50 protein-coding genes and 7 tRNA genes (1 of these 57 running past the window's edge) are annotated in these 57,290 nt (G+C 50.7%); 39 read left to right on the forward strand and 18 right to left on the reverse strand.

Annotated elements, in window-relative coordinates; genetic code table 11:
• Positions 1–332: 332 nt before the first annotated feature.
• Entirely contained in the window at positions 333–1,004 is a 672-nt protein-coding gene (locus ACJJIC_RS10175) for a hypothetical protein (protein ID WP_444910049.1), read from the forward strand.
• 289 nt (positions 1,005–1,293) lie between these two features.
• A complete protein-coding gene (gene hdeA / locus ACJJIC_RS10180) occupies positions 1,294–1,776 on the forward strand; it encodes an acid-activated periplasmic chaperone HdeA (protein ID WP_444910048.1) in 483 nt (160 codons plus the stop codon).
• Positions 1,777–2,112: 336 nt separating this feature from the next.
• On the opposite strand, the gene ACJJIC_RS10185 is transcribed toward hdeA, so the two are convergent.
• Positions 2,113–2,188, reverse strand: a tRNA-Arg gene (locus tag ACJJIC_RS10185).
• A gap of 432 nt (positions 2,189–2,620) precedes the next feature.
• Between ACJJIC_RS10185 and ACJJIC_RS10190 the strand changes: the two genes are divergently transcribed.
• A complete protein-coding gene (locus ACJJIC_RS10190) occupies positions 2,621–2,803 on the forward strand; it encodes a PA3496 family putative envelope integrity protein (RefSeq protein ID WP_252085312.1) in 183 nt (60 codons plus the stop codon).
• 390 nt (positions 2,804–3,193) lie between these two features.
• Here the strand turns inward: ACJJIC_RS10190 and ACJJIC_RS10195 are convergent, their stop codons facing one another.
• On the reverse strand, positions 3,194–3,901 hold the full coding sequence (locus ACJJIC_RS10195; RefSeq protein WP_444910047.1) for a 2OG-Fe(II) oxygenase: 708 nt from the start codon (positions 3,899–3,901) through the stop codon (positions 3,194–3,196).
• A 314-nt stretch (positions 3,902–4,215) separates the two neighbouring features.
• On the opposite strand from ACJJIC_RS10195, the gene ccmA reads away from it, so the two are divergent.
• The 8 genes from ccmA to ACJJIC_RS10235 all read left to right on the forward strand — a co-directional run bounded on the left by ccmA (position 4,216) and on the right by ACJJIC_RS10235 (position 10,245).
• Entirely contained in the window at positions 4,216–4,890 is a 675-nt protein-coding gene (ccmA, locus tag ACJJIC_RS10200) for a cytochrome c biogenesis heme-transporting ATPase CcmA (RefSeq protein ID WP_445356851.1), read from the forward strand.
• Positions 4,877–5,590: a heme exporter protein CcmB gene (gene ccmB, locus ACJJIC_RS10205; RefSeq protein ID WP_444924642.1), complete on the forward strand. Its 714-nt coding sequence runs from the start codon at positions 4,877–4,879 to the stop codon at positions 5,588–5,590. The genes ccmA and ccmB overlap by 14 nt, the downstream gene beginning before the upstream one ends.
• A gap of 13 nt (positions 5,591–5,603) precedes the next feature.
• On the forward strand, positions 5,604–6,347 hold the full coding sequence (locus tag ACJJIC_RS10210) for a heme ABC transporter permease (RefSeq protein ID WP_252085316.1): 744 nt from the start codon (positions 5,604–5,606) through the stop codon (positions 6,345–6,347).
• 1 nt (position 6,348) lies between these two features.
• Positions 6,349–6,573, forward strand: a complete 225-nt coding sequence (gene ccmD, locus ACJJIC_RS10215; protein ID WP_252085317.1) for a heme exporter protein CcmD — start codon at positions 6,349–6,351, stop codon at positions 6,571–6,573.
• 82 nt (positions 6,574–6,655) lie between these two features.
• Complete coding sequence (gene ccmE, locus ACJJIC_RS10220) at positions 6,656–7,105, forward strand: cytochrome c maturation protein CcmE (protein ID WP_252085318.1); 450 nt, start codon at positions 6,656–6,658, stop codon at positions 7,103–7,105.
• Positions 7,102–9,087, forward strand: a complete 1,986-nt coding sequence (locus ACJJIC_RS10225) for a heme lyase CcmF/NrfE family subunit (RefSeq protein WP_445356852.1) — start codon at positions 7,102–7,104, stop codon at positions 9,085–9,087. The genes ccmE and ACJJIC_RS10225 overlap by 4 nt, the downstream gene beginning before the upstream one ends.
• 17 nt (positions 9,088–9,104) lie before the next feature.
• Entirely contained in the window at positions 9,105–9,689 is a 585-nt protein-coding gene (locus ACJJIC_RS10230) for a DsbE family thiol:disulfide interchange protein (RefSeq protein WP_444885463.1), read from the forward strand.
• Positions 9,652–10,245 (forward strand): IMPACT family protein, encoded by a 594-nt coding sequence (locus ACJJIC_RS10235; protein WP_444910043.1) that lies wholly within the window; start codon positions 9,652–9,654, stop codon positions 10,243–10,245. The genes ACJJIC_RS10230 and ACJJIC_RS10235 overlap by 38 nt, the downstream gene beginning before the upstream one ends.
• A 56-nt stretch (positions 10,246–10,301) precedes the next feature.
• Here the strand turns inward: ACJJIC_RS10235 and ACJJIC_RS10240 are convergent, their stop codons facing one another.
• Entirely contained in the window at positions 10,302–11,516 is a 1,215-nt protein-coding gene (locus ACJJIC_RS10240; RefSeq protein WP_445356853.1) for a CaiB/BaiF CoA transferase family protein, read from the reverse strand.
• Between the two features lie 200 nt (positions 11,517–11,716).
• On the opposite strand from ACJJIC_RS10240, the gene ACJJIC_RS10245 reads away from it, so the two are divergent.
• Genes ACJJIC_RS10245 through ACJJIC_RS10255 form a run of 3 tightly spaced genes read left to right on the forward strand, consistent with a single transcriptional unit; the run spans position 11,717 to position 13,679 of the window.
• Positions 11,717–12,562 (forward strand): HpcH/HpaI aldolase/citrate lyase family protein, encoded by an 846-nt coding sequence (locus ACJJIC_RS10245; RefSeq protein WP_444910041.1) that lies wholly within the window; start codon positions 11,717–11,719, stop codon positions 12,560–12,562.
• A 45-nt stretch (positions 12,563–12,607) separates the two neighbouring features.
• On the forward strand, positions 12,608–13,135 hold the full coding sequence (locus ACJJIC_RS10250) for a MaoC family dehydratase (RefSeq protein ID WP_444910040.1): 528 nt from the start codon (positions 12,608–12,610) through the stop codon (positions 13,133–13,135).
• A gap of 25 nt (positions 13,136–13,160) precedes the next feature.
• Positions 13,161–13,679: a MaoC family dehydratase gene (locus ACJJIC_RS10255; protein WP_444885459.1), complete on the forward strand. Its 519-nt coding sequence runs from the start codon at positions 13,161–13,163 to the stop codon at positions 13,677–13,679.
• Between the two features lie 43 nt (positions 13,680–13,722).
• Here ACJJIC_RS10255 and ACJJIC_RS10260 read toward each other — a convergent pair whose 3' ends face one another.
• Positions 13,723–14,457, reverse strand: coding sequence for a 4'-phosphopantetheinyl transferase family protein (locus ACJJIC_RS10260; RefSeq protein WP_444910039.1), 735 nt, complete (start codon positions 14,455–14,457; stop codon positions 13,723–13,725).
• 214 nt (positions 14,458–14,671) lie between these two features.
• Positions 14,672–15,355: a glutathione S-transferase family protein gene (locus tag ACJJIC_RS10265; protein WP_444910038.1), complete on the reverse strand. Its 684-nt coding sequence runs from the start codon at positions 15,353–15,355 to the stop codon at positions 14,672–14,674.
• A gap of 601 nt (positions 15,356–15,956) precedes the next feature.
• Here ACJJIC_RS10265 and ACJJIC_RS10270 point away from each other — a divergent pair.
• The 5 genes from ACJJIC_RS10270 to ACJJIC_RS10290 all read left to right on the forward strand — a co-directional run bounded on the left by ACJJIC_RS10270 (position 15,957) and on the right by ACJJIC_RS10290 (position 23,531).
• Positions 15,957–16,967, forward strand: coding sequence for a tryptophan--tRNA ligase (locus tag ACJJIC_RS10270; protein ID WP_444910037.1), 1,011 nt, complete (start codon positions 15,957–15,959; stop codon positions 16,965–16,967).
• A gap of 89 nt (positions 16,968–17,056) precedes the next feature.
• Positions 17,057–18,631, forward strand: coding sequence for an AbgT family transporter (locus tag ACJJIC_RS10275; RefSeq protein ID WP_444910036.1), 1,575 nt, complete (start codon positions 17,057–17,059; stop codon positions 18,629–18,631).
• Between the two features lie 436 nt (positions 18,632–19,067).
• Positions 19,068–21,299: a TonB-dependent siderophore receptor gene (locus ACJJIC_RS10280; RefSeq protein WP_444910035.1), complete on the forward strand. Its 2,232-nt coding sequence runs from the start codon at positions 19,068–19,070 to the stop codon at positions 21,297–21,299.
• 38 nt (positions 21,300–21,337) lie between these two features.
• Positions 21,338–21,976: a hypothetical protein gene (locus tag ACJJIC_RS10285; RefSeq protein WP_444910034.1), complete on the forward strand. Its 639-nt coding sequence runs from the start codon at positions 21,338–21,340 to the stop codon at positions 21,974–21,976.
• A gap of 46 nt (positions 21,977–22,022) precedes the next feature.
• Positions 22,023–23,531, forward strand: coding sequence for a PepSY-associated TM helix domain-containing protein (locus tag ACJJIC_RS10290; RefSeq protein ID WP_445356854.1), 1,509 nt, complete (start codon positions 22,023–22,025; stop codon positions 23,529–23,531).
• Between the two features lie 18 nt (positions 23,532–23,549).
• On the opposite strand, the gene ACJJIC_RS10295 is transcribed toward ACJJIC_RS10290, so the two are convergent.
• From ACJJIC_RS10295 to ACJJIC_RS10305, 3 genes are all read right to left on the reverse strand, one after another.
• The gene (locus tag ACJJIC_RS10295; protein ID WP_252085333.1) at positions 23,550–24,011 is read right to left on the reverse strand and encodes a GNAT family N-acetyltransferase; all 462 of its coding nucleotides are present in this window, start codon (positions 24,009–24,011) and stop codon (positions 23,550–23,552) included.
• A 140-nt stretch (positions 24,012–24,151) separates the two neighbouring features.
• Positions 24,152–24,886 (reverse strand): esterase/lipase family protein, encoded by a 735-nt coding sequence (locus ACJJIC_RS10300; RefSeq protein WP_445356855.1) that lies wholly within the window; start codon positions 24,884–24,886, stop codon positions 24,152–24,154.
• A gap of 111 nt (positions 24,887–24,997) precedes the next feature.
• Positions 24,998–25,495 carry a PH domain-containing protein gene (locus tag ACJJIC_RS10305; RefSeq protein WP_445356856.1) on the reverse strand — a complete coding sequence of 166 codons (498 nt, stop codon included), beginning with the start codon at positions 25,493–25,495 and terminating at the stop codon, positions 24,998–25,000.
• Between the two features lie 182 nt (positions 25,496–25,677).
• On the opposite strand from ACJJIC_RS10305, the gene ACJJIC_RS10310 reads away from it, so the two are divergent.
• Together ACJJIC_RS10310 and ACJJIC_RS10315 are read left to right on the forward strand one after the other, a co-directional pair.
• A complete protein-coding gene (locus tag ACJJIC_RS10310; RefSeq protein WP_445356857.1) occupies positions 25,678–26,568 on the forward strand; it encodes a patatin-like phospholipase family protein in 891 nt (296 codons plus the stop codon).
• 343 nt (positions 26,569–26,911) lie between these two features.
• Positions 26,912–27,370, forward strand: a complete 459-nt coding sequence (locus tag ACJJIC_RS10315) for a GFA family protein (protein ID WP_445356858.1) — start codon at positions 26,912–26,914, stop codon at positions 27,368–27,370.
• A 110-nt stretch (positions 27,371–27,480) separates the two neighbouring features.
• On the opposite strand, the gene ACJJIC_RS10320 is transcribed toward ACJJIC_RS10315, so the two are convergent.
• The 6 genes from ACJJIC_RS10320 to ACJJIC_RS10345 form a co-directional block, all read right to left on the reverse strand.
• Positions 27,481–27,557 (reverse strand) — tRNA-Asp (locus ACJJIC_RS10320).
• Positions 27,558–27,605: 48 nt separating this feature from the next.
• Positions 27,606–27,681 (reverse strand) — tRNA-Val (locus tag ACJJIC_RS10325).
• 471 nt (positions 27,682–28,152) lie between these two features.
• Positions 28,153–28,229 (reverse strand) — tRNA-Asp (locus ACJJIC_RS10330).
• 48 nt (positions 28,230–28,277) lie between these two features.
• A tRNA-Val gene (locus tag ACJJIC_RS10335) sits at positions 28,278–28,353 on the reverse strand.
• A gap of 445 nt (positions 28,354–28,798) precedes the next feature.
• Positions 28,799–28,875: transfer RNA gene (locus ACJJIC_RS10340), tRNA-Asp, on the reverse strand.
• Between the two features lie 48 nt (positions 28,876–28,923).
• Positions 28,924–28,999, reverse strand: a tRNA-Val gene (locus tag ACJJIC_RS10345).
• 184 nt (positions 29,000–29,183) lie between these two features.
• On the opposite strand from ACJJIC_RS10345, the gene ACJJIC_RS10350 reads away from it, so the two are divergent.
• The 13 genes from ACJJIC_RS10350 (at position 29,184) to ACJJIC_RS10410 (ending at position 46,674) form a co-directional block, all read left to right on the forward strand.
• Complete coding sequence (locus tag ACJJIC_RS10350) at positions 29,184–29,702, forward strand: cytochrome c-type biogenesis protein (protein ID WP_445357883.1); 519 nt, start codon at positions 29,184–29,186, stop codon at positions 29,700–29,702.
• On the forward strand, positions 29,699–30,952 hold the full coding sequence (gene ccmI, locus ACJJIC_RS10355; protein WP_445356859.1) for a c-type cytochrome biogenesis protein CcmI: 1,254 nt from the start codon (positions 29,699–29,701) through the stop codon (positions 30,950–30,952). Before ACJJIC_RS10350 ends, ccmI begins: the two co-directional genes overlap by 4 nt.
• A gap of 328 nt (positions 30,953–31,280) precedes the next feature.
• A complete protein-coding gene (gene smc, locus ACJJIC_RS10360) occupies positions 31,281–34,784 on the forward strand; it encodes a chromosome segregation protein SMC (protein ID WP_445356860.1) in 3,504 nt (1,167 codons plus the stop codon).
• 23 nt (positions 34,785–34,807) lie between these two features.
• Positions 34,808–35,842, forward strand: a complete 1,035-nt coding sequence (zipA, locus tag ACJJIC_RS10365; RefSeq protein WP_445356861.1) for a cell division protein ZipA — start codon at positions 34,808–34,810, stop codon at positions 35,840–35,842.
• Positions 35,843–35,997: 155 nt separating this feature from the next.
• Entirely contained in the window at positions 35,998–38,049 is a 2,052-nt protein-coding gene (ligA, locus tag ACJJIC_RS10370) for an NAD-dependent DNA ligase LigA (RefSeq protein WP_445356862.1), read from the forward strand.
• 211 nt (positions 38,050–38,260) lie between these two features.
• The gene (locus tag ACJJIC_RS10375; RefSeq protein WP_152456343.1) at positions 38,261–38,695 is read left to right on the forward strand and encodes a hypothetical protein; all 435 of its coding nucleotides are present in this window, start codon (positions 38,261–38,263) and stop codon (positions 38,693–38,695) included.
• Positions 38,696–38,989: 294 nt separating this feature from the next.
• Complete coding sequence (locus ACJJIC_RS10380) at positions 38,990–39,436, forward strand: DUF4399 domain-containing protein (RefSeq protein ID WP_444885444.1); 447 nt, start codon at positions 38,990–38,992, stop codon at positions 39,434–39,436.
• A 58-nt stretch (positions 39,437–39,494) separates the two neighbouring features.
• A complete protein-coding gene (locus tag ACJJIC_RS10385) occupies positions 39,495–40,883 on the forward strand; it encodes a class II fumarate hydratase (RefSeq protein WP_444938732.1) in 1,389 nt (462 codons plus the stop codon).
• A 339-nt stretch (positions 40,884–41,222) separates the two neighbouring features.
• Positions 41,223–41,423 carry a hypothetical protein gene (locus tag ACJJIC_RS10390; protein ID WP_252085344.1) on the forward strand — a complete coding sequence of 67 codons (201 nt, stop codon included), beginning with the start codon at positions 41,223–41,225 and terminating at the stop codon, positions 41,421–41,423.
• Positions 41,424–41,427: 4 nt separating this feature from the next.
• Positions 41,428–42,498 (forward strand): AraC family transcriptional regulator, encoded by a 1,071-nt coding sequence (locus ACJJIC_RS10395; protein ID WP_252085345.1) that lies wholly within the window; start codon positions 41,428–41,430, stop codon positions 42,496–42,498.
• 176 nt (positions 42,499–42,674) lie between these two features.
• Complete coding sequence (locus tag ACJJIC_RS10400; protein WP_445356863.1) at positions 42,675–44,468, forward strand: acyl-CoA dehydrogenase C-terminal domain-containing protein; 1,794 nt, start codon at positions 42,675–42,677, stop codon at positions 44,466–44,468.
• Between the two features lie 83 nt (positions 44,469–44,551).
• Positions 44,552–44,899, forward strand: coding sequence for an SCP2 sterol-binding domain-containing protein (locus tag ACJJIC_RS10405; protein WP_252085347.1), 348 nt, complete (start codon positions 44,552–44,554; stop codon positions 44,897–44,899).
• Positions 44,900–45,039: 140 nt separating this feature from the next.
• On the forward strand, positions 45,040–46,674 hold the full coding sequence (locus tag ACJJIC_RS10410; RefSeq protein ID WP_445356864.1) for an AMP-binding protein: 1,635 nt from the start codon (positions 45,040–45,042) through the stop codon (positions 46,672–46,674).
• Between the two features lie 582 nt (positions 46,675–47,256).
• Here the strand turns inward: ACJJIC_RS10410 and ACJJIC_RS10415 are convergent.
• Entirely contained in the window at positions 47,257–49,020 is a 1,764-nt protein-coding gene (locus ACJJIC_RS10415; protein WP_445356865.1) for a M28 family metallopeptidase, read from the reverse strand.
• A 179-nt stretch (positions 49,021–49,199) separates the two neighbouring features.
• Positions 49,200–50,402: a phosphatidylinositol-specific phospholipase C domain-containing protein gene (locus tag ACJJIC_RS10420; RefSeq protein ID WP_445356866.1), complete on the reverse strand. Its 1,203-nt coding sequence runs from the start codon at positions 50,400–50,402 to the stop codon at positions 49,200–49,202.
• Positions 50,403–50,947: 545 nt separating this feature from the next.
• Here ACJJIC_RS10420 and ACJJIC_RS10425 point away from each other — a divergent pair.
• Positions 50,948–52,273 (forward strand): MFS transporter, encoded by a 1,326-nt coding sequence (locus ACJJIC_RS10425; protein ID WP_445356867.1) that lies wholly within the window; start codon positions 50,948–50,950, stop codon positions 52,271–52,273.
• A gap of 375 nt (positions 52,274–52,648) precedes the next feature.
• Positions 52,649–53,530 carry a hypothetical protein gene (locus ACJJIC_RS10430; protein WP_444910023.1) on the forward strand — a complete coding sequence of 294 codons (882 nt, stop codon included), beginning with the start codon at positions 52,649–52,651 and terminating at the stop codon, positions 53,528–53,530.
• A gap of 72 nt (positions 53,531–53,602) precedes the next feature.
• Here ACJJIC_RS10430 and ACJJIC_RS10435 read toward each other — a convergent pair whose 3' ends face one another.
• Positions 53,603–54,727, reverse strand: a complete 1,125-nt coding sequence (locus tag ACJJIC_RS10435) for a M14 family metallopeptidase (protein WP_444910022.1) — start codon at positions 54,725–54,727, stop codon at positions 53,603–53,605.
• A gap of 499 nt (positions 54,728–55,226) precedes the next feature.
• Between ACJJIC_RS10435 and ACJJIC_RS10440 the strand changes: the two genes are divergently transcribed.
• Positions 55,227–55,709 carry a hypothetical protein gene (locus tag ACJJIC_RS10440; protein ID WP_252085352.1) on the forward strand — a complete coding sequence of 161 codons (483 nt, stop codon included), beginning with the start codon at positions 55,227–55,229 and terminating at the stop codon, positions 55,707–55,709.
• Between the two features lie 85 nt (positions 55,710–55,794).
• Here ACJJIC_RS10440 and ACJJIC_RS10445 read toward each other — a convergent pair whose 3' ends face one another.
• Complete coding sequence (locus tag ACJJIC_RS10445) at positions 55,795–56,427, reverse strand: LysE family translocator (protein WP_252085353.1); 633 nt, start codon at positions 56,425–56,427, stop codon at positions 55,795–55,797.
• A gap of 32 nt (positions 56,428–56,459) precedes the next feature.
• On the opposite strand from ACJJIC_RS10445, the gene ACJJIC_RS10450 reads away from it, so the two are divergent.
• Positions 56,460–57,248, forward strand: a complete 789-nt coding sequence (locus tag ACJJIC_RS10450) for a TatD family hydrolase (RefSeq protein ID WP_444910021.1) — start codon at positions 56,460–56,462, stop codon at positions 57,246–57,248.
• On the forward strand, positions 57,245–57,290 hold the beginning of the coding sequence (locus ACJJIC_RS10455) for an aminotransferase class V-fold PLP-dependent enzyme (RefSeq protein ID WP_444910020.1). Its footprint extends 1,619 nt past the window's final position; only the first 46 of its 1,665 coding nucleotides appear in the window; it begins with the start codon at positions 57,245–57,247; its stop codon lies off the right edge, out of view. Before ACJJIC_RS10450 ends, ACJJIC_RS10455 begins: the two co-directional genes overlap by 4 nt.

Raw genomic sequence — 57,290 nt, forward strand, 5'->3', positions numbered from 1 at the left:
TTCCTCTTCTTTTTTGAATTTCCAATATCCCATTTTACTTTCTTGGCTGGCTAATTTATTTACTGGTAGCTGGTTGTTGTATCTGAATTGCGGACATCAATAGAAATCTCTTTGGGGTTCTTAAAGAATTCTGACATTAATGTCAGTCTAGTGATAAGGGACACCTTCTACCTTTGGCTTAAAGGCTAGGTTCTGCGATCACTTGAACTTCTAGTGCGTTGGGGATTGTGGTAGTGGTTATTGAAGGCTGCATAATTGAAGATATTCTTGGTCCGTTAGGGATCATAAGTTGGTAAAGTAATTCCTTAAATCAGTTTCCAGTTGGAGGAGGCATGAATAGAATTGCAGGAGTTTCGGCCATAGGTATGGGGCTAATCTATATCGCTGCTTTTATATTTTTTGGTTTATTTTGGGCTTTCCCGTCCGCCGGAAGCCCTGCTGAAAAGATGAGATTTTTGGAGGAGAACCAATTACTTTTTAATATTGTATACACATTGATGTATTTAGTCTTTGCTGTCTTGTTGGGGTGTTTGGTAGTAGGTTTATATGAAGAGTTAAAAAATAAAAATGCTGGACTCACCATTTTGGCGTCGCTGTTTGGGGCAATCTGGGTGGGATTGGTGATTGCTAGCGGTATGATTGCCAATATTGGGCTTGCCTATGCCATTGGATTGATGGAGCTCAGCCCGGATAAGGCCTTTGAAGCTTGGGGTGTGATTTACCTGATGGTTGAAAGCCTGGGGGGTGGCAATGAGTTGGTGGGTGGCCTCTGGGTACTCATAATAAGTTCAGTCGCTTTGCGAGCGGGAGTGTTTTCAAGATACCTGAATCTAGTTGGCCTGCTCGTTGGTACTGCAGGTGTTGCCACTATTTATCCAGAGGAAATTTTTCAGGAAATATTTGGCGTAAGTCAGATCGTCTGGTTTATCTGGATTGGAATTTCCCTACTTGGGAAAGAGCAAGAGGGAAATGATTGGGAGGGAGCAGAGATAGTTAATAGGTAGCTGAGAGATCAAGAGAATTTTCCGACGGTTTTATGAATGGCACGCCAAAAAATGAAAAAAGCGTCTATCCTTTCATTGGGTCAGGTAGTCTTTCACGAGGTGCCTTGGCTAGTGTTTCCGCTGTTATGGAGCTGGAGTGAGGCCTGTAAGGTAGTAACTCGCTATATTGCGCACAGCCCAAAGTGACCAGCCGGTATCGGCTTGGTCTGCTCCTGGGAAGCGAGCGGATTGCATATTACCTGCTGTCAATTCACGGGGTAATGCCCCTGAAAACCTTGGAGATTTTATTGTGAAAAGCACGCATTACATCCTTCCCTTGGTAATTGCCAGTCTTGCTGCTTCTGCTGCCCTGGCAGACAAACACCCCAAGAAGCCAGCAAAGGACTGGACCTGTGCCGACTTCCTGGCTATTGATGATGAATTTAAGCCAAAGGCGGTGTACTGGGCTTCAGCTTACTCAAAGCGTGGTAAGGAAGAGGGTGACATGTTGGATATCGATGGCACTGAAAAGGTGACACCGATGATTATTACGGCTTGTACCAAGGCGCCGAAGGAGTCCTTTTGGGCCAAGTTTAAGGATGAATGGCATAAAATGGGGCGTCATCACGGCAAGGACAAGTCTGATAATAAGATGATGAATATGCAGGATGGTAGCGGTACTAATAATACAGGTACCAGCCCGAATGGCACTACGAATCCAGGCACAACCCCCAATGGCACTAATGATGGCAGCGGTAACAATAATATGCAGAAGCAAAAGCAGAAACAGTAGCGCCTATCAGCTAACTAAGGTGATACAAGCCCGGCTCAGCCCGGGCTCTGCTTGTTTGGGAGAGGGGCTTGGGGAGGCCTCTAAGCGTGCTGTTTTAAGGAGGAGCTGCTATTGTTGCCCGATAGTGCGTAACAAAGGGAGTTGAGTTATGACGAAGACGGCGAGGGAAGAGGCGAAGCGAGGCAGGAATATAAACCGCTCTGCTAGGATGTTTTGGGGTGGCCTTCTTCTGGCGGGGCTTTTTCTGGCGCTTTTTATGCATTCAGCTAAAGCACTGGTTTCATAAGCTGACAGAAGTGCTGAAGTAAAGCTGATGCGTTGCGGGGGAGTGATTAATGGCGCCCCCGGGTGGACTCGAACCACCAGTCCGGACTTAGGAGGTCCGTGGTTTATCCTGTTAACCGACGGGGGCAGATCGCAGTTGGTTGCGAAGGGCGGCCATTCTATCTGCTACGAGGACAAATGTCATGTCGTGTTTATCTTCTCTGTCTATCTGAGAGTGTCCCCTTACTTTTCCAGAAACCGCTAAAAATTTGAACCTTGTCACTTGAAGTAACATGATGGCGACAGGGTTACTGCACTTCCCGCCGTATCTCTTCTCTTTCACTTTCGGCAATTCTTGGTAATTTTCTCAACTTATCTTGTTAGCTTTGTAACATTTAATGGGTTAATTCGCGGATGATTTTGCATGACGGAATTTTAAAATATTCTGAAGTAAACCTGTCATAGTTGTCTTGTAAATTTCTGCTTGACCAGGATTGTTTGGCATCGCTAATCTGCCAATGCACCGTAAAGTGCGATAAGGATGTTTCTGCTTTCACGGATCAAGATTATGGAGTTTCGTATGGGTGTTAACGTAAACGAAAAGCACATGGTTTTTGATGATGTGGATATTCCACAAATTGCAAATGAAGTACTAAGGCAAGCTACATCTCAGCCGCCACGGGATGCTCGTCGCATGGTTGAGGATAAACTGGAGGAAAGACGCTTAAGTCGAGAATTAATGGATTACGACTTTGATGCCTAGTTAAAAAACAATTAACCAATAGTCTTAGGATAGTGCGGTGCCTGCCGAGTTGATGTAGGTGATATAAGAGCGTTAACAGGGTTCACCGCACAATTAAATTTTTCGCCTTTGCACTCTTTCTTGTTAATGCTTGGTTTGCATTAGTACCAGCTAATCGAAGCCAGCTGGATCTACGTAATAAGTATCTCGCCTATCTTCTTTCGACTATTTCAATTGATAAAAATCAAGCGGCCAACAACCTGTCATTGAGCTTTACGTTGACGGTTTTTGGAATTTTTAAACCATCTCTGGTGCTGATTTCTAAAATGGGAATTAATTTTGGGATTGGGTAGGAAGGGGGTGCCGGCCATAGGCCAGAACCCTCTGTGAAGCATGAATGGTCAGAACAATTTACATTTGTGTAACCGTATCTTCCTTGTCTTCTTTTTTCTTGCCGCCAAACCAGCCCATCAGCTGCTTGAGTTTGTAAGAAAACTTTCCTCGCTTGGCTTTGCGTTCTTTATCGGCAGCGCTTACCAGCCAGGCAACTTGAATAACCAGGCGCTGTCCCTCAAAGGGGAGGTGGCCATGGAAGGAATTCTCGGCGCGCTTAAAAGCAGCAAGTGTCCCGTAAGAAGGGGGAACTTCTGGGGCGACGGTATCTTCGAAGTCGTCAATGCGCTTTAGAAAGCGTAAGCAGCCGTTGCCATCCAGCGTCCATTCAGGATTGAGGTAGAGTAAGGCCGTGGCAATTTTCGATTTGCCATCGGTGTGAATTCTGCCATGACGCTTTTTCAGGGTGCGGCTGATAGATACATAGGTTGGATACTGGGAGAGTTTTTCTATTCCTAGATTATTCCCGATCGTATCGGCGAATTCTGGATGGGTAAATTCCTCAATCAGGGTATTGATGGAATCTCCACATTCATGCTTCTCGTAGGGGAGGTAACCGGCCCCCTTAAGGTGTGGAAAGTCCTTCAGGAAGGAGGGCATCATCTCCTTGGTTAAAACATCACGGGCAACAAAAAATGGGAAGGGTTGGCGATTGAGAAGGATATCGTCACCGCTTATGGCGCTGGTATCAAGCCAGCGTTTGGCATCCACAGCTAGGCTAGTCATTATTGTGTGTCCTTACAGGCTGGTCCGGTGCTTTTATTCAGCACCGGGTTACATCAAAAGTTTCTATTGATGTTGACTACTGAGTCTCCCTCGAATTCCTATGAGGGGTGGTACTGGGTACCAACTCACAACCCTCAGGAAAATATCAGAGCTTGGGCATGGGGCCAATACTGGCGTAAAAAAACCCGCTGAATTCCTAAGGATTCTTGTTTGAGATCAAGTTAATGAGGTCAGGGGTGTTGAATATCATGCAATTAGCACAAGTGCCGGTATAATGCCGTTCAGATTTTCGTCAGAGCGGTTTTATCCAAGCAATGTCTGTGACTCCCAAGTCCCCAGCTGTATTGCAAGTGCGCGATCTCGCCTGTGAGCGAGATGGCCGGCGCTTGTTTGAGGGTCTTGATTTCTCCCTGGATGCCGGTGGGGCAATCCAGATCAAGGGAAGTAATGGTGCCGGTAAGACCACACTGTTACGTACCTTGATCGGCAGCACCAGTGATTTCAATGGGGAGATTCTCTGGCGCAATAGCCCCTTTCCCAAGGGACTGCGCGCTATGCGTGAGTCCCTTTTGTATATCGGCCACCGTGGTGGGGTTCGGGGAGGTCTTACGCCTCTGGAAAACCTTACTTGGTATGGGGCTACAGAGACCTCGGCGATGGAGGCTCTGGACAGGGTTGATCTATTCGGCTTTGAGGGTGCTCTTTGCAGCAGCTTATCGGCGGGCCAGAATCGCCGAGTGGCGCTGGCGCGACTCTTTCTTCCCCTGTCGCCCTGTTTGTGGATTCTCGATGAGCCCCTGACTGCTCTGGATGTCACCGGTGTTGCGGCACTGGAAAAACAAATGGCTGACCATCTTGCATGTGGCGGCTCTCTCCTTCTGACCTCCCACCAGCCTCTCAACCTGCCTGGCTTGGACTTTGTCGATTTGTCTGACTATGCAGTTGAGGAATCTTTTAACGAAATGGGGGGAGAGCATGTCTTTAACTGATGTCCAACAAAAGTCTGTTGGAGCACGCGCTACCCCAGGTTTTGTGGCGCTCTTTAAAATTGAAATGCTCCTGGCACTGCGCAAGCGAGCAGATATTGCCAACCCACTATTATTTTTTGTAACGGTTCTCGCTCTCTTACCATTGGGAGTGGGACCAGAGCCCGAACTATTGGCGAAAATGGCGCCGGGAATGATTTGGGTGATGGCGCTGCTTGCCACCATGCTCTCTCAAGAGAGTTTGTTCCGTGGGGACTTTGAAGATGGCACTTTGGAGCAGTTAGCACTGTTGCCCCAGCCCCTATATTTTGCCGTATTGGCTAAATCCCTGGTGCACTGGGTCGCAACGGGCCTGCCACTGGCACTTTTATCTCCGCTCCTGGCGTTGATGTTGAATTTGCCCTCTGAAGGGTATTTGTGTTTGTTTGTGTCGCTGTTTTTGGGGACCGCGAGCCTCAGTCTGATCGGCGCCATAGGTGCGGCGCTCACTGTGGCTCTGCGCCGCCCCGGGTTGTTGCTGGCGTTAATTGTTATGCCACTCTATGTGCCCGTGCTAATCTTCGGCACCGGCGCGGTGCAGGCGGCAATAGATGGCTATGCCTACAGCGCGCAGCTGGCGATTCTGGCCGCACTGTTGGCTGCTGCCGCAGCCCTGGCACCACTGGCGGCAGCGGGGGCAATACGTATCAGCCTGGATAATTGATTCGGAGGTCTTCTTGGCTTGGCAATGGTTTCACCGTTTGGGTTCACCGCGTTGGTTCTATCAAAAAACCAGTGGCTGGTTGCCCTGGCTGGCATTGGCCAGCGTTGTTTTGTTGGTGACGGGTTCGGTATGGGGTCTGGGGTTTGCCCCTGAGGATGCCAAGCAGGGCAATAGCTACCGTATTATCTTTATCCATGTGCCGGCGGCTTTCCTGGCCCTGGCAGGCTATTACATTATGGCGATCAGCGGCGCCATAGGCCTTATCTGGAAGATGAAACTCTCCTTTGCGGTGATGCGCGCAGCGGCTCCAATCGGCGCGGTACTCACTTTTATATCCCTTTTTACTGGCGCGGTCTGGGGAAAGCCCACCTGGGGCACCTACTGGGTTTGGGATGCCAGGATTACCTCAATGTTGATCCTGCTGTTTCTTTATATCGGTGTGATGGCGCTGTCCCAAGCGGTTAGTCGCGAGCAGGTGGCCGACAAGGCCAGTGCGCTATTAGCCCTGGTCGGGACGGTGAATATCCCAATTATTTACAAGTCGGTAGACTGGTGGTTTACCCTCCATCAGCCGGCAACTATCCGCCTGACAGAATCCAGCAGTATCGATCCCAGTATGTTTTACCCGCTGCTGGTAATGATTATCGGTTTCTATTGTACCTATGCCTGGACCCTGCTTATGCATACTCGCGCGTTGATACTACGCCGCGAGATGAAAACCCAATGGGTACAGCAGGAATTAGCTGGGGAGAAGTAAAGTGCAGTTTCAATTTGCCAATTTTGCAGACTTTCTGGCGATGGATGGCCACGGCATTTATGTGTGGATTTCCTTTGCTGTTACTTTTGCGGCTCTCGCAGCCTTAGTACTCTACCCACAGTTGGCGCGGCGGCGTCTACAGCGGGAGTTGCTTAAGCAGCAGCGCATTGCACAGCGCCGGCGCAAGGCTAAGGCGCAGCAGGCAGATATGGAAGAGCCAGCCTAGCTGGTAATCGATAGGGTTTTTCGCCCGGTGGCTACTGTGGCCGGGCAGATAAGATCAAAAACTTATGGAGTTCACCTAAACAATGCATCCCGTACGCAAGCAACGTCTGATCCTGGTACTTGTTCTGGTCGCCCTTTCCAGTGCCGCCGTAGGTTTTGTCACCTATGCGATGCGAGAAAATATGGATTATTTCTATGCTCCCAGCGCATTTGCCGCAGGTGAGGTGCCTTTTGAGAAGCGCATCCGCGCCGGTGGTTGTGTCGTACCGGGCAGTGTTCAACGCGCGGAAGACAGCCTGGATGTTCAGTTTGTTATTACCGATGGTGAGGCGGAATTGGCGGTCGTGTTCGATAAGATTCTGCCGGACCTATTTGCAGAAGGTGAAGCTGCAGTGATTAGCGGGCAGCTGATGCCCAGTGGCGTCTTGCGTGCCGATCAGGTACTAGCCAAGCACGATGAAAACTACACGCCTCCTGAAGTTGCGGAAAGCATGGTTTCCCACGAAGGCTGCACCGATGGAGCGAAGATATGATCCCTGAACTGGGCCATTTTGCGCTGATAGTCGGCTTGCTGCTGTCTCTTGCGCTTTCGATATTGCCAATAGCAGGCAGTTATAGTGCGCGTCCCCTGTGGATGGAGGCCGCGAGGCCACTGGCCTTGGGCGTCTTTGCGTTTGTTTTTATCGCTTATGTCTGCCTGACGGTCGCTTTTATCCAGAGCGACTTCACCGTTAACTATGTAGCGCAGAACTCCAACAGTATTCTCCCGATTTACTATAAGGTCACCGCGGTGTGGGGTGGTCATGAGGGCTCTATTCTGCTGTGGCTGTTGATCCAGGCAGGCTGGGCTGCGGCTGTGGCGCTATTTGGCCGCCAGTTGCCGCCGGAGCTGTTAGCGCGAGTGCTTTCAGTGCTGGGTATGGTACTGATCGGCTTTTTCCTCTTTATTATATTGACGTCTAATCCCTTCGATCGCACTTTGCCATTCCCGCCGATGGAGGGTTCCGACCTGAATCCGCTGCTGCAGGATCCAGGGATGATTTTCCATCCGCCTCTATTGTATATGGGCTACGTGGGATTCTCTGTCGCCTTCGCTTTCGCCATTGCTGCGCTCTTGGGCGGGCATTTGGATGCGGTTTGGGCTCGTTGGGCCAGACCCTGGACGGTAGTCGCTTGGGCTTTCCTCACTCTTGGAATCGCTCTGGGTAGCTGGTGGGCCTATTACGAATTGGGCTGGGGCGGTTGGTGGTTCTGGGACCCCGTGGAGAATGCCTCGCTGATGCCCTGGTTGGTGGGTACCGCACTAATGCACTCATTGGCAGTCACGGAAAAGCGCGGCTTGTTTAAAAGCTGGACTATTCTGCTGGCAATTTTTGCATTCAGTTTGAGCTTGTTGGGCACCTTCCTGGTGCGCTCCGGGGTGATTACTTCCGTGCATGCTTTCGCCACTGACCCGTTACGCGGTAGCTTTATCCTCGGATTTCTGGCGGTGGTTGTGGGAATCTCCTTGCTGTTGTTTGCGCTGCGTGCGCCAGCAGTGAGTGCTCGCAGTGTATTTTCCTTCCGCTCATTGGAGACCTTCCTGCTCGGTAACAATATCCTGCTGATCTTGATTATGGCGATGGTGCTGACTGGCACTTTATATCCGCTGGTGGCAGATGCCTTGAACCTGGGCAAAATCAGTGTTGGTCCTCCCTTCTTCAACCTGTTCTTTGTGCCCCTGATGGTGGTGCTTTGCCTGCTGCTGGGGATGGGGGTGCGTGCGAACTGGAAAGACAGCCGCTGGGACAAGCTTCTCAGCGCCTGGCGCCTGCCATTCCTGGCAGCCCTGGTGGTGGCTCTGGTTTGGCCTCTGGCCTTTGACCATTACCACTGGGGTGCGGTACTCGGCCTCTTTATTGGCGCCTGGGTATTTTGCGCGAGCCTTGCAGATATCGTTTCCAAAACCCGCAATGCCAAATCTTTTGTCGCCGGCCTTAAGCGTCAGCGCGCCAGTTACTACGGGATGCATCTTGCCCATATAGGCTTGGCAGTGGCTGTGCTGGGGGTAGTGTTAACGACCGTATACAGCGTGGAAGAAGATTTGCGTATGGGTGCTGGCGATAGCCACCAGGTGGCTGGCTACGACTTTGATTTCGGTGGAGTACGCCTGGCACAAGGCCCAAATTACCGTGCTTTCGAGGGCGTGATTCACGTTAGCAAGAATGGCAAGCCGGTTGCAGAGTTGTATCCGCAGAAGCGCAATTATTTCTCTGGCGGCAACACGATGACCGAAGCGGCAATTGATACTGGCTTATTCCGTGATATTTACGTTGCCCTCGGCGAGCCATTGGACCGCAGTAATCCCAGTGGGGATTGGGCCGTGCGCCTGCAGTACAAGGCCTTTGTGGTGTGGATTTGGTTGGGTGCCCTGCTAATGGCTATTGGTGGTGGCATTGCCGTGGCGGATAAGCGTTATCGCAAAGCTAAGGCTGCGCGTGAGGCATCTCTCAGCGGTAATTTGGCGGCGGCCTAAGTTTCGGGAAGAATTAAATGTCGAGATTAAAACTCTTTTTACCCCTGATAATTTTTGTGGCCCTGGCGCTTTTGTTTTGGCGTGGTTTGTTTTTGAATCCTCAGGAAATGCCTTCGGCATTGTTGAATAAGCCAGTGCCGGAGTTTTCCCTGGAAAAGGTTGCTGATAACAAGCAAGTCATGCAAAAAGGCGACCTGCCCAAGGGGCCGCACCTTCTTAATGTTTGGGCCACCTGGTGTGTGGCCTGCCGTGTTGAGCACCCCTACCTCAACGCCCTTGCAGAGCAGGGCGTACCTATTATTGGTGTTAACCTCAAGGACGATGATTCAGCGGCCATAAAATGGCTGGATAAATTTCACAACCCCTATCTCTTTAGCGTTGCCGACAGGGACGGGCGACTGGCCCTGGACCTGGGCGTCTTTGGTGCTCCAGAAACCTTCCTGGTGGATGCCGAGGGCACTATCCGTTGTAAACACGTTGGCATCGTGGACGATAAGGTGTGGCAAACTAAACTACAGCCACTTTACGAAAAACTAAAAAGCCAGCACTGGGACGCATTTGCCGGTGACCTATCAGATTCCCTCATCTCCCGTTGTCAGTGAGACTGAAGAGAAGAAAAGCCGTTTTATCTGTTGGTTGGGACCAGTAACGGATAAAACGGCCTTTCAGCATCAACTCCAAGAAATTCGCCAGCAGTACCCGGATGCCAGTCACCACTGCACGGCGTTGATTATCGGCAATCCCGCCAACCCCACTATGATGCAAGCCGATGATGATGGTGAGCCCGGCGGCAGTGCAGGGCGCCCAATGCTGGAGCTGCTCCTCAAGCAGGGTGTTGGCAATGTGGGCGCTATAGTGACCCGCTATTTTGGTGGAACCAAATTAGGGGTTGGCGGCCTGATGCGTGCCTATCGGGGATCGGTGGGGGCTGCTTTACAGGCTATGCCTTTGGAGAGCTTTGTGCCGTTACAGCAGGCTTCTGTATGTTGTGATTTTGCCCAGGAATCCCGCTTGCGTTTTCTGGTGGCCCGTCATCAGGGTAGTTGCGGCCAGGCGGATTATGCCAGCAAGGTAACAGTGTCTATTTCTTTACCGCAAGATCAATGGCAGTCCCTACGAGAGCTGCTGCTAGCGGAGGCATTTGAGTTTCAGGACTAATTTTTCCAGCTTGCTCGAGGTGTTTAAATAATCTCGTAGAAGCTGAGCTATTTGGGCTAGATGATACCTTGTTTAGCGAATTTTCCGATCTCTTCGGCTGAGTAACCCAATTCTTGTAAGATAGACTCGTTATCTTCCCCCATATGTGGAGCTCGCCGGAATTCTACCGTTTCATCTCCACAGTGTATTGATGGCGCCAGGATTTTGATCTCGTTGCCCGCATCGCTAGTCATGGAGCGAATTCTGCCGGTTTCCGTAACAAAAGGATTATTCAGGGCTTGCTCAACATCATAAATAGGAGCTGCAGGCACCCGGCCGGTTAGTATAGTGAGCCACTCTGTTGTAGTTTTTTTTGAGAAAATTTTGTCCAGCTCAGCCGTTAGGCTGTCGCGGTGTTTTAAGCGCGCTTTAAAGTCAACAAATCTTGGGTCCTGGCACAGTTCTGGGTGCCCTACGGCATTGCACAGCTCAACCCAGAATTTTTCCTTGTTACACATCAAGTAAATCCAGTCATCTTTGGTGGTGTATAGCTGGCAGGGGGTTAGGGAAAAGTGTGCAGAGCGAGGCGGTCTCTGTTGATTGTGACCGGCATTTAATTGCCACATGGCGACGTAACAGAGGTTATACAGCGCGTTATCAAATAAACTGACATCTATATCGCGGCCGCGACCCGTTTCCCGGGCACTGAGGATACCGGATACCAGGGCCAGAGCCATAGCCACTCCCGTAGATAAGTCCACCAAAGAGAGCCCACAGCGTGTGGGGGGGCTGTCGGGTTCTCCTGTTAATTTGAAATATCCCGCCTCTGCTTGCATGGGGTAATCATAACCGGGCCAGGTTGCCCTGCTTCCACTTCTGCCATAGGCCGTAAGGTGGGCACACACAATTCGTGGATTAATTTTTCTTAAGGCTTGGTAGGTGATGCCTAGCTTTTTTGGGACATCGCCGCGAAGGTTACAGCTAACTCCATCGGCAGTGGCAATAAGTTTTTGCAGTATCTGCTGTCCCTCCTCGGTTCTGAGATTGAGTGACAGGCTTTTTTTGTTGTGATTAAACCCTTGGAAAAACAAACTGCTGTTATCCTTATTTTCCTCCTCCTCCTCTTCGCCTTTTACAAAGTAAGGGCCAACTGTCCGGCCTACATCACCACCCAGAGAGACATCTTCCACCTTGATGATTTCCGCACCTAAATTGGCCAAATAGAGTGTGCCAAAAGGACCGGCACCATATTGCTCTACAGCAATCACGCGTACGTCTTTCAGGGGGAGCATAGAGTGACATTCCCGATGATTTCTATATTGGTGAGTGCAAGTTTAGGTTAGATATAAAGCGTATAGCGGGAAGGTTCTTTGTATAGGCAAGGTTATTGCTAAATCTAATGTACCTTTTATTTTAAGGCGGAGGTCGGCTGCTACTATGCATGGGTACTTGAACGGTCGGGGAATGGGTCCAATAAGTGAATACTACTGCCATGCATATAAAGAAGAGCTTTCTTTGTCGCAGCATTTTATTTGTGCCTGCCAGTCGACCGGATAGGTATCAAAAAGCTTTCACGAGTGGCGCAGATATAGCCTGCGTAGATTTAGAGGATGCCGTCGCCCCTGAGTTTAAAAAGGCGGCGCGACAGAATGTAGCAGAATTTTTTCCACCTCCAGACACTCAATCGTCCTTGAGAGCGCTACGTATCAATCAATTGTCATCAGAGGCAGGGTTAAGGGATGTTTTGTTACTGTTGGGGATGGGGTCAAAACCAGATATTGTAATTCTCCCCAAAGTGGAATCTGCCGAAGAAATCAGTTGGTTTAATGACTTGTTGGCGCCAGTTGAGCAATCAATCGGGCTTTTGCCGCTGGTTGAATCAGCAAAAGGCCTGCAGAACAGTTTGGATATCGCCAGTTCCGATAATGTACTGGCCATTGGTTTTGGTTTTGCAGACTTTTGTGCAGAAGTGGGGGCAGATATAAGCTGGGAATCTTTACGTTACGCTAGGGGGCGTATTCTACAGGCTGCGGCATACGCGAATATAGATGCTGTGGATGGCCCATATCTGGATCTAGAGGATATTGAGGGTTTGTTACGGGAAACCCAAAATGTAGCCGCATTAGGTTTTCGTGGAAAAATAGTTTTGCATCCAAGGCAAATCGACCCTGTTCACCAAGGGCTTTCCCCCACAGAAGAAACTGTGCAAAGAGCGCGAAAAATCGTGCAGGCGTTTAAAGAGAACCCCAGTGGTGTAGTGGTGGTTGATGGGCGCATGGTGGATCTACCAGTGGTAGAACGGGCGAGAAAATTGGTTGCCTTGGTAGATAGGCAGTAATTCAAGCAGGACTACTGGTATTAATGCCTAAAGCAGAGGGCTCTTATGGATCGATATCGTTTCCCCGCGTATATTTTTCTTGGCAATAATCGCTACCGGGAGCGTTATGGTTTGGATTTCGAGGATTTTAAGGTGGGGCAGGTTTTTCGTCACCGACCGGGGGTGACTATCAGTCAGCAAGATAATGTCGAAGAGTGTGTGAATACTTTTAACCAGGCGATGATTCATTTTGATGAGTACTATGCCGAACACACCGAATTTAAAACACCTCTCATTAATACAACTCTGATCGTTCAGCGTTTAATGGGTATGATTTGGAAAACTTACTACCGTCGCAAGAGAATTGTTGAGTGGGGTAGTATTGATATGCTGGCTCCGGTATTTGGAGGTGATACTTTATATGCCGAGAGTGAAGTGCTGTTTGTCGGTGCCAATCTGAAAGATTCGGAGTCTGGCCTGATTGAGATTTTACTGAGCGGCTCCAATCAAAAACAACAAAAAACTTGTGAGATACGTTGTACCATGCTGGTTTACAAGCGAGAACATCTGCCATTTTCCGCAAAAAATTATTGATTACTATTTTGCTTGGGAGAAAGTTGTGAAGGATTCGTTGCATTTTCTCAGGGAGGTTGAGCCAAATACCTATATCGAAACCTGTGGCGTTGACTTTGAAGATTTCGAAGAAGGGCAGGTATTCGAGCATCGGCCAGGTCATACTTTCTCTGAGGCTAGCTGCTTACGCTATGCACGCCACTCTTTTGATTTGAGCCCTGGATATTCTGACCAACGCTATGCTCGTAGAGTTTATGGTGACAGAGTTAGAGTGCCTGAGACCTTTGTTTTGAGTGCAATGGCTTTGACAACCCGGACATTTGGTAAAGTGGTTGCCAACTTGAGCATGGTAAATTGCAAAGTGGATGCGGTTTACGCTGGAGATACTTTATATTTGGAGTCGGAAGTATTGGGTAAGCGAAAATCCAAATCACGCCCCGATCAAGGTTTACTACATGTTAGTTCCCGTGCTCTCAACCAACATGGTGCCTGTGTGTGTTCTTTTGAGCGTAAGCTATTGATCTATCGACGCAATCTTGGGCCCTATGAAAGGGCTGGATATTAACTTCGATACAATCGAGAAGCTCCAGATTCTTGTCCAAGAGCGCCTACAAGAATTCCTGATGTTCAACCAGTGTAATAATGCCCTCCCTGTGGGACCTATAGGTTCCTGAAAACAGCTGCCCTTTACTGACAGCGGTACACAGATCGCGATTGATAGTTAATACTAATTTGCGGTTTTTGCAGTCAATATGCACTATTTCGGCATCGAGAAAATCGAAGTATTGCTTAACAGTAGGGTAGAGTGCCTTAAATAAGCTCTCTTTAGTAGAGAAGGCAATGGTTATCCACTGTCGGAAGGGTAACCCGCTTTTACTAAGGAGGGCTTCCTCTGCTCGGTTGATTATATGGCTTTTTATTTCATTCGCAGTGTTTATAGCGATTGTCGGCTCATAATCAATGCCTAGGGCCTGTGGCTTATTGTTTATGGCACATATGGCAAGGTTATCCGCATGGGTGATAGAGCCTGAGATATCTGCTGGCCATAGAGGGCTTCGGTTGGGGCCAATGGGTATAGGTATGTTCATAAGCCCAAAATAACTTAGTGCAAGGTGCGCACAATACCTGCCTGCAAGGAATTCGGCTTTGCGTTTTTTATAAGCGTGGGTGATTTCAGATGGGAATTGGATACCCAGCTTTGAAAACAAATCATCCTGATAATTGTCCTGGTCGAATTGGCATTCCAGTACCAGGCCTGAAAAATTCAGGGGTTTAATGGGTGAAGCATCTGTAATAAATCCAAATTTATAGTTTAAAGGTGCTTCTTGCTTGGTGTGTAACATTACGGCTATTGGTGCTTGTGGCTGCTGCCTCTACCTGCTTGTAGAGTGAGTTTTACAAAGTAAATTTTTGTAAGACATTCTGCCATAGAGCAGTTGCCGATGCAGCTGTACTTGGCTGCACCGGGGCATGTTGTATGAATGACTATGCTCCAGAACTAAAAATCAGTAATTTTTATGGGAGCCGGATGCATCTAATTAAAAAAGCCAGTAAGGGCTATTTTTGGCGTAAATCTGCCACAATCGTTCCAAAACTCCGGGCTTCCTCCTCATGAGCGGTCTCCCTCCAGGGTTCTTGAATCGCATCCGCTATCCACTTTTGCATTGAAGGAAGATTGTGAATCAGCTCAATATACTGCTTCGCGGTTTTGCTAACAGGTAAATGATAGTTTTTGGCCCTAATTGTTACTGGAGCAAAGAAGGCGTCGACAGTGGTAAATTCCTCGCCAGCCAAAAATGGTCCGCCGAATCTCTGGATACCTTCATTCCATAACTCATCAATCCGCTTGATATCTTTTTGCAGGGGCTCTGAAATTTCATGCAGCTCAACGCTTAGGCCGCAGTTCATTGGGCAGATATTTCTCAGCGCAGAAAAACCAGAATGCATTTCTGCGGAAGCGCTGCGTGACCAGGCACGAGTTACTCGCTCACTCGGCCAGACCTGCGGGAAGTCTTCGGCAATGTACTCAGTAATCGCTAGGGAATCCCAAATCGTCACGTCTTCTGTTTTCAGGCAGGGCACTTGTCCGGTTGGAGAGAAGCCGTGAAATTTTTCCCAACTGCCGCCTTCCTCAAAGGTAACCAGCTTTTCATTAAAAGGTATCTCCAAATGGTGCATCAACAACCAAGGTCTAAGAGACCAGGAGGAGTAGTTTTTATTTCCAATAAACAATTGATACATAAGCTTCCTCTATATGTAGTTTTGGTGTTGGAGACATGGTTGGACAGCGGTTTTTGGCTTCCATCATCGCCGGACGATATCTGATCAATATTACTGCCTGAGGAATAGTATCCTCATAATTGCTATCCGCTGCGATTGGCCTGAAGGCCAATTAGCGCTAACTTTGCGCCAATGACGTTTTCTTTGTGGTTTAGTCGGAACGTGCAAGGAATTTGGTTATTAGGAGTGGAGACCAGCATGACAGGAAAGGGGGAGACTTTACACGTAGACATATTGGCACATAGTGAGGTTGCACAGGTTGAATTGGGGTGTCCTACATAGAAAGGCGCTGGAGTCGGTGAGTTATCAGCCCAGCTGGTCGGTTTTGAAAGTTGCACCACTTTCGCAGAGCCTTCTGGGTTTCAGCCAGTCAGTACCGCGGGAAGTTTTCTGCTGAAGTCGGGTTCTCTGGTGTTTTGGCGTTAGGGACAGCGATATACGTACTCCGGTATGGCTGGAGCAAGGCCTGGAAGTGGATGCCTTCGGCTGATACAACCTCGGGCGCGAACAGGTTATGATTCCTCCTTTATTGCCTGAACTCAGTACGGAAAACGAAGGATTTATGAGCAAACAGCGCGTATTGACCGGTATCACGACCACCGGTACTCCCCATCTGGGTAACTATGTTGGTGCGATTCGCCCGGCCATCGCCGCAAGCCAGGACGAGAACAACCAGTCTTTTTATTTCCTGGCGGATTATCACGCGTTGATTAAGTGCCAGGACCCGGAACAGGTGCATCAGTCCACCTTGGAGATTGCGGCAACCTGGCTGGCGCTGGGATTGAATACAGATAATGTGGTTTTCTATCGTCAATCGGATATCCATGAAATCCCCGAGTTGACCTGGCTGCTTACCTGTATGACTGGTAAAGGCTTGATGAATCGCGCCCATGCCTATAAGGCCGCCGTGGATGCCAACCGTGCAGATGGCGAAGACTCCGATTTTGGCGTCACTATGGGGCTCTATAGCTACCCGATCCTAATGGCCGCAGACATCTTGATGTTCAATGCCAATAAGGTGCCGGTGGGTAAAGACCAGGTGCAGCATATTGAGATGGCTCGCGATATCGCTCAGCGCTTCAATCATCACTATGGTGAGCATTTTGCCCTACCCGAGGCGGTAGTGGATGACCACGTGGCTGTTCTCCAGGGGCTCGATGGCCGCAAGATGAGCAAGAGCTACGGCAATACCATCCCCTTATTCCTGCCTGAGAAAAAACTGAAAAAGCATATCAACAAGATCAAGACCAATCTCCTGGAGCCGGGCGAGCCTAAAGACCCGGACACTTCCACGGTTTTTCAAATTTGGCAGGCATTCGCTACTCAGGAGCAAACCGCCGAAATGCGCAAAGCTTTTGCAGAGGGCATTGCCTGGGGCGAGGCCAAGAAGCAGCTATTCGAACTGGTCAATGGCCAGATTGGCGAGGCGCGTGAACGCTATAACGCTCTGCTTGAGAACCCCTCCCAAATTGAAGAGGAGCTGGAGAAAGGTGCAGCCAAGGCCCGTGCCTACTCGGCACCTTTTATCGAGAAATTGCGTCACGCGGTGGGTATTCGCAAGATTGGCCAGTAGTCATTTTTACAACGTGGGGAGCTACGGTTAAGAAGTTTTTCCCACGCCTTTCACTCTAATAACAAATAACGAAAGTACAGGGTTTCAATATGGAAAATGTTCAGGCAGGTCCCACTGGGGGCGATGATGCCAATAACAAAAATGGTTGGATCAACCGGGCACTGAATTTTATTGAGGTTGTGGGTAATAAACTGCCCGACCCGGCGGTGCTCTTCCTGGTATTGATGGTGGCCATTTGGGTGCTGTCCTGGCTGTTATCTGGTGTGAGTTTCGATACTTTACACCCAGCCACGGGAGAAGCGATTCAGGTAACCAATCTTCTCTCCAGTAGTGAGCTGGCCCGCTTTCTCTCTAGTATGGTGACAACCTTTACTGGCTTTGCGCCTCTCGGCGTCGTGTTGGTGGCTATGTTGGGTGTGGGTGTCGCGGAACAGAGTGGCTTTATCAATGCAGTGCTGAAAAAGCTGCTGGCGATAACGCCACAGATGCTGCTTACCCCCATGTTGATTCTGGTGGCGATTGTCAGTCACACCGCAGTGGATGCCGGCTATGTGCTGGTGATTCCCTTAGGTGGTGTGATTTTCTATGCGGCCGGTCGTCATCCACTGGCGGGAATTGCCGCCGCTTTTGCCGGCGTGTCAGGTGGTTTCTCGGCGAACTTTGTGCCCTCGGCAATTGATCCCTTACTCCAGGGCTTTACTCAAACCGCGGCACAGATCGTTGATCCGGAGATGCAGGTCAACCCGCTTAACAACTGGTTCTTCACCTCTGCGTCCTGCCTGGTGGTCACCATGTTGGGCTGGTGGCTGACCGATAAGGTGATCGAACCCCGCTTGAAGAATGTTGCCATTGATGGCGATAAAGAAGATATGCCGGTAATGCAGGAGCTGGGCGCCCGCGAGAAGAAGGCGATGTACCTGGCAGTTACCGTAATGGTTGCCGGTATTGTGGGCCTTATCGCCTGGATGTTGCCGGAGACCTCTGCATTGCGCGATTCCCAGGGGCAGCTCGCCTCCTTTGCTGCGCCGGTGATGAAGTCTATTGTGCCGCTGATCTTCCTGTTGTTCATTATCCCGGGAGTCGTTTTTGGCTTTGCCGCTGGGACTTTCCATAAGAGTAAGGATGTAATTGATGCGATGTCCAAGACCATGGGTTCCATGGCCTATTACATCGTGATGGCCTTTTTCTGTGCGTTGTTTATTTCCGAATTTGCCCGCTCAGGCCTAGGTACTCTGTTGTCGATTGAGGGGGGTGGTCTACTGGCGGCTATGAACCTGCCGGGCCCGATCACCCTGATGGGGATTATTGTATTGGTGGCGTTCATCAATCTGTTTGTGGGGTCTGCCTCCGCCAAGTGGGCGTTGCTCTCCCCGATTTTTGTGCCCATGCTGATGCAGATTGGATTCTCTCCGGATCTGACTCAGGCGGCTTACCGGGTTGGTGACTCCTCCACTAATATCATTACGCCATTGATGCCTTACTTCCCGCTGGTAGTGGTGTATTGTCAGCGCTATGTGAAGGGCACAGGTATAGGTACTCTGGTATCTATTATGCTGCCTTACTCGGTAGTGTTCCTGATCTGCTGGACCCTGTTCCTCGTTCTTTACTGGAACCTGGGTATGCCTTTGGGTCTGCAGGCCAGCTATACCTATCCAACGCCTTAGCAGTTGGCTCCGGTGAGGGTTAATCCGCGCTGGAGCATAAAATTATTTTGCCTTCAGAGGTGCCCGAGACTCAGGGCGCCTCACCTCCCGTGAAGTGCCGGTTGAAAATTAACCGAACACCTGCCAGCCTGCTCTGCACGCTCCCGCCAAAATATAAAAATATTGGCTAATTTCTGCTCTTACAGATTGGCTGTATTAGTTAGTGCCATCGTGCCTAGGGTTCTCAACTTATCATTTTTGGGGTGTCAGTTAAGTTTCTACCCCGGTTTAGTCCTGTCTGTTTACGAGCCTTTGTCTATTTGGCGAGTTGCACTAGTAAAAAAATGTTCTAATAATGTTGTAAGTGATAACGATTCCTATTAAGATCCGCGTCATCAAATGTCGGCAGCAGAAGCTGTGGCAACAAAAATCTTCCAATGATTGTTGAGGGATCCCCATGGGCACCGCTCGTTTCCAAGGTTTACGCCAAAACTCCTCTCCTGTTATCTCCGGCCTTAGCCGTTCTCTGTTGGCGCTGGCTGTTGCTGCAGTCAGTTCAGCAGCTTTTGCTGCCGAAGATAAAAATGAAATTCTTGAAGAGGTTAACGTAACCGGCGAGTTGAACCTGTCCCGCCAGACCTCTATTGGCAAATTGGATATTCCGGTTGACGAGACGCCTTACTCTATTTCTCTTCGTGACAAAGACTTCTTTGATGCTACAGGCTCCAAGTCTGTGCAAGATATCTTGCAGTATTCTGCCGGCGTGAATGGTGGTTTATTTGGTGTTGATGCCCGTGGTGATTGGTCCACCGTTCGTGCAGTAGAGCCGATCATGTTTGTAGATGGTCTTCAGTCAATTTTTGGAAGCTACACAAGTTCGAGGGCAAACCTCTTTGCCTTTGAGCGTGTAGAGATACTGAAAGGGCCTTCTTCTGTTCTATACGGACAAAGTTCTACAGGTGGCATCATCAACTTGGTTTCCAAGCGTCCCAAAGAGGAGTTTGGTGGCGAACTGATGGTGCAGGGCGGTGACTATGATCGTAAGGTAATTGCTGGCGACGTTACTGGAGCGCTAGATAATGATGGGGAGTGGCTCTATCGTGTAGTGGGTTATGCCCGCGATGCGGATGCCCAGGTTGATCATGTCGATGACAACAGCACCCTGTTTATGCCTTCTATATCCTGGCGCCCCAATGCGGATACTGAAATTACTTTCCTCGTTAATCATCAAGAAGACGAAACAGGTACTACCGCAGCCTTCTTACCTTGGGGCGGTACTATCGTCGATAACGTAAACGGTGAAATCCCAACCGATGTTTTTTTGAGTGAACCAGGTTGGGATAAATATGATACTACTCAAACAGCTTATAGCCTGTGGGTTGATCACCGCTTCAGCGATAACTGGGGAGTGAACGCTGGTCTTCGTTATTCTGAGGGTAAAGTTGATTACAACACCATGTATGCAGACTTTACTTCTGAGCTTCGTTTACAGAAAGATATCCGTGAAGTGTCGCGGACGGTCTATATGAAAGATGCGAAAAGCGATCTTTTGATTTTTGATCTACGCCTTTCTGGCGAAATTACAACAGGCCCATTTGAACACCAGATCTCCTTTGGTTTAGACAGTCAAGATGCTCGAATTAAAGATAGCATTATTAGGGTTAGGGGCCTCGGTGGAAAAATTGATATTTTCGATCCGGTCTATGGCTACGTGCCAGAAGGGTTGGAAGATCTAGATAGAACAAAAACTATAACGGATACTGAACAACTTGGCTTTTATTTTCAGGACCAAATCACTCTAGGTAACTTTATTTTTAATACAGGAATTCGCAAAGATAAAACTCGTAGTGAAGCCGACAGTAATGCAATTTGGGTTGATCAGCGCCCCCACAAAGAAGATGCCATCACCAAGCGTTTTGGTTTGATGTATGCATTTGAGAGTGGTATTTCACCTTATATTAGCTATTCAGAATCGTTTGAGCCCGTCGTGTCAGATCCCGATGGATTGGGGCGTTCATTTAAGCCTGTTGAGGGTGAGCAAGTTGAAGTCGGAGTTAAATACCAGCCAGAAGGCACAAATATCTTAATGACGGCTTCTGTCTTTGATATCGAACAGAAGAACCGCTTAACATATGGTGATGATGGTCTGTTCACTCAAGTTGGTGAAGTAGAGATTCAAGGTTTAGAGCTTGAAGCTAGTGGGAAGTGGGGTAACCTTACTTTAGTCGCTAATTACAGTCAGATAGGTAGTGATAATTCAGGGAGCAGTAATCCGTTTGAGTTGGGCACTGATATCGAAGGTGTACCAGAGAGGCAGTTTTCCGTTTGGGGCGACTATGATTTTGGGGAGTGGATTCCGGGGCTTACGTTTGGTGTAGGTGCACGCTATGTAGGTGAAAGCTATACCGGAATAGATAAGGTTCATGCAACGACAGTGGCACATCCACTCATAGCTAGTAATCCTGCTCTAGTTGCTTATTACGATAGTATTTTCGCGGATTTCCCCACAGAGAATCCATCTTACACCTTATATGACGCAACCATCGGTTACACCCTGGAAAGTTGGAAATTCCAGTTGAATGTGAAAAACCTGACCGATGAGGTTCACACCACCTCTTGTTTGAGCCGTGGTGATTGCTTCTACGGCGAGCGTCGTTACGTGACTGCTGAGGCACGTTACACTTTCTAAGTTAGAGTAGACTGGGAGTTTGTCCGCAGGGGGAGTCTGTGGGCAAGCTCCCTTTTTTGCGTTTCACTATCGGGCGGGAGCCGAAATCTCCCAGTGTGATATTTATGCCGAGTTCCTTCTATTTGATTGCCGGACTGGCCACTATTTTTGCCATTGCCGGTATTTTTAGTCTCTATTCAGCCTGGCTGCGTAGCGGCTCCCAGCCGTTGCGCCGCTGGAGTGGCTGGGGCCTGCTGTTGTTATCGGCATTCGCTTGGAGTGCAGTGGTGGGGGTGGAATATGGTGTGAGTATTGCCACTCTCCTGGCTATGCTGGCCGCCCTGACCTTGCTCGCATTAAAAGGTGATTGGCCGAGCGGCCCCCCTCGGCAGGAAAAACAGAGATCGGGCGGGGCGGCATCCAATGAGGCCTTGCTGCAATTATGGCTGCGAGGTGTTTTACGTTTCCTGGCTATCGCATTGTTACCAACAGCCAGTGGTCTTTTGGCCGGCCTTCTTTATTTTGGCTTCACCGGGTTTGGTGAGAGTGCCCGTCTTGTAGGGGGCGCTTTTGTTGCCGTTATTGTTTGGACCCTGGCGATGGTTTGGTGTAGTGCGGATAAGAAATTGCTGCGCCCCAGTGCAGCGCTAGTAGTTTTTTCACTGGCGAGTGGCTTTGCCGTAATGCCAGCGGCGTAAGCTAATAATGATTTTGAGATCAAAGAGACCTCACTAGGAATTCAACGTGAAATTTTCTCTAAAGCCAACCCCTGCTTTTGTGCGTGATATGACTGACGGACATTCAGTTCTCGGTCTGGCCATCTCCACTTTGCTCTATATCGTTTGTGTCAGTGGAACACTTGCGGTTTTTTACAATGAATTTGAACGCTGGGAGCAGGCTTCAGAGCTGGAAAACCTCGATGTCAGTCCCTCTGTATATCAGCTTGCTACTGAACAGGCGGTTGCCCTGGCGAAAGAGCAAAACGAAGAATTTGAATCAGTAAAATTTACCATCCCCAACTCAGATATGCCCAGGTTGACTGTGGAAGTGGGTGATATTGAGCGTTATGTCGACGAGGATGGTTCTTTATTGGGTGGGGTTCAGCACGAGTGGACGCACTTTCTCGCCTATTTGCATTTTGCACTAAATCTGCCCTTGGGGTTGGGGGTTCCTCTTGTAGGCTTGATCGGTGTATTGATGACCGCACTGATTATCTCTGGATTATTGGCACACCCGAAAATCATTAAGGATGCCTTCTCTCTGCGCCTGGCGGGTTCAAAGCGTTTGCAGCAAGTGGACTTGCACAATCGACTGGGCGTCTGGGCTGCACCATTTCACTTGGCGATTGCTATTACCGGCGCTTTTATTGGACTTTCACAGGTTGCGGCTTTTGCAATTGCTGGTGTTTTCTTTGCTGGGGATACCGAGAAAGTTGAGCATATGTTGTATCGCGAGCACCCGGTGATGAAAGAGAATGCCGCACAGGTGCCTCTTCCAGATTTTGCTGCGATTCTTGCGCAAATGGAGCAGATCGCACCGGGTGAGGAACGTACTAAGCTAGAGGTTGCCTTCCCTGGCCGCGAGGGGCAGGTAGTGGAGGTTTGGACGCGGGTTCCCGAAAAGCTGGTTTGGGGAGAGCGCTACCACTTTAATGGGGATGGCAGCCTGATAGAAAAAGAGGGGTGGTCTGAAGGTGATGCGGCCAAGCAAGTATACCTCTCCACATTCCGTCTGCACTTCGGGCATTTCTCCGGTTTCCCAGTAAAAATTGCCTATTTCTTACTGGGCATTGGCATGTGTGTGCTGGTGGTTTCAGGTATTAATATCTGGTTGGTGCGCAAGCGCCAGCGGGGTCAGCCAGCGGTGCGCCTTGAGCGTATTTGGATGGCTCAGGTCTGGGGAATCCCTTTTGCTATTGCATTCAGTGGTGTGACTTACCTGGCCTTTGCTATACCTGCTGCTCAGGTATTCTGGCTGACCACAATCGTTTTAAGTGTGATAGCTGCTTTTGTGGGGACTGTTGCCGGTTGGTCTATGTTGCTCCGCGGAGCTACCACCGCAGCCTGTATTCTGGCTGTGGTTGTGCACGCTTCCCTGTATGGAGCGGATTCCTTTGTGAGGGCCTCACTGGTTGCCAATGCTGTGTGGCTGCTGGTTGCTGCAGGTATCGCGGCCTCCTGCCTCTATACCTGGGTGCGCCACCGGGATGGCGCCTTTGCTTCCACTGTTGGTGGGGCAGTTGGAAGTAACTAAGCTGGCATAGCCCGGTATCTACTCCGATGCCGGGCGCAACATTTCGATATGAGGTATACCGTCTTCCTCGTAAGGGGTGGAGACCTGCTCAAAGCCAAAATCCCCATAAAACTTACGTAGGTGCTCTTGGGCGGAAATACGAATCCCCAAACCTGGATATTCATTCAAGGTTTGTTCTACCGCGCGGCGGATCAGTTCTTTGCCCAGCCCTGTGCCACGGCTAGACTCTGCGGTAAGCACACGGCCTATTGAGGGCTCGGAATATTTTTTGCCTGGAAATACCACTCGTAGGTAAGCCATTAATCGTGGGGATTGGCTTTCCTTGTCCCAGCAGATTAGGTGCCAGGCTTCTTGATCTTTGCCATCTGCATCTTGATAAGGGCAATCCTGCTCTACCGTAAAAACCTCCTGGCGTGCCCGCAAGATTTCATAAAGCTGATCGATAGAGAGTTGTTGAAAGCTACACCATTGCCACTGCACTTGTATTGCCTCTTGGTTTACTGGGTTTGTATTTTTTATTAGGAGTAGATTGGATATTAAACCGGCAAGTAGGGTAAAAAAAGTCAGTATGTAGTGGGCCTCTGATTTTTTTCACAAAGGCCCAGTGGCTGGATGCTATTTTAATTGAGAGGGGTTTCCTGAGTACCCCTTGCAAAGGAGCCGTGCTCGAGATAATGGAGTACCTGCGCAATAACCTTTTTGTCCTTCATCATGAAGACATGGGTGACTGGCATTTCCAAGTGATCATTCATGCCTTCCAGCTTGGTACTGGCAACCGAGACTTTTCCGTCATCAGTCTCAGGGATTAGTCGTGACAGTATCAGGTTGATACTGCGAGTACCCGCAATAATACCCACATCAAAATTAGCGCTGCCTAGTTTATTGGGGATGCTCAGCTCGCCTGTACCTAGTTGTAGGCCGGCATCTCCAAAGGCAAATTCAAACCCTGGGAAACTACCGAGCTTATCCACCACCTCACTGCCCTTATTGGGAGGGCCCAGCATAACCACTCGGTTGAGGTTCTCAATCTTAACCTGGCTCAGATACTGGCGAACCAATATGCCCCCCATGGAGTGGGTAACAAAATTGATTTCAGTCTGTCCTGCGCAATGATCCAGTGCCGGGGCTATGGCCCTGCCGGCCAGCTCCTCAATGGGGAAGCGGGTAGAGGGGTAATCCACATTGACGGTCTTGTAGCCGGCGGCACTGATCGCTTGCTCCAGCTTTGTCATGGAACTATCCGATTTGGCCAGGCCGTGCAGCAATATTACACAGGCCGAGTGGGCGTTTACTGACGCTGCGCCTACGAATGCAGACCCAAGGCATAGCGATAGGATGAGAAAAAACTTCTTCATTGATTTTCTTTCAGCAGTGGCTCTCGTGGCTGCAGTATGCTGCGGGGCCTGTAAAAATCCAAGATGCTCTCTCAGTGGGGAGGGGAGCATCATTGAATGGGTACCGCTTAGTCATCTAATACGTTGGCGCAGTAATTCGGCCATGCGTTCGGGTTTGTCCGGGGTGATGACCAGAGTTTTACCGGGGAAATATAAAACAACAGCTTTCTCTTGATCCGTGACGAAGGCCCGATAACGACCCAGTTGCTGGTTTTGGAAGAGCCCGATGTAGCCAAAGAGGCCGGAGTTGCCAAAGATGCGGACCGATCCTTGCATGGCTGTTGGGTCGACTTTGACCTCCTGCAAGCCTTCTAGGGAGATGGAGGTTCTCCAGCCTGGCCTTAGTATCTGCAGGCAGTCGTTGGCGAGGGTATAACCACGGATGGCAAACACGGCACCTAGTAGCAAAATGACCGGTGGCAGGGCAATAGCAACGCTATAGAGGAGGGAAGGGCTTTGCTGGGATTTTGCTATCAGCACGAAGGGGATTGCCAAAAGTAGAAAAGCACTCAGTACGCTGATTATTTTCAGTTGGCGGCTCCAGGGGGCTTGAAAAACAACAAGAGGCATAAATTACTCAATAAGTAGTGGACAGTTTGAATGTCTCAATCATAGTGCTGATGGAATCGGCTTGGCAAAGTCGCAGTCTATGTAATTGGCCCTTTATAAAAGGAGAGGCTAAATAGATTTAGCGCGGCTTAGGTTTTCAAAAATAGATTTTGAGCAACATCGATTTTCACAATGGATTAACTATGGCGAATCGGATTGAAGAGCGAGATAGCACGTCAGCCCTTGTGGTAGAGGGTGGCGCTATGCGCGGAATTTTTGCAGCCGGAGTCTTAGATGCTTTTATCGAGGTGGATTTTTGCCCCTTTGACTTCGCTATTGGTGTTTCTGCGGGGTCAACCAACCTGATTGGCTACCTGGCGGGAGACCATGGCCGCAGCCGCCAGATTTTACTTGACCATGCCACGCGCGCGGACTTTATTGACTGGCGGCGCTATTTGCGAGGGGGGCACTTCTGCGATATCAGTTGGTTATGGCATGCCTCTTACAATGATGTCCCTCTGAATATTGAGCGCTATACGAAAAATGGCGTGCCTCTCTATGCGGTGACAACTAGCATCAACAGCGGGCAGCCCCATTACGTATGCGTCACGCCCGAGAATATGCATGAAGTGTTCCCTGCATCCTGCGCTATCCCTATGGCTTACCGGGAGTTCCCTCCTGTTGCTGGGGAACCAATGACCGACGGTGGCTTGGCTGACTCAATCCCGGTTATTCGAGCATACGAGCAGGGGGCGCGGGATATTACTGTGATTCTGTCTCGCCCATTGGGTTATAGAAAACCAGTGGGTTCAGCTCCTAAGTTCATCAAGCAGTTTTTCCACGATCACGCCCGCCTGTTTGAAGCGGTCTTGGAGCGCGGAGAGCGCTACAACCGCGCTTTAGACTTTATCCAGGCGCCACCACCGGATTGCCGGGTGTCAGTGATAGCGCCTCCTGCAGACTTTCCCGTTAAGCGTTTTACTCAGGAGGTTGAGTTGCTGGAGAAGGGGTATCTGGTTGGCAGTGAGCTGGGTCGAAGCTTCCTGAGAAATTCAGGGGATAAGTTGCCGCCAATAGGACCTGACAGCCCGTAACGGGCTGCGGGTGCTCACCGCTAGGGTGGCAGCTGCATGTATACCAGTGAGGCTGGGGGCGTGTTGGCTGGAGGCTTCACTGGAGTTTGCCCAGTATTGGCATTTACTTCTTCTTTGACCTGTAGGAGTCTTGTGTGAAGGGGGGAGAATGTTGCTAACCTAAGGAACCTTTGAATTTTCATAGTGTTTCTGCCGGCTAGAAGGGTTGCCTGGCTCCGGCTCATTAAGTTGCCCCTTCTTGCCGTGATGGGATGAGTTGTAGGGCTATAAGGAGAATGGTTCTGTGACTCGTGGGATTCCAAGCAAAATTTTGAATAACAAACTTAAGGTAAAGGAGTAGATAATGAACGGAAAGTGCCTCTGCGGCGCTGTTGAGTTTCAGCTGGAAGAGCCGCTGCCCGGTCTCTATCAATGCCACTGCTCACTCTGCCGCAAGTTAAGTGGTTCCGCATCAGATACCGCATTATTCATCAGTCGTGAACAGTTTCGCTGGGTGCGTGGATTGGACAAAATTTCCTCTTATCGAAAACCTACCGGTTTCCGTTCTGACTTTTGTAGTGAATGCGGCAGCTCTGTTCCTCACCTGATGAGTAATACCACGCACTTTTGGGTGCCGGCTGGACTCCTAGACGGAGAGTTTCGCGGCAAGGTGATGGCCCACTTACACGTTGATTCTAAAGCGTACTGGGATGAGATTGGTGGTCAGGCCGAGCATTTTGCGGAGACGCCTGAAATGGATGAGCTGAGTAGACTGCTGCACGAAGTGATCGAAAGAGAAGAGGGTGAGTTACTGGAAAGTTGAGGCGCAGCAAACTCTAAAAAGCCATTAGGCAATTCTACTTTCCTCAATCTCTGTTGATTATTGGCGCATACAAAAAAGCCCCGCTCTTGCGAGCAGGGCTTTTTTGTATATGGCGGACCGGACGGGACTCGAACCCGCGACCTCCGGCGTGACAGGCCGGCATTCTAACCAACTGAACTACCGGTCCGCATTCCTGCTTCTCTTGATGGCTCTTGCCTGGCAAGAGTAAGAGAAGTGGTGGGTGGTACAGGGGTCGAACCTGTGACCTACGGCTTGTAAGGCCGTCGCTCTCCCAACTGAGCTAACCACCCCGTGTCAGGAGCTGCGTATCTTAATGATTTTTTATCTGTGGTAAATAGCTTTAACAAAAAAAATTAAATAAAAATTTATTTAGATCGAAAAATCATCAATTCTCAATTATTTTTTTTAATTTACCTTTTAGCTGAATGTTTTTCCGGCAGATAAAGAGCTGTTCTGTCTTTGCTGGTCGTCAGTAAAAAATAAATCTAAAGAATATTTCGGTGTGGACTGGCAGATTATTTCATCGGGTGAAGTGATTGATTTGTGTGGTCCACAAAGGAAGCTTTTGGTAAGAATTTACTTCGATGAGGTTTTTTGTAGCAGGCTGGCGATCACTCAGACTTGCGCCATCCCTTTAACGGGTTGCCGGATATAGTTTCGAAATTTAATTATTTTTTTTAACAAAAATTTCTTTGAGCTTCTTATGGGGTCGGAGCATATACAAAAAAGCCCCGCTCTTGCGAGCAGGGCTTCTTTGTATATGGCGGACCGGACGGGACTCGAACCCGCGACCTCCGGCGTGACAGGCCGGCATTCTAACCAACTGAACTACCGGTCCGCATTCCTGCTTCTCTTGGTTGCTCTTGCCTGGCAAGAGTAAGAGAAGTGGTGGGTGGTACAGGGGTCGAACCTGTGACCTACGGCTTGTAAGGCCGTCGCTCTCCCAACTGAGCTAACCACCCCGTGTCAGGAGCTGCGTATCTTAATGATATTTTTTTAGCGGTCAACAACTATGGCAAAAAAATTCTAAAAACTTGATTTAGGATAAAAAACATCAGTTAGGTGGTGGATTTTCTTTCAGAGTTTTATCCGCTGAATTTATTTTACTTAAAAATAACTTGCTGGTTTTTTATCCTGCTGATAATTAAATGGTAGTGAAAGAAACCCGTTTCTGGTTGGGAATTGCTGGTTGCCTTGTTATTGGCGATTAAAATTGTGTGCACGTGAGGCTGGTAATAATGGTTGTGCGGGGGGGATTTTTTACTGCCGTGTATTGTTGTTAATTGCTTGTGTTGCTGCAGGTGGGTGTTGGGTGTGGCGCAGGAGTTTGGGGAAGGAGTTTTACAGGATGTTAATGTCTGTACATACAAAAAAGCCCTGCTCTTGCGAGCAGGGCTTTTTTGTATGTGGCGGACCGGACGGGACTCGAACCCGCGACCTCCGGCGTGACAGGCCGGCATTCTAACCAACTGAACTACCGGTCCGCATTCCTGCTTCTCTTGGTGGCTCTTGCCTGGCAAGAGTAAGAGAAGTGGTGGGTGGTACAGGGGTCGAACCTGTGACCTACGGCTTGTAAGGCCGTCGCTCTCCCAACTGAGCTAACCACCCCGTGTCAGGAGCTGCGTATCTTAATGATATTCTTTGCGGCGTCAACGCCTTTTTTGAATTTTTTTTTGTCTTTCAATGAGTTAAGGCGTTTAAGAACGAGATGGTGGGCGTGTCCGGCAAGTGGCGACACTGTTATAATCGCGTAAATTTCCAGGGTGTGAGCGTGGAGTAAGCCGTGAAACAGATGAGCTGGTTGGGGCAATTTCTACTTGCGTTTGGCCTCTTGTGCCTATCCGTAGTGGCGCAGGCGGTGGTGGAGACGGAGAAGTTGTCCTCTCCGGAACTGGAGGCGCGCTACCGGGTGCTGATCGAAGAAATGCGTTGTCCAAAATGCCAGAACCAGAACCTGGCAGACTCGGATGCGTCGATTTCCGCAGATTTGCGGCGGGAAATTCGCCGGCTACTGGAAGAGGGTTTTACAGACAAAGAAATTACCGACTACATGGTGGCCCGCTATGGGGACTTTGTTCTCTACAGGCCCCCTGTACAGCGCAATACTCTGGCACTTTGGCTGGCTCCCGGCATCTTTGCCTTGGTGGGTCTACTGGCTTTGATTGTGATTGTGGTGCGTTCTCGCAGTGGCACTGGTGCCAGTCAGGACGATGACTCTGGAGAATTGACTTCAGAAGAGAGGCGCCGTCTGAAAAAACTGCTAGGTGATGACCTGGACGATTTGACTGACCCTGGGAAGAAGAGCAAATGACTGATATTTGGTTTGGTTTAGCGATCCTGTTATTGCTGTTGGCATTTATCTTCCTTTTACCGGGATTGCGTGGAGCCGGTGCCCGGCGTTCCGGTGGAGATAAGCGTGAAGCCCTGGCGCAGCTGTATCGAGAGCGCACGCGAGAGCTTCGCGCAGCGGTGCAAAGTGGCGCTATGGATGAGCGGCAATTTGCCCATCTGGAAGCGGAGATGGCACGCGAATTATTGAGTGCCAAAGAAGAAGTGAATGCCGTAACCCCCTCGAGTAAAGGCTCCGGGTTGCTGATTGGTCTGGCCGTTCTTGTGCCTGCGATTGCAGTGGGGGCCTATGTCTTTTCTGAGCGCCCCCAGGAAGTATCTCTGTACCGTGAAATGTTGGCCAGTCAGCAGGGGCAAACAGACTCCTCAGCTGAAGAGCGCATCACTCAGCAGTTAAAGCAGCGGGCAGAAACTCACCCTGAGGATTTGAGTAGTCGCTTTGTTCTGGCTCAACGGCTTCTGGTCACTGGTGATATCGCCGGAGCGGTAGAGGCCTATCGCTATGTGCTGGCACGCGAACCCGAGGCAGTTATGGTTAAGGCCGAGCTGGCGCAAGCGTTATTTTTTGCGGGCGGCTCTAAAATAACGGATGAAATTCGCACTCTGGTCGATCAGGTGCTAGAGGCCCAGCCCAGCAATGGGACAGCATTAGGCTTGGCGGGAATTGCAGCCTATGAGGACAAGGATTACCGCAAGGCGCGTGATCATTGGCAGGGTGCCCTTGCGCAGCTGGCTCCAGGGTCTGCGGCGGCAGAGGCATTGGCGGCGGGTGTTGCCCGCGCCGAAAAGGCCCTGGGCGAAGATGGTAAAGATGGTGCGGTTGAGATAGTTCAAGCCGCTGTAGAGGAAAATGCTGGAGTTGAGGGTGAGGCCGCAGCGGAAATTCGAGTGCAAGTGAGCTTGGGTGACCAGGTTAAAGCAGATCCGTCAACGCCGGTGTTCATTTATGCCCGCAGCACTGATAGCCCAATGCCTTTGGCGATTGTTCGGCTAACCGCTGGCCAGTTACCAGCCGAAGTGGTGTTGGATGAATCCCAGGCTATGATGCCAGGGCGCTCCATTTCAACCGTAGATACGGTGCAATTGGTCGCACGCTTGGCTTTGCGTGGTGACGCGCGCCCCGCGGCGGGCGATTGGCAGGGCTCTATCAAGACCCTACCTAAATCCAGCTGGAGTGAGTCGCAGTCTATCGTTATTGACCGGGAGCTTTAGGCCCTATTCAAGTATCGCGTTGGCAGGCTGCAGTGTTCAGGAGAGTGCTGCGGCCTGAGAACTATTTGGCGCCTGGGCGGTCACAGCCGCACTGGTAGAAATAGATTTTGTTTTGCCATTGGTGATGATTTTGTGCCGCTTGAAATGTTGGCATTGGGTACCAGTTAAAGCCATTGCGCGATCTTGACTTGACCACTGGCCATTCCGGCCGATAATCCGCGTGAAAAGATACTGTGAAAAGCCGCGCTGAAAGCCCCGGTGGCGCCATGTACAATTGAGTGCTTGGTGATCGGGCCGGCAAAGATAAAAATACCGAGTTTAAGAATACATGCGTCTGAAGTGCATCAAGCTTGCGGGTTTCAAATCCTTTGTTGACCCCACCACTGTTTATTTCCCGACAAACCTCAACTCGGTGGTTGGCCCTAACGGCTGTGGTAAATCGAATACGATCGATGCTGTGCGCTGGGTAATGGGTGAGTCGTCCGCAAAAAATCTGCGCGGCGACTCTATGACAGACGTTATCTTTAATGGCTCCAGTGGTCGTAAACCTGTAGGTCAGGCCTCTATTGAACTGGTATTTGATAATTCTGCCGGTAAATTAACTGGCGCCTACGCCGCATTCTCCGAAGTTTCGGTAAAACGTAAGGTCACGCGCGAAGGCCAGAATAACTATTACCTAAATGGGGAGAAGTGCCGTCGCCGCGATGTAACTGATCTGTTCCTGGGGACCGGTCTCGGTCCGCGTAGTTATGCGATTATCGAACAGGGCATGATTTCCAAGTTGATTGAGGCCAAGCCCGAGGAACTCAGGGTCTATATCGAAGAGGCTGCAGGTATATCCAAATACAAGGAACGGCGGCGGGATACGGAAAACCGTATGCGCCGTACTTCTGAAAACCTGGAGCGTCTCACCGACATTCGCGATGAACTGGATCGGCAATTGTCTCGCTTGGAGCGACAGTCCGCCGCGGCAGAAAAATACAGCCGCTTTAAAGAGGAAGAGCGCAGCCATAAGGCAAATTTGCAAGCCCTAAAATACCGCGAACTCAATGAGCAGGCTGTCGCCAAGCAGCAACAGATTGGCGAACTGGAGCTTACCGTTGAGGAATTGGTAACCCGGCAGGTGAACTGTGATACCGGCATTGAGCAAAAGCGCGTTGGCTATCACGAGTTATCCGATGGTTTTAATGAAGTGCAGGGACGCTTCTATGCGGTGGGTGCGGACATTGCCCGCCTGGAGCAGAGTATCGCCCATGCCCGCGAGCGCTCCACTCGCCTGCATTCCGATTTGGCCCAGACCGAGCAGGAGTTCCGCGAAGCGGAGACCAACCTGGAAGTAGATCGCGAGAAGGCAGCCCAGTTTGAGGAAGAGCTAGAAGTAATTGTTCCAGATCTGGAAATGGTGCTCGCCGCAGAGGAGGATTCCACCACCGGGCTACTCGAAGCCGAAGAGCAGATGCGCAACTGGCAAAACGAGTGGGATCAATTTAATCAGGGGGCTTCTGGCTCTCGCCAGAAAGCAGAGGTGCAGCAGTCTCGCATCCAGCATCTGGAGACTTCGGGGCAGCGACTACTGGAGCGGATTAACAAGCTCACCGCAGAGCAGTCCGGCCTTCAGGTTTCCGAAGATGATGAGGAAACCCAACAGTTAAATGAACAGCTTGCCGAGCTGGAAATGCAGGTACAGGAGCGTCGCGAGGATGCTGCCGAGCGGGTAGAATCCCTGCAGGAACTGCGCAATCGCGAGCGGGAGCTGGCGACAGAGCTGGACCAGCTGCGCCTGCAGTTGCAAACCTGCCGGGGCCGCCAAGCTTCTCTTGAGGCGCTGCAACAGGCTGCGTTGGGGCAGGGCAAAGCGGTGGAAAATTGGCTGCAGCAGCAATCCCTGAGCGATCGCCCACGCCTGGCTGACCAAATCCAGGCACAAGCGGGCTGGGAAACAGCGGTGGAAACCGTTCTCGGTCAACAGTTACAGGCGGTCTGCGTCGAGCAGTTGGAAAGCCTGACTGAGAGCTTGGAGCAGCTGCAAAATGGCCAGGCTGTCTTTATCGATAGCACCGTGGTGGGAGCAGCGACCGTTGGGCAGCTGCCCACGTTGGCAAGCGTTGTACAGGGGCCATCCTCTCTTACCGGTCTGCTCGCCGGCATCTATACCGTGGACACTCTCAATGAAGCGCTGGCACAGCGCACTGGCCTGCAACCCCATGAGTCTATTGTGACGCGGGATGGGCTCTGGCTGGGTCCTAACTGGTTGCGAGTGAGCCGTGCCAGCGATGCCGAGACTGGGGTGCTTGCTCGCAAGCAGGATCTGGAAACACTGTCAGCAGAGATATCCCTGTGCGAAGAGCAGATTAAGCAGTGCAGTGAGCAGCGTGAATCTCTGCGCGAACAAGTGACCGGTGTTGAGCGGGCGATTGAGCAAGCCCGCAACGACTCGGAGCAACTCGGGCGGCGCGAAGCCGAATTGCGCAGCCAACTCTCTGCCCGCCACGCTCGCGCCGAGCAGATGAGTGAGCGCCGCAATCGCATCGAACAGGAAATTGCCGAGGTGCGTGAGCAGCAGGAAATCGAAGGTGAGTCGCTTTCCGAGGCGCGCCTGATGCTACAGGAAGCCGTGGAGGCCATGAGCGATGACACTGATCGTCGCGAAATGCTGATGGAGCGGCGCGAAGCCCTGCGCGAAGCTCTGGATGCCGCCAGACAGCGTGCGCGCGAGGACAAGGATCGCGCCCACGAGCTAGCTATGCGCGAACAGTCGGTGCGCACTCAGATGGTTTCTCTGGAGCGCACATTGCAAGTGATGAGTGAGCAGCTGGAGCGCTTGCGTAGCCGCCGGGCCCAGCTGCAGGAGCAGATGGCTGAAACCCAGGACCCCTCCCAGGATTTCCAAATGGAGCTGGAGGAGAAGCTGGGTGAGCGTATTGAGGTGGAAACGGAGCTGGCTGAAGCCCGTAAAAAACTCGAAGAGGTGGAGACGGGGCTGCGTGAACAGGAACAGGAGCGGCACAAAGTTGAGGCGGCTTTACAAGGGGTGCGCGCCCAGTTGGAGCAAGAGCGCCTCTCCGCACAAACCCTCGAAGTGCAGCGCAACGGCCTGGCAGAACAGCTGCGCGAAGACGAGCAGGATTTGGATCAGCTGCTCGAACAGTTACCCGGGGACTTGACGATTCCCCAGGTGCAGGAAGATCTGGAGTTGGTAGCCGCGCGTATCTCACGCTTGGGCCCGATCAACCTCGCCGCTATTGATGAATACAAACAGGAGTCTGAGCGTAAACATTATTTGGATCGCCAGTATGGTGACCTGATGGAGGCGCTGGAGACTCTGGAAAATGCAATTAAGAAAATCGACAAAGAGACGAGAAGCCGCTTTAAGGAGACCTTCGATCAGGTCAATGCGGGCTTGCAGGAACTCTTCCCGAAAGTTTTTGGGGGCGGTAACGCCTATCTGGAGCTGACTGGCGAGGACCTGCTCGATACTGGGATCGCGATCATGGCGCGCCCGCCGGGCAAGCGCAACAGCACGATTCACTTACTCTCCGGTGGGGAAAAAGCGCTGACGGCAATCGCCCTGGTATTCTCTATTTTCCGCTTGAATCCAGCACCTTTCTGTATGCTGGATGAAGTAGATGCTCCTCTCGATGACGCTAACGTAGGTCGCTACGCACGAATGGTTAAAGAAATGTCAGAACACGTTCAGTTCATCTATATTACCCACAACAAGATTGCGATGGAGATGGCGGATCAGCTGTTAGGTGTGACCATGCATGAGCCGGGTGTCTCTCGCCTGGTATCGGTGAATGTAGAAGAAGCAGCTGAGCTGGCTTCTGCATAAGGCGTAAAAGGAGGAGCGCTTAAATGGATAACTGGCTGGTTACGATCCTCGTGGTAGTGCTGCTTGTAGTGGTGCTGGACGGCGTACGCCGCGCAATTTTACGGCAGAAAGCCGCGGTGAAAGTATCGCGGAATCTGTCCAAAGCGATGCAATCCGAAGTGGGGGGTGATGCGGACCCCCTTGTGCAGGAACCGGCTCGCCCGCCTGAAACAAGTGGGACCCCCGGAGATTCCCAGGAAGAGACAAAGCCGCGACCGGCAACCAGTGAATTGCCAGGTCAGGTGCGTGTTGTGCAGAGGCGTGCTATGGAAGATGCACTGCATGTGAACCGCCAAGTGCAGGAGAGCTTTATTTCCTCGCGCAAGCCCCTCGCAGGCAGTGCACCGCAGCGCAACTCGCATGAGCAGGGGGTGCTGGACCTGGAGGAGCAGGTGCCCACCTTGATGGATTCTGTGGGCGAGGAGCAGCGCTTTGAGCCGGCGCTGGATGAGTCTGATAGCTTCAATGCGCTCACCGAAGAGCGGATAGAGCCCATATCCCCGCGGGGTGAGCCCCAAGCCCGCGAAGCCGATGCGGTTGTGTCGCCAAGCAAAGAATCCGCTGTAGAAAAAAGCTCGGTCCGCGATGAAGTGCTGGTTATTAATGTGATGGCACCCGAAGGCGATTACTTTGAGGGCAACGATCTTCTGCGGGTAATGGTGGCCTCTGGTATGCGTTTTGGAGAGATGAATATCTTCCATTACCACGAGGGAGGCGGTGCCGATGGTGCGGTGATATTTAGCCTGGCCAATATTGTGGTGCCGGGTGTTTTTGACCTGGCACAAATGGAAGAGTTTGCCACCCCGGGGGTCAGTATGTTCCTGGCGTTACCGGTTGAGGGCGAGGCGATCCAGGCATTCAATCAAATGCTTTCTACCGCTTACAAAATTGCCGAGTTGCTCGGGGGCGAGTTGAAAGATGAAAATCGCAGTGTTTTCACTGCCCAGACTGCTGAGCACTATCGTCAGCGTGTCGTGGAGTATCAGCGTCGCCGGGCCCTGAGTAAGGCGCAAGGCTGATAACCTGCAACACTATTTGTTCGCATAGTTTTACAATTCTTGCTTTGTAACAACGCGGCCCCAGGCCGCGGTTGAGCCTGAGGGCTTTTCCGCGAGCTGGGGCCGTTGTTGCATTTGAGTTTAATTTTTTTGATTTATTTTCACTCGAACAGTCGATGACCAAACAATCCATACCCCAGTCAATACGCGAGCGAGTAGAGGCTTTGCACGAGCTGCTCCTAAAAGCTAATTATCAATATTATGTGCTGGATAATCCGGAATTACCGGATGTGGAGTACGATCGCCGCCTAAGAGAGTTGCAGGATATAGAGCAACAATACCCAGAGTTGCTGAGCCCGGATTCGCCTACCCAGCGGGTCGGCGCAGAGCCGCTATCCTCCTTTTCTGAAGTGCGCCACGAAGTACCCATGCTTTCTCTGGATAATGCCTTTAGCGATGAGGAGCTGCTGGAATTTGATCGTCGGGTGAGAGACCGCCTAAATAGCAAGGGCGCAATCGAATATGCCTGTGAGCCCAAGTTGGATGGTATCGCTATCAGTCTGCTCTACCGCGATGGCATTTTGGAGCGTGCGGCGACCCGTGGTGATGGCACCACTGGCGAAGATATAACGCAGAATGTACGCACTGTGGGCTCGGTGCCACTGCGTCTGCGTCGAGAAAAGGGGGTCACTGCGTATCCGACAGTGCTGGAGGTGCGCGGTGAAATCTATATGCCCAAGGCGGGCTTTGCCGAGTTAAATCGCAAGGCTGCCGCCGCGGGCGAGAAGCTGTTCGTCAATCCTCGCAATGCGGCGGCGGGCAGTCTTAGACAGCTCGATTCTCGCATTACCGCGCAGCGCCCGCTTGAGCTTTGTGTCTATGGTACTGGGCTGGTCGAGGGGGCCTCTCTGCCGGAAGAGCATCTGGCAACGCTCGAGTTGCTGAGGCAGTGGGGGTTTCGGGTGAATAGCGAAATGCGTTTGGCGGCGGATATTCAGGCTTGCATCGAATACCACCGCGAGCTCGGCGATAAACGCGAGGGCTTACCCTACGATATCGATGGCATTGTGTTTAAGGTCAATAGTATTCCCCTGCAGCGCCGTTTGGGTTTTGTTGCCAGGGCGCCGCGCTGGGCTATGGCCTATAAATTTCCCGCTCAGGAAGAAATGACCGAGCTTTTGGATGTGGAGTTTCAGGTGGGGCGCACTGGGGCGGTTACCCCAGTGGCGCGCCTTAAGCCGGTGTTTGTGGGTGGGGTAACCGTCTCCAATGCGACTTTGCACAATCGCGATGAAATCCAGCGCCTCGGTGTGATGATCGGCGATACCGTGGTAATTCGCCGTGCTGGGGATGTGATTCCCCAGGTGGTTTCGGTTGTGGAGAGTATGCGCCCGAAAGATGCCCGTGTAATTGAATTTCCAGCGCACTGCCCAGTGTGTGATTCGCCGGTGGAATCCACTCCCGGGGAAGCCGTTGCCCGTTGCAGTGGTGGTTTGATTTGTAGCGCTCAGCGTAAGCAGGCGATCAAACACTTCGCTTCGCGCAAAGCGATGGATATCGATGGCCTGGGGGACAAATTAGTAGAGCAGTTGGTGGATGAGGGGCTGCTGCACTCGGTTTCCGGCCTCTACCACCTCGACCTCGAGCAGGTTGCCGGGCTCGAGCGCATGGGACAGAAATCTGCACAAAATCTACTCGATGCCTTGGAGCGCAGCAAAGATACAACCCTGCCCAAATTCCTTTATGCCCTGGGTATTCGCGAGGTGGGAGAGGCGACTGCGCGCAACCTAGCTCGTCATTTCGGCTCCTTGGAGGTATTGATGGCGGCCAGTGAAGAGGCACTACAGGAGGTGGAAGATGTGGGACCTGTTGTTGCCCATTTTGTTGCCGAGTTCTTCCAGCAATCCCACGCACAGGAAGAGATCGAAGCCTTGCGCCAGGCGGGTGTGCACTGGGTGGTGGAAGAAGTCGCAGCCGAGGAGCAACCCCTAGCGGGCCAGACCTGGGTGCTGACTGGAAAATTGGAAACGCTGTCACGCAGCGAGGCCAAGGATTACCTGCAACGTCTTGGTGCCAAGGTGGCTGGTAGTGTCTCTGCAAAAACGCACCATGTAGTGGCAGGCCCCGGTGCCGGTTCAAAATTGAACAAGGCACGGGAGTTGGACATTCCGGTGATGGATGAAGAGGGTCTGATGGATATGTTGCGCCAACGGGGATTTGAAATTTAATCTGTCGCTGCGGGCACTGTGAATTGGTGCTCGCGCCTCCCGTTAAATCTCACAAATTATTTATAAATAAATCGGCGATGACTATGGTAATGCCAATGATCACCTGTGGAGTTATGGCTTTCTGGTCGCTTCGCCGTTAAAGTGCATCTCCTAGATCTTTTTTGCCCTGGGTACCTGATGTCCGGTGGCGCTGTGGTAAGGAAAGGAATTAATGCTTCAGGGCGATCAGGAATCCATAGTCTACGGTTGTATCAAAGACAGCAATAGCCTTGCCGGAGGTAGCGAACGCCGTCGTATTAACCGCAATGCGGTACTCGCTCTGCCCAGTGCCGACGAGTGGCCCTTTCTCTGTCGCGATATGTTTTCTATTCCCACCATTAAAATGAAGCAATCCCAATACCAAACGGATGTGATCCACTTTGGTGCCTCCTATCGTGCGGTAGAGTATGAATGGGATATGTGGATTCAGAAGTTTGAGGAATTGTTGAGAAGCATGTACTGGGTGTCCGCCACTGTACACTTGGAAACCGAGCTTTCTGGAGTGCATTCCTTTAGTTGGGAGGCTGCTGGCCTCTATCATGAACCCGGAAGTGGTGACATGCAGGTACGTTGTGAATGGACTCAGGAGGGGCGGGTGAGTGTCTAACTTGGCAAGCTCACTCTGCGCCTCAACCCCCGGTATCCTGGGTCTTTTCTTTTAGCTCTTAATACTTCCTTCTTTCAGAGACTTCCTCTGCCTAAGGCTTTTCGCGAGGCGTCAGTCACAGATTTTGGCGCTTCCCTTCGGTTCGGCAACTATATTCCCTGGAACCCCCTTTCAGTGGGACTTTGGTCTGGTAAAGTGCTGTTTGCCACCCCGCCGCAGAATGTGGGGTTGGTGGGCTGTTCAGCCAGATGATAAGAATTGGCGCCGTAGGCGCCTTATCAGGAAGCAAAGATTATGATCAAAGTGAACTCTCTACTTTTCGCCAGTGCCTTGATGTTGTCGCCGCTGTTACAAGCTGCGGAACACGGCAGCAAGACCGAAGCTGCGGAAAAGGCCCCGCAGCAAACCAAGCTCTATATTATCTCCCCGAAAGATGGCGAGAAGGTGCCACAGACTTTCACTGTAAAATTTGGCCTGTCTGGCATGGGTGTGGCTCCGGCGGGTGTAGAGCGTGAAAATACCGGCCACCACCACCTGCTGATTGATGTGGATGATATGCCGGACCTGAGTAAACCCCTGCCCGCGACTGAAAATATCATTCACTTTGGTGGTGGTCAGACAGAGACACAAGTCACCTTGCCGCCCGGTAAACATACGCTACAACTGGTGCTGGGCAACTATATGCATGTGCCCCACAAGAATCCGGTGGTATCGAAAAAAATTACCGTTGTAGTCGAGTAGATCCCGGGCAATTCCACATTTCTGAACGGTGCACATAAGTGCACCTTGAGGGACACAAATGGGCGATAAATTCCGCATTGAAAAGGACAGTCTCGGCGAGATCCAAGTGCCACAGGAGGCGCTTTACGGAGCACAGACCCAGCGTGCCGTAGAGAACTTCCCTGTCAGTGGCAAGCCCCTACCCGCTGAATTTCTCCGGGCCATAGTGCTGATTAAAAAGTCTGCTGCCGAGGCCAACAGGGATCTGGGCTTACTGGATAAGGCGAGGGCGAAAGCGATTATCGACGCTTGTGATCGACTTGGCGATGAGGAGTTTGCGCGCCATTTTCCTGTGGATATTTACCAAACTGGTTCCGGCACCAGTTCAAATATGAATGTGAACGAGGTGTTGGCGCACCTCGCTGCAGAGGGCAATGGCTTGTCTATTAGCCCCAATGATCATGTCAATATGAGTCAAAGCAGTAATGACGTGATTCCCACGGCGATACATGTATCGGCTCTGCTGGCAGTGCGCGACAAGCTGCTGCCGGCGTTGCGTAATCTTCATACCGGAATATGCAATAAGAGCGTCGAGCTGGAGAGCGTGGTCAAGACAGGCCGAACCCATCTGATGGATGCTGTTCCTATCACTATGGCGCAGGAGCTGAGTGGTTGGGCGGCACAGGTGGAAGCTGGTCGAGAGCGCATCCGTGGCTGTATGCCGCGCCTGGCACAGTTGGCCCAAGGCGGCACGGCGGTGGGTACTGGCCTTAATGCCCACGCTGACTTTGCCGAGCTTTTTGCGCAAAAGTTGAGTGCACACACTTCTCAGCAATTCCGCCCAGCGGAGAATTTTTTTGAGGCGATTTCCAGCCAGGATACTTCAGTGGAGCTGTCTGGGCAGCTCAAGGTTTTGGCTGTATCCATGATGAAGATTGCCAATGACTTGCGTTGGATGAACAGTGGTCCCTTGGCAGGTCTCAAGGAGATTGAGCTCAAAGCCCTGCAGCCGGGCAGTAGTATTATGCCCGGCAAGGTGAACCCGGTAATTGCTGAGTCTGCCGCAATGGTGGCGGCAAGGGTGATGGGTAACGACGCAACCATCACAGTGGCCGGACAAAGTGGCAATTTCCAGTTAAATGTAATGCTGCCCCTGGTGGCCAGCACATTGTTGGAGAGCGTTCACTTGCTCGCCAATGCCGCGCAGTTGCTGGCGGATCGGGCTATCGCAAGCTTTACCGTGAATCGCGCCCATATTGACGAAACCCTGGGGCGGAACCCTATCTTGGTTACCGCCCTGAATCCGGTCATCGGGTATCTGAAGGCCGCTGAAATTGCTAAAGCGGCCTATAAAAGTGGTCGTCCGGTGATGGATGTGGCGCTGGAGATGACCGATTTGGATCGCAAAACTCTTGAGGGACTGCTGGATCCGGCACATCTGGCGAAGGGAGGGTTGGTGGGGGAGTAGCGACTCTTTAAATAGGGGGGGTTAGGCGAAGACCGCGATGCCCAGCATTATCAGGGTGACAATCAGTGTCATAAGTATCATCCAGCGGAAGAGACGCAGCAGGGTAGCCTGATCTTCGGGTTCCAGCATTCTTCTGGGCATTTGCGCCTCCTGCAGCGTTGACAGATACCTGCCGATCCCTCACGATTCGACGCCGCGTCGGTAGCTGGGGAACATTTGATTAATTTCACAATGTTTCATGGGGGCTTTTTACAGGCTCTTAGGTGCCGACAATACAATGGTAGCGCCACAAGAAGTGGCTATCTCACCTGTTTTAAAAATCAATGTATCCAGATCACCATGGCCAATAAAAGTCGCCGCTCCTTTATTACCAGCGTGCTCGCCTGTGTCGCATTTGTTGCGGCGGCGATCTTTAGCTGGGACCTGCCTGTCAAGGATGTCCTTTATTACCTGGTCCTTTTGCTGTTAGCGCTGTTTGTCATTATTGCAGCTGCGTTGGGTTTTGGGGCCGTATTGAGCTGGTTACGCAGGCGAAAGTAGACAGATGGCGGCATCAGAAGAGGATATTCGTATACCCATTGCCTACCTGGAGCGATTGCTAGAGGAGGCGATACGCCACGGCTGCGACAAAGCCGAACTGCTCGAGTCGGTCGGTATTGATGAGCATGAGCTGGAGGGTGTGGCGGCATTTTCCGCGATAAAATACGGCCGTCTTTACCAGCGGGTTATGTGGCTGGCCCAAAATGAATGGTTTGGCATGCTCAGTGGCGGGCGAGTGCGTTCGGGCTCTTTCCGTTTGCTGTGTATGGCGGTGGTCAATTGTGCCACTCTGCGCCAGGCAATTACGCTCTGTGCCGAGTTTATGGAGATCTGTCGCGGCTTTAAGGTGAAGCCGGAGCTGCAGGATGGAGAAAATGGCCGCGTGCGGGTAGAAATCCACGGTATCAGCTCCCTGGAAAAAGGGGAGTTTGATCGGCTGTTGGCCGCCACTAGCCCCAGTGTGGTGCGCACTACCTTGGCAGTTTGGCACCGTTTCTACTGCTGGTTGGCAGGGCGTGAAATCCCGCTGGCACGTTTGCATTTTTCTTTCTCCTGTCCGGAAGAGTTTCGCAGCTTGGCTCAGAGCGAAGCGGGCGAACTGTCTTTTGAGCAGCCATTCAATGCCCTCGAGTACGATGCACGTTATCTCGATTACCCGGTGGTGCAGAGCCCCCAGATGGTGGAGGATTTTATCCGCACCGCGCCTTATCATCTGGTGATTAGCGACGGCAGCGCCAACAGCATCAAAACCAAGGTTAAAACCATCCTCAACAGGGATGTCAGCGAGTCCATGCCCGCCGCCGAAGCTGTGGCAGAGCGGCTCAATATGTCGGTGACAACTTTGCGCCGCCGCCTGCAGCAAGAGGGCACTTCTTACCAGAAACTGAAAGATGAGTGCCGTATGGAAGCGGCATTCCACTACCTGAGTTGCCCGGATCTCTCCAATGGACAGATTGCCGAGATGCTCGGGTTTGATGAATCCAGTGCTTTTTTCCGCGCCTTTAAGAAGTGGACTGGGATCACGCCAGGCGAATACCGCCGCGGGGGTCGAGCCGCTGCTGGCCTGGATATTTGACTGGCCTGGTCACATTTTTTCGAATTCCCGCCTCGATTTGTCACCGCTTTGGACGGATTTCGCCATAGAGAGGGCTGTAGCCTTACTACTATGATGAACCAATCTTATTAATTAGTCACAAATATGACCGGGCAGTTTCTGGCTGGTCTTAACATAACCGAATTGAGGGTATCAGGATGACCGATATCAAAGTGCCACTGCGTGAAATGCGTTTCGTAATGCGCGAGATGCTGGACTCAGATAAGCATTACGAGTCTCTGGGTTTTGAGGAGGCCACTCCTGATGTCGTGGATGCCATCCTGGAAGAGGGTGCTAAGTTCTGTGAAAACGTACTGGCTCCGCTGAATCAGATCGGCGACCAGCAGGGCTGTACCTGGAAAGACGGTGAAGTCACCACTCCAGAAGGCTTTAAAGAGGCCTATCAGCAGTTTGTAGAAGCCGGCTGGCCGGCGCTGCCCCACGATCCCGAATACGGCGGTCAGGGCCTGCCGCCCTCTCTGGGCACCATCATGAGCGAAATGGTGGGTATTGCTAACTGGTCTTGGGGTATGTACCCGGGCCTTTCCCACGGTGCCATGAACACCCTGGAAGAGCACGGTACCGACGAACAGAAGGCGGTATATCTGACCAAGCTGGTTGAAGGCAGCTGGACCGGCACCATGTGTCTGACCGAGCCTCACTGTGGTACCGACCTGGGTATCCTGCGCACCAAGGCTGAGCCCAACGACGACGGTTCTTACGCGATTACCGGTACCAAGATCTTTATCTCCGCCGGTGAGCACGACATGACCGATAATATCGTGCATATCGTGCTGGCACGCCTCCCAGATGCGCCGGCTGGCACCAAGGGGATCTCCCTGTTCATCGTGCCCAAGTTTATGCCTAACGCTGATGGCTCTATCGGTGAGCGCAACGGTGTTGTATGTGGTTCTCTGGAACACAAGATGGGTATTCACGGTAATGCCACCGCAGTACTGAACTTTGACGGTGCTAAAGGCTTCCTGATTGGCGAGCCCAACAAAGGTCTGAACTACATGTTCACCTTTATGAATACTGCGCGTCTGGGTACCGCTTTGCAGGGCCTTGCCCACTCCGAGATCGGCTTCCAGAAGTCCTTGGCTTACGCTAAAGATCGCCTGCAAATGCGCTCCCTGTCTGGCGTTAAGAACCCAGAGGGTCCCGCTGACCCAATTATCGTGCACCCTGATGTACGTCGCATGCTGATGACCCAAAAGGCCATCTCTGAAGGCAGCCGTATGTTGGTTATTACCTGTGCGCAACTGGTTGACATCACTCATAAAGGTGATGAGGAAGCGAAGAAAGAAGCGGAAGATCTGCTGGCATTCCTAACGCCGATCGCTAAAGCATTCATTACCGAAGCCGGTCTTGAGTCTGCCAACCTGGGCCTGCAGTGCTTCGGTGGCCACGGCTACATCGCCGAGTGGGGCATGGAGCAGAATGTACGCGATGCGCGTATCTCCACCATCTACGAAGGCACCACTGGCGTTCAAGCACTCGACCTGCTGGGCCGTAAGGTATTGATGAGTCAGGGTGAGCTGCTGCGCCACTTCACCAAGAAAGTGCACAAGTTCTGCCAGGCGGAAATTGATAATGAAGCGCTTGCGCCTTTTGTTACCAAGCTGCAAGAGCTGAACAAGCAGTGGGGCGACCTGACTCTGCACGTAGGCGGTAAGGCCATGGAGAATGCGGATGAAGTTGGTGCGGCTTCCGTGGATTACCTGATGTTCTCCGGCTACACAGTGCTGGGTTACCTGTGGGCGCGTGCTGCTAAAGTAGCTAACGACAAGTTAGCTGAAGGCACTGCTGAAGTAGATTTCTATCAAGCCAAGCTGAAGACTGCTCGTTTCTATTTCGAGCGCATCCTTCCGCGTACCTCCAGCCATGCTGAAACCATGCTGAGCGGTGCGGCCAACCTGATGGATCTGGACGCAGAACATTTCGCGTTCTAAATCCAACCTCAATAAAAAACCGTCGGTCTTCACCGGCGGTTTTTTTTACCGGCGCCGAAGTGGCCAATGACGGAGACATTCCGATGCAATTGCCGGATTCAGTTCAGGAGCGCCTGCGGCGCATAGCTTGTTTGCACCCACTTGCTCGGGTACAGTTCCGCCTGCCGGATGCCTGTGACTTTTATGTTTACGTAAAAGGAGCTCCGAATGATCTCGAAGTGGTTTCTGAGTTCGGGCAAACGGAAGAACCGGCGCTAATATTGGAAATGGCTAATCACACTTTGAATGCGATTTTGGCTGGCCATTTAAACGCTAGACATGCTTTTTTGTTGGGAGATGTCCAATACTCTGGAGATAGAGAATTGGCCGCTGCGCTGGCAGGTTTGTTTCCTGCGCAGGGTAAAGAGGACGATGGGTTTGGAGAGGCATGAATAAGCCTCTTTTTTATTGTCTCGCAACATACTACAAACAATAAATAAATTCTCGCTGGCTCCGAAAAATGGCAGGTTTCGTCTATAAGGGCGAGAGATGTGAGCAAGCGATAACAACAATCAGGAATGGGAGAAGAGAGTTGGACATTGATCGCGGCATTCTCGATGTATTTAAAGGCGCTTGCGCCAAATTTGGTGACCGACCGGCTTTCACCTGCCTGGGGCGAACTCTGACTGTCGGTGATATCGACACCTTGAGCGCGAAGTTCGCATCTTATTTGCAAAATCACACCAATTTGAAGCCCGGTGATCGCATCGCTATCCAGCTGCCCAATGTACTGCAGTACCCTGTAGTTGTATTTGGTGCTTTGCGAGCTGGACTTGTGGTCGTCAATACCAATCCGCTGTATACCCAGCGTGAATTAAAGCACCAGTTGAATGACTCCGGTGCCAAAGCATTGGTTGTACTGGCGAATATTGCTGATACCGCTTCGGCTGTTGTTGCTGAAACTAGTGTTGAGAAAGTGATCGTTACTGAGATCGCAGACCTGCACAGCCCTTTAAAGCGGGTTCTGATCAACGGCGTTGCCAAGCACATCAAAAAAATGGTGCCGGAATTCTCTTTTGCCCAGCAGGTAAATTTCCGTGAGGTACTGGCTCTCGGTGCACAGAAGGGCAGTGAGGATGTTGAGCGCGCACCAGAAGATATCGCCGTGTTGCAATACACCGGTGGCACCACCGGTGTTGCCAAGGGTGCGATGCTGACCAACCGCAACCTGGTTGCCAATATGCAGCAGGTTCTTGAAGCGTTTGGTAGTGGTATGAAAGAGGGGGAGGAATTCTATATTGCGCCGCTGCCGCTCTACCATATTTACGCTTTCACCATCCATTGCATGTGCCTGTTCTCCACCGGCAACCACTCTCTGCTGATTCCAAACCCGCGCGATATTCCCGGCTTTGTGAAAACCCTGAAAGGGCAGCGCTTTACCGGCTTTGTTGGCCTGAACACCCTGTTTAACGGCTTGATGCTGAATAAAGATTTTGCCGAATTGGATTTCAGCAAACTGCACTCCACGGCTTCTGGTGGTATGGCTCTGACCAGAGACACTGCCAAGCGCTGGGAAGATATGACCGGCTGTGTGGTTATGGAAGGCTACGGTATGACCGAGACTTCTCCGGTTGTTTCTTTTAACCCCACCGAGGGTGTACAGCTGGGTACTGTGGGTATCCCGGTTCCGGGAACTGAAGTTAAAGTCGTGGATGAAAATGGCAACGATCTGCCGAATAATTCTCCCGGTGAGCTCTGTGTGCGTGGTCCCCAGGTAATGAAGGGATACTGGCAGCGCCCAGAAGCCACTGCCGATACCCTCGATAGTGAAGGTTGGTTGAACACCGGTGATATGGCGGTGATCCAGGATGATGGATACATCAAGATTGTGGATCGCAAGAAGGACATGATTATTGTGTCTGGCTTCAACGTATATCCCAACGAAATTGAAGATATCGTCAGTACCCATCCAAAAGTGACCGAAGCCGCTGCAATTGGTATTCCCGATGAGAAAAGTGGTGAACAGGTGAAGCTTTTTGTTATTAAGGCTGACCCGTCTTTGACTGAGAAAGAAGTTATCGCTTTCTGTCGAGAGAATATGACGGCATACAAGGTGCCGAGAAAGGTCGAGTTCCGTGAAGATTTGCCAAAGACTAATGTCGGTAAAATCCTGCGTCGTGAACTGCGCGATGAAGAACTGAAGAAAAAGGATGCTATCGGCGCTTAGTTATAAGTTTATCCGGCAATTAATTGGCGGATAACTGCGACACAAGGATGTGTCGCCAACGATAGCCGTTTCCTAAATCCCGCCCCCTAGTAAGCCTGTTTAAATCTGCCATTCTCCGCTGGTCTCAACTGTTTCAATATATCTTCAGTTGCGACTAGAACACTTAAGTGCACTTTGAAAAAGTGCTCGGATCTTTCCGCTGTTAATACTTTCGTGGCCAACTTTTTTTATTGTTAATTTCCTTATCTTTTTTTTGGGATATTTTGGGGTAGCCCATTGATGTTAAAGTGACCATTTATTAGTAGGCTGCCCTCACCCCGATGTACACAGGTCTAATGGAAGGGGCTCTCTATAACGCGTGACAATTATCTAGGATTTGCTTGGATATTTTTATCTTGTGTAGGGGGAGTTTAGCTTTTGTCCGATTGCCATGCCTCGCGATTAAAGTGACGGCAGGTGCTGCAAAACTGGATGAATCAATTTCCAAGGAGTTTACAGTGGTGGCAAGGTCGATGAGAAGGATATGGACTCTACGGCAGTAGTACCGATGGTATCACTGCCGCAGAGTGGCTGGAGAGGGGATTATTTACGGGCTTCGGCACTCGCATCGCGAATTGCGCGGAACTCGTTGCCCTCATACCAGTTGGGCCAATCGCGGCTGTTGGCCAGTTTCAGACCTAGTTTTAGGCCAAGCTGCAGGTCCATTGCCGAACCCTTCAGGTTCCAAGAGGGGTCGTATTCATCGCCAGGCTTGTGGTAATGCTGGCTAACATACTCAGCACCCTTTGCCTGGGCCCACTCGCGGCCATGCTCAAAGTTGTCGCTGCCGGAGTCGAAATACAGCATGGGCACGCCTTTCTTCGCCAGGCTGAAATGATCTGAACGATAGAAGTAGCCGCGCTCCGGGTGCTCTTCCGGGGCTAAATAGCGGCCTTGTCCTTTGGCGGATACCTCCAGCATTTGCTCCAGCTCACTGCTGCCATAACCAATTACAGTAATGTCGCGGGCTGGGCCCAATACGTTCATGGCATCAAAGTTAATACCAGCAACGGTTTTCTCCAAAGGAGCGACAGGTTTTTCGGCGTAGTACTTGGAGCCGAGCAGGCCTGACTCTTCTGCCGTTACGGCAACGAACAGCAGTGAGCGCTCTGGGCGATCCAGCTTCACCGCCTCAGCGGCCATAGCGATTAAGCCAGCGGTACCGGTGGCATTATCGACGGCACCGTTAAAGATCTGGTCCTCACCATCTGCATTTTTGTTAACGCCCAAGTGGTCCCAGTGCGCGGTGTAGACAATCACCTCGTCGGGGTGCTTGTTGCCCGAAAGCTTGGCAACCACGTTGCGAGAATTAGACTTCTTCAGGCTGTTTTTCAGTTGTACGCTGGCGGTTATCCCCAGAGCCTTGGGTTTGAAGCTCTGAGTTTTGGCTGCGTCCATTTCCTTTTGCAGATCGAGGCCGGCGGAGCGGAATAGCGTATTGGCGGCTTGATTGGTCATCCAAGCTTCAATAGCAACCCGGTCTGCATTCTTATTTTCGGCTTCGAGGCTGACTTGCGCACCGGACCAGGAGCCACTAACCACTTCCCATGGATAGCCCGCAGCACCGGTCTCATGAATGATAATCGCACCGTCAGCTCCTTGGCGGGCGGCTTCCTCGAACTTGTAGCTCCAACGGCCGTAATACGTCATGGCATTGCCATTGAACAAGGCCTTGTCCTGGGTCGCGTAACCGGGGTCATTCACCAAAATAACCGCAGTCTTGCCTTTCATATCCAATCCGGCGTAATCGTTCCAGTTATTCTCTGGAGCGACAATGCCGTAGCCCACAAATACCAACTCGCTGTTCTCCAGGGAGGAGCCTGCGGTCTGTCTTTGGGAGAAGGCCACCATATCGTCTATTGGTTGCAGGTTTTGCTCGAAACCATCGCCCTTGAATGTCAGGGGAGTGGTTTCAATTTCCATTTCCACGATAGGGACTTGCTGGAACCAGCTGGGTTTGCCGGCCGCATCCATTGCCCCAGGCTCCAGGCCCAGCGCCTTGAATTGCTCTGCCAGGTAATTCACGGTGAGTTCTTCACCCTTGGTAGCGGGAGCGCGCCCTTCAAACTTGTCGGAAGCAAGGATCGCAATGTGTTTGTGTAGGTCTGCAGCTATGGCATCGACCTGAGCCTGTTCGGCTTCACCGAGAGATAACTTGGCACCGTCAGCATGGTGGTGTTCAGCATGGGCTGCGTTGTGATCAGCCTCCGGCTTGGCCGCTTCAGTGGTACTTTTGCCACAAGCGGTTAGTGCGCTGCCGACGGCAATGGTCAAACCGAGGCGACGCCAAAGAGTAGGGATTCGCATAATTATGTCCTGTGAGTCTTGCTCAGACACGGATTATGCACGATATAGAGCAAACTAACGACAATTCTTCGGTAGTCGGCTAGTCAAGCAGGCTGGTACCGCTGGAAGAGAAAAGGGAGAGCCCGCGCATACTAACGCGGGCTCTAAAGGATGTTTGTAAGTGAAGAGTTGGGCTGGGATTACTCGCTGCGCAGCCACTGGCCTTCAGTGGATTGGTCTTGATAGTTAATCCAGACCTTGTCGTAGCCCGTGGCTTCCTTCGCTGCTTTTAGGGCTTGGTTCTCTTTGCTGTTGGTGGGTACCTCAAAGATGTATTGGCTGCCAAGGGCTTGGCAGTTGGCGCTACCGTAAGCCCAGGGTCCGGTAGAGGCAGTGGCGACCCAGCTACCGTCGGTTACATTCTTGCAGGCGAAGCTGTATTGACTGCTGCAGTTGGCATCATTCCAACGTCCGTTACCCCACTGCATTGCACAGTCTTCATTGTTGAGGTTATTGGGTTCGTTCTGATCCCAGGACCAGATTGCGGCGGCGATACGGCCGTCACTAGTATTCATATTGTCCAGGTTGATAATGTTATGACCCTGGGCAAAGCCATTGCGTACATCGTTAGCGGTGATCCTCTCAATACCGCCATTGAAGATTTCTCCAATGGTGCCGATAGTGGTGCTGTCTTCCCAGACGCGACCAATCTCACCGAGGCCGGTAAATGCCATATTTTTCATGCTGCTATTACCCGAGCATCCGCCATCTTTCCATACGACAACCTGTTTTCCGGCAGCCAGCACCTGATTCTTGGTCAAGGTGCTTGGAATACTCTGGCAGCCGCCGCTGTAGTAGATTCTGTTGCCAAAGCGGCTGGTAATCTGGTCGTAAAGATCCTGGTGGCGTCCGTCGGAGTGGTCTTCGATGTATAGGATAATAACCTCATCCTGATTGGCGCTGTCCTCAAGCCAGGCTTTCACCTCATTAAAGCCCTCGGTAGCATACTTGTCGTTCAGGCTGCACAATCCATGGCAAAGCAGCAGGCGTTTGGGGTAGGAGAAGAGGTTCTCCATTTTTGCCGTCCAGTGGACGTCCAGTTCAATAAATCTTGCTCCCATTCGCAGTTGATCCTTAATGGAGTATTCCTGCTGGGGGTCGAGATAGCGGCAACCAACGGAGAAATTACAGGCTCGATAGACCTCTGAGTTGTAGGTGTTGTGGGTACCGAGAATATTATTCTCACTCATTGGGGTGTGGTTATCGATTTTACGTTGCAGGTCCAGGGCTCTGCCTGTCCAGCTATTTTGAAAGTCGGAAACTGTGTCTGCCCATAGTGGTGAACAGATAAGCAGCGACAAAACGGCTGTAATCTGGATTGATTGCATGATATTGAGTTTCATTATTATTCTCCGGGGGCTTTCTGGATGGATAGCCTTTTCGTTCGTTTGGGGTTTTAAGATAAAGAAATAGTTTATTGATCTTTGTTACTCAAAATTTACGGGATCTTCATTGGTACCCTTTTAGGGTTTTATTTTTTTACTATGTGCAGGTTTTTCTGTCTAGATGAAGTGAAGTGATTTATCAGCTTTTGAGATGTTGGTTGGGATTGTTTGACTGGAAAGTTCCAATATAAATTTTCTAATTACTATGACTGGCTATTCTGCATTTTGTTAATTTAATACTTTCAAATGGTTGATAAGGGGTTTTTCTTTATTTAATTTATTTGGATGTTACTTGAGTGTAGGGGTTGATGTCAGAACATTGGAAGGCTTTGGCGTTATAGTTGCTGGTTTAGATGGGTTAAATATTGGATTTTTGGCGTGGGTTAAGCTTGGAGTCTGTATAAAAATAAGTCCTACACTTGTTGGTGCGCTGATGGAATTCTTGAATGCTGAGTAGGTGTCATTGGGGATTATACAGGTGAGAAACAAAGGAGTGTTGAACGATGAAGCTACTCAATAAGTGGGTTATTTTGTTGGGCTCTTTTCCAGCGACCTTTATTTTGGGTCTTGACTATACCATTGTCAGCATTGCACTTCCCACAATTCAGCAGAGTCTTGGGGCTACATTTGTCCAGACTCAATGGGTTATGAATATCTTCACGCTAATGTTATGTGTCTTGATGGCAAGTATGGGGCGTTTGGGAGATATTGTCGGCTCATTAAAGATACTCAATATTGGTTGGCTATTACTTGTGTTGGCGTCCCTGCTGGCCGGTCTAGCAAGTGATCCGCTGTGGTTGATTGTTTGGCGTGGATTACAGGGTGTCGCTATAGCTATTATTGTGCCAAATAATATCGCACTGCTTTCTCACAGCTTTACAGAGAAGGAGGCGGGTTTTGCAATGGGTTGGTGGATGTCAGTTTTAGCTATAGGTTTTGCACTTGGCCCTGTATTGGGCGGGGTTATGTGTGAAATTTTTTCTTGGCGTTCCATTTTTTTTATCAATATTCCTTTTGTATTGGCTAGTGCATTGGTGGGGGTCTTTATGATGAAGAGCCCGCAAAACCTGGATAAAGAAAAAAGCTATATTGATTGGGCTGGTATGGTTTTGCTCGCGGTAAGTGTTGGGTCATTGGTGTTGCTTGTGGTGGAAGGGCCGCAAATTGGCTGGATGAGTTGGCCTTCGCTATTTTTATTGACGGGGTCTGTTTTAAGCTTTTGGTTGCTGTATCGGGTGGAGAAGAGGCTTGAGCAGCCTTTGATCCACTTTTCATATTTCAAAAATACACTTTTCTCCGCCTGCGTCCTGACAAATTTTGGTTTGTTGGTGTTTTTGATCTCTGCATTTTTCTTGCTGCCATTTTATCTGCACATTGTTCGTCAAGATACAACAGTGATGTCTGGATTGATACTGTTGCCAATTACTTTGGTGATGGCATTGATTTCCCCTCTTGCGGGTAGGATGGCAGCAAGTTCATTGCCTGCAGTTCCGATACTAATTGGGGTGGTTTGTATCTTGATTGCTGCTATTGTCATGACGCAGTTTTCGATTAATACCAAGTTTGTCACTTTGCTATTGGCTTTTATTCCCTTTGGGGTTGCCTGGGGCTTTGTCTTTAGCGCCACTGCCCCCATTGCTATTAGTGCTTTGCCTGAGAATAGTGCAGGTATAGCTACGGGCATGTTGTGGGGTATTCAGAATATCGGTGCAGCGCTCGGCCTGGCTATGACTGGTACTGTTTTCCGGATTTTGGAGAAGAAAAATCTACTGTTCCTGATAAAGCAAGAGGGATTTACTATAACTCAAAGCATGGAGGACTACATTTGATCCCTGTTGATGAATCCTGAGCGAGTGGATCACAGTGCGTTTGGGGTGCCTAGTGATGTGCATGACCGAATGGTAGTTCTATTTGATCAGGCGTTTGCCAGTGCTTTTCAGTCAGTAATGTGGGGGTTGGTAGTTTTTATCTTCCTGCTGCTAGTAGCTATTGCTTTTTTGTTGAAAAAATCATGATGATGTGGAGTATTACTTTTTTATAATTCCAATAACGTATTTCTTTTGCTTTCGGTTCGGCCTGGATTTTCTGGGTTTCGTTGTTGTTCTTCAATCGAAGGTTAAAGGGAGGATGTAAATAATGCGTTTTCTAGTGGTTTATAAAAGTAGTTAAGTGGCTTGTCTTTTTAATATATGCCGGTGCTAAAAATGATAAAAATAAAGTGTTTGTTGATAAGTTTATTCTTTGGTTTTTCTGTTGCTGCCAATGCGTATCAGTCAGCGTATTGTGCCAATCCCATTCTGGAAATAGATTTTGATGGAGTTGTGATTGCTGGTTCCAAGCAGAGACTAGTGAATGTTGCCCTCAGTGGGGAACCGATGCGGGTGGGCTGGGATTTGGATTTCGATGGAGATAAACAATCAGATCTCACGCATTGGTCAGATGCACAATTTACTAGTGTGGTATCGGGAGAGGTGGCGACCAAGGTCCAGTCTGTACACCGACAAATTCCCAGACTTGAGGATGGAAAAATTGAGCTTTCCACAGATTTTGGGCAGTGGCATGGTCTGCTGGATAGTCGTGGGATTCTACTCGGGCGTTTTGAGCACTCCAAAAGAATAAATGAAGATCGCGTCCATTCAATCTGGTGCTTTACCGAGCCCACTCGTAAAACCTGGCAAATGGTGTTTCAACATGATCGCGCCGGTAACACTATCGAAGGTGAAAAGTCCCAGTTAGTGGATGCTGTGGAAGGAGGGTGGGCGATACGGCTTGGTAGGCTAGATTTGACAAAGGAAAAATTAGAAAAAGAAATTGCTACAAACAAAGTAGCGGAACTGGTACCTATCTCAGTGCAAATTTCACCTGAGGGAGAAGTCATTGCGCAATTACCGCAAACTTTTCTTCCAAAGCATTTCCTGGATTCCAGTATTAACCAATATGCAAATAGTAAGGTTCTTTGGGGGGCTAAAGTTAGTACTGCAGGTGAGCTTGATTTAATTTGGGAGGATTTACACAGCGGGCAGATCTCTCGTCAACGGCGCAGCCAGATGGGGCTGGCCTGGTTTGTTGAGCGACCTGTAAAGTGAATTGCTGATAGGCTCAGTTTCAATTGGGAGAATGCCCCGGCTTATTGGGCCGGGGCTCAAGCTGATTTGAAATTACTTCAGGATTTTTAGGGTCTCGCGTATTGGGAACAAAATATCGCGGGCCAATTGCTGGCTGCGGGCTGGGGACCACCCCTCTACAGGGTCAGGCAGGTTGTCGTTATCCTTAAATGGCATTTCCAGGGTCAATGCCAGAGTGCGGAACTGATGACCGGCCCAGGCGGTGCCAATGGTAAGGTTGGCTTCGCCAGGTTTGTCCAGCTCATAACCGTGCTCGGTTTGAAAGTCGGGGCTGATAGCCTCGTAGGCCTGTTTAAAGGTTTCTTCCAGTTTTGCGTGGCGCTCGTCATAGCCGGGAATACCTTCACAGGCGGCAACGAAGTTATAGGGAAGTGCTTCGTCTCCATGAATATCTAAGAAGATATCCCCGCCGATTTCCAACATCTTTTCCCGAACGAGGAATACTTCCGGGCTGCGATCCATGGTTGGATTGAGCCACTCGCGATTCAGGTTGGCACCAGCGGCATTGGTGCGCAGGTGGCCGCGAACGCTGCCGTCGGGGTTCATATTGGGGACTATGTAGAAAACGGTATCTGCCAGCAGTTTCTGGGCCTGAGGGTTGGCATCATCCAGTAGAGCCTCAAGGAAGCCCTCTACAAACCACTCCGCCATGGTTTCTCCGGGGTGCTGGCGTGCAATCATCCATACCCGATGCTTGGCGGTTTCGGCATCTCCGATAGTGAGCATGGTCATATCGCGTTGGTCGAGGGTTTTGCCAAGGGTTTGGATTTTTACCCGCTCATTGCTCTGAGCCCAGGCCAGCAGATCCAGGTGGCGCTCCCAGGAGTAAGGTGCGAAGTAAGCCAGGTAAATACTGGGCTCATCCAGGGTTACGGTAAAGTCGAGAGTCTTGCCATCGTAATTGGCGCCGATGCGGAACCAATTCTGACGGTCATAGGAAGCGCACACCCGATAGTTTTCCCAGCCTTCCGGGTAGGCGGATTTACCTGCATTGACAATACTCAGTGGATAGCTTGCGCCCACCTCACCTTCTAGTCGAAAGTGAAACCACTGGTAGAAATCGGAGTTATTATCCTGGCGTATAGCCAGCTGAATAGGGCTGCTTTCAGCGTTGATCACTTCGATATTGCCGCTGTCAAAGGCACTGGTTATGTACATGTAGTGAGCTCCACTCTTGTTGTTGGGCGCAGGATACAGCTCTGGAGGGATTTTTTCAGGGGGAGAGTGGGGGATTTCGCCACTTGAGGGTGCAATTTTGCGCTTTCTGAAATTAAAAAAGCACGGTACCGAATTCGATACCGTGCTTTAGCCATTCCATGGCGGCACCCGCTACGACTACTGCTCCCTGAAATTTCCGGTGTCGGACCCCTGGCGACTGCTCACTGCCCGGCCTGATCACAAGTGCGTCAATCCACACTGTCAGAAATCGACTACATCTCCTTAACATCCCGCAACAAGTGCTGGTTAAAGTTTAGGCAGTTCGATTGGGCAATTGTTGTACGTTGGTGCAGATAGGCGTAAATTTGCTTATCTTTCACCCCGTCGATAATGAGTTGATTGAGAGCTGTAGGGGAGAAACACGAAAGCTTGGCGGAGCCCATTACAGGGGAAGTATCCGCCTGGACAATATTATCAAAGTTAATAATAGAGGTAGGCCATGAATAGAAATCTAAAGCGTGGCATTGTATTCAGCGGTTTGCTGACCGTGGTGATCAATATGAGTGCTTGTGGTTACTTCCTGTATCCGGAGCGCAAAGGGCAGAGTGGTGGACGGGTTGACCCGGCTGTATTGATACTAGATGGGGCCGCACTGTTATTTGGCATCATCCCCGGTATTGTGGCTTTTGCGGTAGATATCACCAATGGCACCATTTATTTACCGCCGGGGAGTAGCTCTGTAATCGACCGTCACGTCAGTAGCCTGGATGGAGGCGAAGTGCGTCAGGTAATCGACGAAGAGGGGCAGGCCTGGCTTGAGATGCCGATAGAAACTTTCACCTCGCAAGAGAAGACCCTGCAAAGCCTGGGGAAAACCTTATCTGATGTCACCGAAAGCCAGATCGATGCCAGTGATATCGTTTGGCTAGAGGATTCCGCAGCCTTGCGGGCTGCAACTGCCACCCAGACCGCATCGCGCTAAATTTTTTCGCTTTCTTTCCTTCATTTATGGGGACTACAAGTTGGCACTTGTAGTCCCTTTTTCCTGCGTCTCAATGAGCGCTGGTTCAATACAGACCTTCTAGCGCCAAAGGAACCACGCTGGCTGCCAGTAAAAGGCCCATGGTGATATTAAACAGTCTCAGGTGGTTGGGTTTGGTCAGAAAGCGCTTTAGCCCTATACCAAAGAACAGCCAAACAGCGACACAGGGACCGCCTATGGCTATAAAGGCTAGGGCGATCTGCAATATGTCTTTCCACACTTCGCCATTTGGGCTTGTGAATGCTGCTAGGGCACCTATGGCCATAATCCAGCCTTTGGGGTTGACCCACTGAAAGGCGATGGCCTGAAAAAATGAAAAGGGGTGGCGATCGCTGGCGGAGTCTATCTCGCGTGTTGAAGCGATCAGCCAGGCCAGATATAGCAGATAGCCAATGCCTACCCAGCGGATAATCTCGTGAAGTACTGGAAATTGGCTGAAGACCGAGCCGAGGCCCAACCCTACAGCAATGACCATTGCGGGAAACCCAAGCCAGATACCCAGCAGGTGTGGTAAGGAGCGGCTGGCGCCGTGATTTAATCCAGAGGACATGATCATTAAGTTATTGGGGCCAGGGGTGATACTGGTGGAAAAGACAAAAAGGGCAATGGGTAACAGCGTTTCTATCAAGGGGGCCTCAGGGTCCATTGTGGGCATCATGCTAAGATGCAGGCAAAACCAGAGAAGCACAAGTGAAATTGATCGACAGCCATTGTCATTTAGATTTTCAAATTTTCGAGAACGATCGGGCTCAGGTCTGGCAGCGCTGTGTCGCCAAGGGGATCAGTCAACTGATTATCCCCGGTGTTTGTAAACCCCAGTGGCAAAAGCTTGCGCTATTGGTTGACGGTCAGCCCCATTGGCATGCGGCTGCTGGAGTCCATCCTTGGTGGGTGTCAAAAAACTGCCAGGAAGATGAAGAGTGCATCAATGAGGTGCAACTGAACAGTGCACTAGCCGAGCATTTGCAGCAGTATCGCTGTATTGCTGTCGGAGAGTGTGGCCTGGATGCCGCTATAGCAACTCCGTTGGAAAAACAAATTACTGTATTTAAAACACAGCTGGAAGTTGCCAGCGACTTACAGCTGCCACTGATTTTACATGTGCATCGGGCGCACAACGAAGTACTTAAGCTATTGAAGCAATACCCTCTACCAAGGGGAGGAGTGGTACATGCATTTAGTGGTAGTGAGCAGATGGCTATGGACTACTGGAAAATGGGCTTTTATTTGGGCGTTGGTGGCACTATCACTTACAGTCGCGCGGCCAAAACCCGCAAGACCGTTACACGTATGCCGTTAGAGAGCCTGATACTGGAATCCGATGCACCCGATATGCCACTGTCAGGGCGGCAGGGGCAGCGAAATAGCCCTGAAAATCTGCCATTAATAGCCGCCGAATTAGCGGCGCTACGCGGTATTTCTTTACAAGAAATTGCCAGCGCAACACGAAAAAATACTGAGATATTATTTGCCCTATGAGTTTTTCTGCAGAGCAATTCAAGAAGCAGTTTCCACTTTTTG

The sequence above is a fragment of the Microbulbifer mixtoriginis (SeqCode) genome, from assembly GCF_052468275.1.

What these genes read in the sequence shown, in the direction of transcription:
- ACJJIC_RS10440 (WP_252085352.1), top strand. Translation starts at nt 55,227, where the DNA reads ATGAATAGAAATCTAAAGCGTGGCATTGTATTCAGCGGTTTGCTGACC.
- ACJJIC_RS10350 (WP_445357883.1), top strand. Translation starts at nt 29,184, where the DNA reads ATGAGCTGGTTGGGGCAATTTCTACTTGCGTTTGGCCTCTTGTGCCTA.
- ACJJIC_RS10310 (WP_445356857.1), top strand. Translation starts at nt 25,678, where the DNA reads ATGGCGAATCGGATTGAAGAGCGAGATAGCACGTCAGCCCTTGTGGTA.
- ACJJIC_RS10275 (WP_444910036.1), top strand. Translation starts at nt 17,057, where the DNA reads ATGGAAAATGTTCAGGCAGGTCCCACTGGGGGCGATGATGCCAATAAC.
- ACJJIC_RS10300 (WP_445356855.1), bottom strand. Translation starts at nt 24,886, where the DNA reads ATGAAGAAGTTTTTTCTCATCCTATCGCTATGCCTTGGGTCTGCATTC.
- ACJJIC_RS10175 (WP_444910049.1), top strand. Translation starts at nt 333, where the DNA reads ATGAATAGAATTGCAGGAGTTTCGGCCATAGGTATGGGGCTAATCTAT.
- ACJJIC_RS10430 (WP_444910023.1), top strand. Translation starts at nt 52,649, where the DNA reads ATGATAAAAATAAAGTGTTTGTTGATAAGTTTATTCTTTGGTTTTTCT.
- ACJJIC_RS10280 (WP_444910035.1), top strand. Translation starts at nt 19,068, where the DNA reads ATGGGCACCGCTCGTTTCCAAGGTTTACGCCAAAACTCCTCTCCTGTT.
- smc (WP_445356860.1), top strand. Translation starts at nt 31,281, where the DNA reads ATGCGTCTGAAGTGCATCAAGCTTGCGGGTTTCAAATCCTTTGTTGAC.
- ACJJIC_RS10240 (WP_445356853.1), bottom strand. Translation starts at nt 11,516, where the DNA reads ATGCTCCCCCTGAAAGACGTACGCGTGATTGCTGTAGAGCAATATGGT.
- ccmA (WP_445356851.1), top strand. Translation starts at nt 4,216, where the DNA reads ATGTCTGTGACTCCCAAGTCCCCAGCTGTATTGCAAGTGCGCGATCTC.
- ACJJIC_RS10245 (WP_444910041.1), top strand. Translation starts at nt 11,717, where the DNA reads ATGCATATAAAGAAGAGCTTTCTTTGTCGCAGCATTTTATTTGTGCCT.
- ACJJIC_RS10445 (WP_252085353.1), bottom strand. Translation starts at nt 56,427, where the DNA reads ATGATGCCCACAATGGACCCTGAGGCCCCCTTGATAGAAACGCTGTTA.
- ACJJIC_RS10425 (WP_445356867.1), top strand. Translation starts at nt 50,948, where the DNA reads ATGAAGCTACTCAATAAGTGGGTTATTTTGTTGGGCTCTTTTCCAGCG.
- ACJJIC_RS10390 (WP_252085344.1), top strand. Translation starts at nt 41,223, where the DNA reads ATGGCCAATAAAAGTCGCCGCTCCTTTATTACCAGCGTGCTCGCCTGT.
- ACJJIC_RS10195 (WP_444910047.1), bottom strand. Translation starts at nt 3,901, where the DNA reads ATGACTAGCCTAGCTGTGGATGCCAAACGCTGGCTTGATACCAGCGCC.
- ACJJIC_RS10315 (WP_445356858.1), top strand. Translation starts at nt 26,912, where the DNA reads ATGAACGGAAAGTGCCTCTGCGGCGCTGTTGAGTTTCAGCTGGAAGAG.
- ACJJIC_RS10385 (WP_444938732.1), top strand. Translation starts at nt 39,495, where the DNA reads ATGGGCGATAAATTCCGCATTGAAAAGGACAGTCTCGGCGAGATCCAA.
- ccmI (WP_445356859.1), top strand. Translation starts at nt 29,699, where the DNA reads ATGACTGATATTTGGTTTGGTTTAGCGATCCTGTTATTGCTGTTGGCA.
- ACJJIC_RS10395 (WP_252085345.1), top strand. Translation starts at nt 41,428, where the DNA reads ATGGCGGCATCAGAAGAGGATATTCGTATACCCATTGCCTACCTGGAG.
- ACJJIC_RS10190 (WP_252085312.1), top strand. Translation starts at nt 2,621, where the DNA reads ATGGGTGTTAACGTAAACGAAAAGCACATGGTTTTTGATGATGTGGAT.
- ACJJIC_RS10230 (WP_444885463.1), top strand. Translation starts at nt 9,105, where the DNA reads ATGTCGAGATTAAAACTCTTTTTACCCCTGATAATTTTTGTGGCCCTG.
- ACJJIC_RS10260 (WP_444910039.1), bottom strand. Translation starts at nt 14,457, where the DNA reads ATGTTACACACCAAGCAAGAAGCACCTTTAAACTATAAATTTGGATTT.
- ACJJIC_RS10375 (WP_152456343.1), top strand. Translation starts at nt 38,261, where the DNA reads ATGCTTCAGGGCGATCAGGAATCCATAGTCTACGGTTGTATCAAAGAC.
- ccmE (WP_252085318.1), top strand. Translation starts at nt 6,656, where the DNA reads ATGCATCCCGTACGCAAGCAACGTCTGATCCTGGTACTTGTTCTGGTC.
- ligA (WP_445356862.1), top strand. Translation starts at nt 35,998, where the DNA reads ATGACCAAACAATCCATACCCCAGTCAATACGCGAGCGAGTAGAGGCT.
- ACJJIC_RS10415 (WP_445356865.1), bottom strand. Translation starts at nt 49,020, where the DNA reads ATGCGAATCCCTACTCTTTGGCGTCGCCTCGGTTTGACCATTGCCGTC.
- ACJJIC_RS10270 (WP_444910037.1), top strand. Translation starts at nt 15,957, where the DNA reads ATGAGCAAACAGCGCGTATTGACCGGTATCACGACCACCGGTACTCCC.
- ccmB (WP_444924642.1), top strand. Translation starts at nt 4,877, where the DNA reads ATGTCTTTAACTGATGTCCAACAAAAGTCTGTTGGAGCACGCGCTACC.
- ACJJIC_RS10265 (WP_444910038.1), bottom strand. Translation starts at nt 15,355, where the DNA reads ATGTATCAATTGTTTATTGGAAATAAAAACTACTCCTCCTGGTCTCTT.
- ACJJIC_RS10305 (WP_445356856.1), bottom strand. Translation starts at nt 25,495, where the DNA reads ATGCCTCTTGTTGTTTTTCAAGCCCCCTGGAGCCGCCAACTGAAAATA.
- zipA (WP_445356861.1), top strand. Translation starts at nt 34,808, where the DNA reads ATGGATAACTGGCTGGTTACGATCCTCGTGGTAGTGCTGCTTGTAGTG.
- ACJJIC_RS10405 (WP_252085347.1), top strand. Translation starts at nt 44,552, where the DNA reads ATGCAATTGCCGGATTCAGTTCAGGAGCGCCTGCGGCGCATAGCTTGT.
- ACJJIC_RS10435 (WP_444910022.1), bottom strand. Translation starts at nt 54,727, where the DNA reads ATGTACATAACCAGTGCCTTTGACAGCGGCAATATCGAAGTGATCAAC.
- ACJJIC_RS10225 (WP_445356852.1), top strand. Translation starts at nt 7,102, where the DNA reads ATGATCCCTGAACTGGGCCATTTTGCGCTGATAGTCGGCTTGCTGCTG.
- ACJJIC_RS10400 (WP_445356863.1), top strand. Translation starts at nt 42,675, where the DNA reads ATGACCGATATCAAAGTGCCACTGCGTGAAATGCGTTTCGTAATGCGC.
- ACJJIC_RS10250 (WP_444910040.1), top strand. Translation starts at nt 12,608, where the DNA reads ATGGATCGATATCGTTTCCCCGCGTATATTTTTCTTGGCAATAATCGC.
- ACJJIC_RS10380 (WP_444885444.1), top strand. Translation starts at nt 38,990, where the DNA reads ATGATCAAAGTGAACTCTCTACTTTTCGCCAGTGCCTTGATGTTGTCG.
- ACJJIC_RS10420 (WP_445356866.1), bottom strand. Translation starts at nt 50,402, where the DNA reads ATGAAACTCAATATCATGCAATCAATCCAGATTACAGCCGTTTTGTCG.